Source organism: Rodentibacter sp. Ppn85 (assembly GCF_001999335.1).
Classification (GTDB): Bacteria; Pseudomonadota; Gammaproteobacteria; order Enterobacterales; family Pasteurellaceae; genus Rodentibacter.
In genome coordinates this window covers 1-57671 of record NZ_MLHS01000013.1, presented here as the reverse complement: position 1 = coordinate 57671, position 57671 = coordinate 1, and the positions used below count along the sequence as shown (strand labels likewise).

Sequence of the window (57671 nt, the reverse complement as noted above, 5' to 3'; positions counted from 1 at the left end):
TTTGATCGAGTGTAATAGGAATAGCTTCGGACAACTGAGGCGGGCGTGAAGCAACTTGTACCCAATAAAATTGGGTTACGCCAATAAAAATTATTGCCAATGTTCCCCAATTAATCAGACGTTTTGATACTTGCACCAGTGCCAATTTTTTGCGTTTTTCGATAGGATCTTGTTCGGTTTTAGCTTGTAATCTTCGTTTAAAATGAGTTTGAAAGATGAAAATGCTTAAGCTTAAGAACATAATGGCGAGACAGAGGAAATTTAACCAAGTAGTAAGTGTGCTTGATTTTGCCACAAAACTTAATCGTACTTTGGTAAGTTCGATTAGCTGTAATTTCATTAAAATGAGGAGTAATTCCCCCACAAGTGGACTCATTAAGGCAAACCAAAGTATAAAATTCAGCCCGAAAAGTATGGTGGATTTTCCTTTTGTTTTTTGTTGTTGTTTCAGTAGAAAGTAAGTCCACGCCGAGATCGCTAAGCATAAAATTATCCCAAAAATGACCGAACTTAGGTTCAAAATAAAATCAGTGTTAATAATATCCGTGTTGGTAAGCGCGGTGATATTTGGATCTTTTGCCCAAGTGGCGCCTGCAATCAGCATTAAGATAAATTGCCAGCAAAGAGCTATTCTGGTCGAATTTGTCCATTGACTGAGGGCAAAAAGTAAGAATGCGACTAGAAAAATGATCGTGAGAATAAGATTTGCCACTTGGCCGTTTGGCAAACTAAGACGTAATGTAACACCGCTTATTAAGCCGAAAATACTCAGCCAAATGATTGTTTTTGAAGTGGGTGTAGTTGGTTTTATTGCCCAGGATGCGCCGAGTAAAATTGAAAGAGGTAAGAGCGCTTGAAGCAGAAAAACGAAAAAGTAAGTCATAAGTCAAAAAATATCATCGTGATAAAATATGTTGGCACACATATTATTTTGTTAAGTATCTATAATACATAGATTTGTGCGTGAATATAAGTCATTCACGCACGTTGTAAAGAATTATTTAATTCCTGTGAATTTAAATTCATAGTTTACATCAAAAGGCTTCCACCAACGACCCACACCGGTTTCTCCATCCGTATGACGGTGCATACCGGCTTTTGACGGCGGATCGATATGATAAGTTAATTTGTAGTTACCCACCCCCATCATTTTTACGTTTGCACCGTAATGCGGGCCGTCACCGGCAACCATTGGCATAAAGGTTCCTTCTTGTTTTTCGCCCGTATCAGTATTGATTAAGGTGTAATTGATTGTGAGATAAGGCATCCATTCGCCGTCACCAAATCCATTTTTATTACCTTTCACAGAGTGAATATCCGCTTCTAAGTGAATATCGGATTTTGCTGCAGGTAAGCCCATACCACGCGGTTCCATATCAATTGGTTTCAGATAAACGGCGGCAATTTCCATATCGTTCATTGTCACGGCTTCACCGATAGGATATTCGGTAAAGGCTTGGACGCTTGCCGCAAATAAACCGGCGGTAAGTGCGGTCGCAATAAGTGCTTTTTTCATATTAGATCTCCTGAGATTTAAGGTTATGCTGCTTTTTTACTTTGGTATTTCATAACGGCTAAAGCAAAAAGTGCAGCGACGATTAAAATGCCTTGTGGAATTAATGTTTCCAGATAAGGGTAAATGCCTAACCACGAAATTTCCGGTATGCCGTTGATTAGGGTCGGTTCAAATAATTTTCCTTCAATCAGTTCTAAGACGGATTTACCGGCAAATACAAATGCCATTACATACATAAATGTGCCGGTGAACATAAAAAACGGTTTAAGAGGAAGTTTCACCACGCTATAGCGCATGATGAAATAGCAAATTGCCAGTAGCAATACGCCGGCAAGGAAACCGGCGAAAAGATAAGCTACACCGACCGCACTTTTTGCATCACTTGCAAGAGCATAATAGAACAAGACGGTTTCCGCCCCTTCACGATAAACCGCTAAAAAGCTGGTGAGCCACAAGCCAACTAAAGAGCCTGCGGTTAATGCCGTGGAAAGTTTGCCTTCTAGATAACGTTTCCAATTTTGTGCTTCAACTTTAGAAAGGAGCCAGTAACTCATCATAAAGAGCATAACGACGGCAATCATCATTGTGAAACCTTCCAGCAATTCGCGATTTTGACCTGAATTTTCAAAAATAAGTTGGAAAATAAAGGCAGTGATGACACTTGCCGCTAGGGCAACATAAACGGATTGACGAATTGTTGGCAATTTATCTTGATGATTATTTTTGACGAGATATGCCACAATAGCGGCGACGATGAGTAAGGCTTCCAAGCCTTCGCGCAAAATGATTAACAGGCTGTATAAGAATAATGACCAATCACTTTGCTCTCCACCCTGTAACATATTGACGGCTTTGGATAAATTTTGGGCCAATCCTTCCGCTTGGGGTTGTAATTTTTCCCCTTGATTGGCTTTCATTAGGCTTACCATTCGTGTGAAATAGCCTTCAATTTCCGCTTTGAAATTACTATCGCGAGAGCCGATTTTATTTTCCATTCCACTATTTTCAAATATATCAAAATAGGTGTCTTGTACAGAAAGAATAGCTTTTTTCTGTTCGCCTTTTTCGTAAAGCGAAATGGCTTGTTGAATACCTTGATTGACTTGATCGGCAATTTTTTGCCAATCTTGTGACTCATTTTCTACTGATTGCGCGCTATTATCTTGTTGATTCTGTTCTTCACGGGTAGTCGGTAATGCCGGTAATAATTCTTCAATATCTTGTAGAAGGTTCGTACTTTGATAGGCGATTTCCGTCATTTGATCCGCTTGTTCGCTTAAACGAATTAAATTGTAGAATTGTTGATTGATGGCGGCGGATTGTTCGGCAGAACGGTAAGTACGCACCGCCATTTCCATTTCCGAATTTTTATAGCCGTCATATTGTGCTTGCTGAAAAGATTGTTTGGCTTTGGAGAAATCGCCTTGTTCATAAGCTTCAATGGCTTGCGCCACTAAATCATCAATGGTTTTAAAACTCTGCTGCCAGTAAGGCAAAATCTGATCATTTTGGTATACGCTATGTTGGCTGTCGGCATTAAGTTGATGACCTTCTGCTAAGGCGGGCAATACTTCTTGCAATGCCTGTTTTAAACCGTTAATTTTGGCTTGAATTTCACCTAGGGACTTGCCCTCTCCAATCATTTTACGAATTTCGCCAAAGGTAGATTCCATTTGATAGCTTTTCTGTGCGGAAAAATTAATACGAATCGGACCTTCCAAATTTTCAAAGACTTCAAAATACGCCATTTGTACTTCGGTTCGGGCATCATCAGGATTATTTTGTTGAAGGAATGCGGTTGTTTTGTCTAACCGTGTTGTAATATCCGCTACCCATTGTTGATAGTTATCTTGTGCTAAAACGAGTTGAGAAAAGAAAAAGGTAAATAATACTGCGCAACAACGCACAACACGCAACATTGAAATCTCCAAATGCAATTTATTCTTATTTCTGCATATTATCCTCTAATATGAAAAAATCTCAACTGTTATTTTGTGATGTAGGTTAAGTTTTGGGAAAAGGAGAACATGAAAAAATGCGGTCAAATTTGACCGCACTTTTATTGATAGACAATTAGTTAAACATCGCAGAGATGGACTCTTCATTGCTGATACGGCGAATAGATTCGGCCAGCATAGAAGAAAGAGTAAGTACACGTACTTTACCAAGCGCTTTCATTTCGGCTGAAAGCGGGATAGTATCTGTGACTACAATTTCATCAATTGAGTCGCTTGCAAGGTTTTTTGCCGCCGCACCGGAGAAAACAGCATGAGTTGCATAAGCAAATACGCGTTTTGCACCGCGTTCCTTGAGGGCTTCCGCCGCTTTGCATAATGTACCGCCGGTGTCGATCATATCATCTACAAGAATACAATCACGCCCCGCCACATCCCCAATGATGTGCATAACTTGTGCAACATTAGCGTGCGGACGGCGTTTGTCAATAATCGCCATATCGGTATCGTTTAATAATTTTGCTACCGCACGAGCACGCACTACACCACCGATATCCGGAGAAACAACGATCGGATTTTCAAGATCGGTTTTTTTCAAAATATCATGAATGAGTACCGGTGAACCGAATACGTTATCTACCGGCACATCAAAGAAACCTTGGATTTGTTCGGCATGGAGATCACAGGTTAGCACGCGATCGATACCGACAGTGGAAAGCATATCGGCGACAACTTTGGCGGTGATCGGTACACGGGCGGAACGTACGCGACGATCTTGGCGCGCATAGCCGAAGTAAGGAATCACGGCGGTAATACGACCGGCCGAAGCACGGCGTAAGGCATCCACTATAACGATTAACTCCATTAAATTATCGTTAGTCGGCGCACAGGTAGATTGAATAATAAATACATCCGCACCACGCACATTTTCGTTAATTTGAACTTGAATTTCACCATCACTGAAACGACCTACTGTCGCATCACCAAGGGAAATATATAAACGTTCAGAAATACGTTTTGCAAGTTCAGGCGTTGCATTCCCTGCGAAGAGTTTAATATCTGGCATTAGTTTATGACCTCAGGTTAGATTGTAGATGAATTAGGGAGATTGTGGTGTTTCAACAGTTGATGTAAAGGTGAAACATTGAGTCCTTTTGCAACAAAACCGAATAACTCTTTTGGTTTTTGTTGAAAGCATGCTTGAGCATCTGCTTCGTTGTCAAATTCAGCGAATACGCAAGCACCGGTTCCGGTTAATCTTGCCGGCGCATATTGTAGCAACCAGTTTAGGGCTTTTTCAACGTCTGAATAGTGATTTAGCACAATTTTTTGGCAATCGTTTTCGTAAGGCGAATCAAGCAGCGCGTCTAAAGTTTGTTTTGGCGTATGGCGCGGTAGATTGGGATCATTAAAAATTACCGCAGTGGAAATGGAACTTTCTGGTTTTAATACCACAAACCATTTTTCAGCAGGGGAGCAGTAGGTGATTTTTTCGCCTACACCTTCGGCAAAAGCGGCATGACCATGTACAAAAATCGGTACGTCCGCACCTAAGCTTAAACCCAGTTCGGCAAGTTCATTAAGTGATAAATTGGCTTGCCACAGATAATTTAATGCAATCAGTGTTGTTGCCGCATTAGACGAGCCACCGCCAACCCCGCCGCCTATGGGGAGAATTTTTTCTAAGCGAATGGTCGCGCCTTGGCGAATTTTTGCTTTTTCCTGTAATAATTTTGCGGCGCGATAAATCAGATTATCTTCTATTTTAAGGTTGCTGATATTCGGTGAAATCAAAATTTTGTTATCTTCTTCTCTAACATGGATTTCAAGCCAATCGCCAAAATCAAGAAATTGGAACAGGGTTTGTAGCTCGTGATAACCGTTTGATAGTTTGCCGTTAATATAAAGGAATAAATTAAGTTTTGCAGGACTAGGAAAACGGCAGGGTCTTCCTAGTGAAGGTTGTGAAGAAAGTGCGGTCGAAAATTGATATGTTTTCATTAAAATGCCCACTCGTCCACGCGAATTTTTAGGGTTTGGGAGGTATTTTTATTTTTTAGTAAGATATTTTCCGGCATAGCGTTTTCACTATGGTAAGTTAAATAGTCCGCAGTCCAAATCGAACCGTCAAGGGGATAGCTGAATGCGCCGAGTAAGTGATTCGTCCCGACTTTATAATCGGAATCGACGGCAGGTTGTCCTTTCAGCCAATAAGTAAGCTGTTCTAAGGGAATATCCATACCAATCATTTCTTGTAGCAATAATTTTGCATTGCGTGCCGATTGTCGATTGCCATTGTTATCCGAAATCGTCATACCTTGAGGGCGCATTTCAAGAAGTAAGGTGGATTTGCTGACCAGAGAATACAATTTAAGCGTATAGAATTGTGGATGTTGGTATTGCCATTCAAAACGGCTGGAAAAACGCTCTGTCGGGCTAATGTAACCGATTTGCCCTTTGGCGCGATATTGTTGGATTTTTTCTATTTTTTGTAAATGCTGTAACCAAGCCGCATCGGTTTTATCGAGGTATTGTACGTTTCTTGGTCGTTCAGTATCTAACGTACAAGCGCTGATAACGGCAGTGATAAAAAGTGCGGTTAAAAATTTTAATGGTTTCATGCTTATGCCCGGTCAAAAAACTTTCGTCATTGTAAGGTGTTGTTTCTGCTTAGTAAAGCCTATTATTCGGCTTGATGTGTCCTTTTAGCTTGTTTAATCGCATTGAGTCGTCGACGGTTCAATTCATCACGAATTTTTTCTTTTTTAAAGCCGTCTTTAATCACCTGTTGCACATCCACATTTTGTGCCGCTTTTAGCAGGCTGTTAACATAATTAAGTTGTGGGTATTCACGCTCTTCAAAGCCGGTTCTGCCGCGCGTATCGGAAAGGCAGACTATAAGAAATTCTTGGAAGCGTTGCGGCTTACGCCATACATCAAAGCGATTGAATAATTTCATTACTGTTTCGGGGCGAAGTTCAAAAGCTTTGTGAATGTGTGTGTGATATTCACAAGTGAGTTCGGCAAGTTCTTGATAATAGTTTTTTACTTTTAATCGTTTAGACAAATGACGGGTCGGTTTAATACCCGCCTGTTCGTGGCCGTAGTGATGAGGAAGCATGTCTTTTGGCGTAAGGGCTTTACCCAGATCATGACAAATCGCCGCAAAACAAACCGCACTTTGGTTGAACTCAGGATTATTTTGTATCAGTTTAACAGCTTGTTGCAATACCAACATGGTATGAATAAAGCTGTCAATTTCCGGGTGATGTTGTACCGGGTTCGGCACGCCATAAAGTGCGTTAAGCTCAGGAAAAAGAGTGTTCAACGCGCCAATTTTACGCAGCACTTCAAAATAAATTTCAGGGTGCTTTTCATTCAACGCCTTTTCCGTTTCTAACCAAACGCGTTCGGCCGTTAGATGTGAGAGCTCGCCGCTTTGTGTCAGACTTTCCATTAGTGTTAGGGTTTGCGGTGCGATTTTAAACCCTAAATGATGGAAACGTGCGGCAAAACGGGCAACACGTAGCACCCGTAAAGGATCTTCCGCAAAAGCAGGGGAGACATGGCGTAAAATTCGGTTATCCAAATCGCTTTTACCATGATAGGGATCGTGAAGGTTGCCTTGCGCATCAATTGCCATCGCATTGATTGCGAGATCTCGTCGAATGAGATCCTGTTCTAATGTAATGTTCGGAGAAAAATCACAGATAAATCCCGTATAGCCGTTACCGGATTTACGTTCTGTGCGTGCAAGGGCATATTCTTCTTTGGTATCGGGATTAAGAAAAACCGGAAAATCTCTGCCGACTTGTTGATAGCCTTGAGCTAATAGATTTTCGGCGGTTGTGCCGACAACGACCCAATCCCGATCTTTTACCGGTAAGCCTAATAATTGATCACGAACCGCACCGCCAACTAAATAAATTTCCATTGATTTCCCTTAAAAAAGAAACACCGAACATTTGCTCGGTGTGATTGATTATGCCCAGCCGCCACGGCGTTTACGTCTTGGTAAAATATGAGGAATAATTAAGCCAAATAACAATCCGACACCAAGTACCGAACCGCCGTAAATGAACCATTGGATTGCAATTTCACGTTTACTGACATCAAGCATAGCTTCTAAGTCGCGATTTTTATTTTTGGTAATTTCCAACTCGCGTTTGAGCTGGGAATTCTGTTCCAATAATTTGCTGCTTTGTTGCTCGGACTGTTTGGTACGTCGCTGCATTTCTACGGTACGTTGCTGCCAATCATTGTCTAAATGACTAAGCTTTAACGTTAATTCTTGAATTTGAGCCTTTAATTTTGGATTTTCAAGCTTACTGCTTGGCGTGTTGCTTAGTTCGGAAGTTAAAATCCAAGCCTCACGGTTTTTGTTGTCACGAATGAGACTATACTTGCCTTGTCGTTCTAATACATTAACTTGTTCACCGGCTTGAATAGCTCCGGCAATTTTAAATTGATCACCAGCGCCGCGACGGAGATAAGTATTGAGGTTTTCTGTCACGTATTGAGTTTCCGCATAAGCGATGTTAGTTGTTGAAACGAGTAAAATACTAGAAAATAAAAGCTTGATAAGTCTTAACATAGTTTTTGGCATAATTCGCCCTTAATTTTTTTAGATCTTGTTAACAGACCTCAATTTTGAAAAAAAGTGCGATTAAATTTAACCGCACTTTTTAATTAAAGAAAAATTGCACGTAAAATATAGAAAGTCACAATAGAAAAGAACGCACCTGCAGGTAGTGTGACTATCCAGGAACTGATAATATTGCGAATAACAGTTAAGTTTAATGCCGCAATACCACGTGCGAAGCCGACACCTAATACAGCCCCCACTAATGTTTGTGTAGTGGAGATCGGCAAACCGGTTCCTGAGGCGATAACAACAGTAATTGCCGTTGCAAATTCCGCGGAAAAACCACGGCTCGGTGTTAGGTCGGTAATTCCTGTTCCGATTGTTCCCATTACCTTATAGCCCATAACGGCTAAACCACTCACAATACCTGTCGCACCTAATGGTAAGATCCACCAAGCTAAAGTACTTTTGGTTGTAATTTCACCGCTGTTTTCTACAATTGAAACTACGGCGGAAAGCGGGCCAATTGCATTGGCAACATCGTTAGAACCGTGTGCAAAAGCCATTGAACAAGCGGTTAATAACATTAAAATACTGAATACTTTTTCTACTCCGCCAAATGTACCGCCTTGTACACGATTTTTGAAAGCCTCACTACGGAAGTAAAAATAGCAGAATACGATTGAAGTAACACTGATGGTTGCCGCAATTGCAATGGTTTCGGTGGTGGTAAAATGTAAGCCAACGTGTTTTAGCCCTTTTGTTATCGTCACAATACTGAGGATAAAACTGGTTAATCCCATGTAGTATGGACCGAATTTTTTTGCATTTTTTAAGGGATCTTCCGTATCGAAAATGAGTTTTTGGGTACTGGTAAAAATGGCATAAGAAACAATGCCTGATACGACAGGTGTAATAAACCAACTTCCAACAATTCCTCCGATGCTTTCCCACCGTACGGCTTCTGAACCGATTGTTACACAAGCGAAACCAATGATTGCACCGATAATTGAGTGTGTCGTTGAAACCGGCCAGCCCATATAAGAGGCAATGAGTAACCATATTCCTGCAGCACATAAAGCGGACATCATTCCTAACACTAAAATATCGGGAGAATCAACAAATTGTGTAGGATCAATAATACCGCTTTTGATTGTTTCGGTTACTTCACCACCAGCGAGATAAGCACCGGCAAACTCAAATACCATAGCAATTAAAATAGCTTGTTTAGCTGTGATAGTGCCGGAACCGACCGAAGTACCCATAGCATTTGAAACGTCATTTGCACCAATACCAAATGCCATTAACAAGCCAAAAACTGCTGTTATTATGATAAATAATGTCCCATATTGATTAATAAGTTCCATCGTGTTTTCCTATTTCTTATTGTCAATAAATTATGAGCGTGCGAGCATTAATTCAATGCGTGAACCGACACGTTGGGCTTGGTCGGCAAGCACTCCAATCCATTCAATAATTTTATATAGAAACATGACATCAATTGGATTGTAATTATGTTCAATAGCCAGTAGCATTTTGCGTAATTGAATTTGCATTTGATCCGTATCGTCTTCAATTGAATCCAATTCTTGAATCATATTATTAACTAACTTCAATTCGCGACCTTTAAAGCCGGTTTCCAGCAGTTCGTCCATCTGCTCAATAGCTAAATGGGCTTGATGGGTCGAATCTAAACTGCGTTTAACATAGTTCAAGAAATCTCCTTGCATTTCTTCAGGGATGCCAAATTGACGGCCAATCATTCTGCCGGAAATATCTTTGGCAAAGTTTGCGAGTTTGTCTTGTTGTGTGACCAATTCTAATAAATCTGTACGATCAATAGGTAAGAATAAACCGCGGGGTAATTTCAAACGGATTTCGCGTTTGAGGGAATCTGCTTCACGCTCACAACGGGAAATTTCTAAACGAACCTTTTCCGCTCCTTCCCAATCTTTTAAAAAAGTTTTTTCAAAAAAAGGAATCAAAAGATCGCAACATTCTGTGACTTTGTCCGAATGTTTTTGCAAAGGTTTTAAAGGCGAGTGGGCAAATAATCCAAGGATATTATTCATTGCCATATCTCATTTACTCCATAATAGGGGTTGAAATTCGTGCGCATATTACCTGATTTTTATTTGAAATAGAATTGATTTTATAGATAACAATCATCAGCTTATTGATTAATGTTTTAATCTAAATGGACGAGTGCAGAAATAATAGTCGATTTTTCAGTATTGTGTACGTAGTCATAATGATCTGAGATTAAATATATAGCAGATCTATTCATGAAGTAGGGATAGAACAGGCATTTTCTGAAATATCATTTGATAAAAATAAATTTTTATTCCGTTATAAGCGAGTAGAAATTTAGCAGTACACAAAAACCTTGATTTATTTATATTTACTTGTATATTTAACCAGTTAAATTAATAAGGATTTATCCTCATGAATAATGAAATCGAACTCAAGCTTGTTGTTTCAGCGGAAGCATTGAATTTATTGGAACAGCATCTCAAACAATTTAACCTGTTGGAATATAAAAGATTTTTTCTTGGTAATACTTATTATGATTACCCTGATCATTTTCTTTCTAAACAGAAAATGGGCTTGCGTATTCGACAAGAAGATCAATGTTTTACATTAACCCTGAAAACCAATGGGAGAGTTGTCGGCGGTTTGCACGAGCGTCCGGAATATAATTTACCGTTGAAAGAAAAAGAAACGCCGACAAATGAACAGTTACGGGAATTATATAACTTCGAGCAGTTACCCAATGCCCCATTAAATACCATATTCTCAACGGATTTTAACCGCACTTTATGGCTGATTGAATTTCGAGATTCCAAAATTGAGGTGGCTTTTGACCAGGGAGAAATTGTGAATGGCGATCGTTCACAACCGATTTGCGAAATTGAGTTTGAATTAAAAGAGGGGAAAATTGGCGATCTGTTTTATTTTGTTGAAGAATTGCCGATTTTAACCGATATGTATTTCAGCAGTGTCAGCAAGGCAAAACGGGGTTATCAATTAGGACATCTCCCTATAATGACCGATTGGTTAAATAAATGGCGTGATTTTTTAAGAGCGGAACAGGAAGAAAGTGCGGTTGATTTTCAGGCTAAATTTAATGCTGTACTGAAAATGGAACAAGAATTGGTGGAGGAAACCCTGTCATTGCCAAAATCGGTTTTTTGCCAAGATTTTATCAAAACCGTCGAACGTGTAGGCGCTTTTTTTAATTTATATCACTATTATGATGAAAATAAGGGATTGTTTGAGGTCGTCGTAAAAAGTAAAGGAGAAAACTTAACGGACGATAATATATTGCCACAATTGTTAGAAAACAATCAGTATTTTCTTAATAAAATTCAGGCATTGATTCGTTTTCATAGCGAAACGAAAGATAATGAAAAAACCATTGAAAAACTCACCGCTCTTTTTAAAAACCGTTTTTATTTTGACAGAGTGGTGAAATTAATGAAGCTCGCATTATAAAAATTTAAGGATGAGAGAATGGCAAAAGCGCCGAAAACAGCCTATGTGTGTAATGATTGTGGTGCGGAGTTTCCCCGTTGGCAAGGGCAGTGTTCTGCCTGTAAAGCCTGGAATACGATTAGCGAAGTGCGGTTGATTTCCGCCACAAAACCGAAAAATGATCGTTTCAGCGGTTATGCAGGTGAAACGCAGGCAAAAATTCAAACGCTGTCAGAAATTAGTTTACAGGAAACGCCCCGTTTCAGCAGTGGCTTTAAAGAGCTTGATCGTGTGCTGGGCGGAGGCATTGTGCCGGGAAGTGCTATTTTGATCGGCGGTCATCCCGGTGCGGGAAAAAGTACCTTGTTGTTGCAAGTGATGTGCGGTTTGGCACAAAAAATGACCGCACTTTATGTCACAGGGGAAGAATCTTTACAGCAAGTGGCAATGCGGGCGAATCGTCTTGGTTTACCGAACGATCAACTGAATATGCTTTCTGAAACTTCGGTAGAGCAAATCTGTAATTTGGCGGATCAACTCAAACCGCAAATTATCGTGATTGATTCTATCCAAGTGATGCATTTAGCGGATATTCAATCTTCGCCCGGTAGTGTGGCGCAAGTGCGGGAATGTGCCTCTTTTTTGACACGTTATGCGAAAACCCGTCAAGTGGCGATTATTATGGTGGGGCATGTCACCAAAGATGGCACGCTTGCCGGCCCGAAAGTGTTGGAACACGCGATTGATTGTTCCCTACTTTTGGAAGGGGAGGCGGATTCCCGTTATCGTACTTTACGTAGCCATAAAAATCGCTTTGGTGCGGTAAATGAACTTGGTGTATTCGGTATGACAGAGCAAGGTTTACGTGAAGTTAAAAATCCTTCCGCCATTTTTTTAAGCCGTGGAGACGAGCAAACGCCGGGTAGTTCGGTGATGGTGTTATGGGAAGGTACACGCCCGCTTTTGGTTGAAATTCAAGCCTTAGTGGATCATTCTATGTTGTCAAATCCACGTCGTGTGGCGGTGGGGTTAGAGCAAAATCGTTTGGCATTATTGCTTGCGGTATTGCATCGCCACGGCGGTTTGCAAATGGCGGATCAAGATGTATTCGTGAATGTTGTAGGCGGGGTGAAGGTTACGGAAACCAGTGCGGATCTTGCCTTGCTACTGGCGTTAATTTCCAGTTTTCGCAACCGTCCCTTGCCGCAAGATTTAGTGATCTTTGGTGAGGTAGGGCTTGCCGGCGAAATTCGTCCGGTACCAAGTGGGCAAGAACGCATTAGCGAAGCGGCAAAACACGGTTTTAAACGTGCAATTGTTCCTTTTGGGAATAAACCGAAAAGTGCGGTCGAAAATATGCAAGTTTTTACCGTGAAAAAATTAGCCGACGCATTAGACGTATTGGATAATTTTTAGAAATTCATTGTCATACTGAAAACTTTGGCAAAATTCGCTAAAATACGTCCATGTAAAAATAGATAGTAAGCAAAATGGAAAAGAAATTAAACAAAGCATTAGATGCGATCGATATTAAAATCCTTAACGAATTACAACGTAATGGAAAAATTTCAAATATTGATCTTTCCAAAAAAGTCGGGTTATCTCCGACACCTTGTTTAGAGCGGGTAAAACGTTTGGAAAAGCAAGGTGTGATTATGGGCTATCGTGCTTTGCTGAACCCTGAATTACTTGATGCGCCGCTTTTAGTTATTGTTGAGATTACGCTTATACGGGGCAAGCCCGATGTATTTGAAGAATTTAATGAGGCGATTCAAGCTCTTGATGAAATCCAAGAGTGTCATTTGGTTTCGGGCGATTTTGATTATCTGTTAAAAACGCGAGTGGCGGATATGGCGGCTTATCGGAAATTACTCGGTACAACGTTACTTCGTTTGCCGGGCGTGAATGATACGCGTACCTATGTTGTAATGGAAGAAGTGAAACAAACCAATTATCTTGTTTTAAAATAAAAAATGATTAAACGAATTACTGAACGTTTCACCCCTAAACAATATTTGGGGGAATTAATTTTGGGATTGACCGCACTTTTCGGGTTATATCTGATTGTGGCGTGGTCAAGCTACACACCATTGGATAATTCTTGGTCAACCGCTAGTTTTCAGAGTGAGACAATTAATAAGACGGGGGCTTTCGGTGCGTGGATAATTGATGCTTTTTTTGTTTTTTGGGGTTACGTAGGGCATTTACTGCCTTTTCTGATCTTTTTCGTACCGGTATTTCTATTAAAAACAAAAGCTGTCCGTTCGCTATCAATAACAAAAATTGTGTTGCGTAGTTTCGGTTTCGCTACATTATTAATCGGCTTAACCGTCATGGCGAGCTTGTTGCTTTCCAATACTAATTATTACTTATCCGGCGGTGTGTTGGGCGGTAGTCTGGTGATTTCGTTTTATCCGACTTTAGGGAAATTCGGCTGCATTGTTGTCGGTTTCGGACTGGCTGTTCTTGGTTTTATTTTTTGCTCGGGCGCTTCATTAATTCGCGTGATTGGGCTGTTTTATAATTGGCTCACGATGAAAAATGACTCTCAGCAAGGAGTAGAGCAATCGTCAGAATCTGTTGAAGAATTAGAGCAAATTGTGATTCGGAAACCATTCAGTTTGGTAAAAGAAGATAACACATTGTCGGAAGAGGCGGAGGAAAAGGATGAAAGTCAACATTCCAAAGAAACAGAAACTGATACATCCGTAGAAAATCCACTGGTTCAACCGGAAAAACTGATCAATATTCGGGGATTATCCCCGTCTTTGGATATGTCCTCCCAACATCAAAGATCAATATCTGAATTTGACGAAAAATTTGATGGTTTTAAAACGGAAAATTTAGATGAATTACCAAAAGTAACAATTTCCGAGCAAGGAAGCGTATCAAGACAATCGGATTTTATGACGGTGTGGGAACAGGGGAGTAAACAAACGGAAGAAAATTCACAAGGTGAAGATGATTTTACTTTAGATAAATCCGCTATTCCAAAAGTGACGCTAGCACCAATGAAGCAAGCGATTTCATTGGAGGCTGAATCGGCTCTGTATCCCGATGTGGCAGAGGATAATCGTTTGGAAGATGATTTGTCCCGTCAATTTGCCGAACAGGAAAAACAACGTTTGGCAGAGATGGAAGCCCGTGCTAAAGCGTTAAATGCCGAAGAGACATTACAAGTGATTTTGGTTGAATCTGAAGCTCCGCTTTATAAACCTTATGGAGATTCTTTGGTTCATCCGGCTTTTCAACAACCTACAACAAAACGAGAAAAACCAAGTACGCCATTGCCAAGTTTAGAATTATTGGAACATCGACCGACCCAAGCTCAGGATATTACCCGTGAGGAAATTCACGATACGTCACAACGTATTGAACAACAGCTTCGGAACTTTAATGTAAAAGCGGTGGTGAAAGATGTACTGGTCGGGCCGGTGGTAACGCGTTACGAGCTTGAATTGCAACCGGGGGTGAAGGCCTCAAAAGTAACAAATATTGATACGGATTTAGCGCGTGCGTTAATGTTCCGTTCTATTCGTGTGGCGGAAGTGATTCCGGGCAAGCCTTATATCGGTATTGAAACGCCGAACGCTCGTCGCCAAATTGTACCGTTACGTGATGTGTTGGATAGCAATGAATTTCGTGATTCTAAAGCACTTTTACCGATGGCATTGGGGAAAGATATTAGTGGCAAGCCTGTTGTGGTGGATTTGGCAAAAATGCCTCATTTACTCGTGGCAGGTTCAACGGGTTCCGGTAAATCTGTTGGCGTGAATACCATGATTCTCAGTTTGCTTTTCCGTATCCAACCGGAGGAGGTGAAATTTATCATGATTGATCCGAAAGTGGTGGAGCTTTCGGTGTATAACGATATTCCGCATTTACTCACACCTGTTGTCACCGATATGAAAAAAGCGGCGAATGCGTTACGTTGGTGTGTGGATGAAATGGAACGCCGCTATCAACTACTTTCAGCGCTTCGCGTGCGGAATATTGAAGGGTTTAATGAAAAAATTGATGAATATGAAGGCATGGGAATGCCGATTCCGAATCCAATCTGGAAACCGGGTGATACCATGGATCAAATGCCGCCGGCACTGAAAAAATTAAGCTATATCGTTGTAATCGTCGATGAGTTTGCCGATCTGATGATGGTTGCGGGCAAACAAATTGAGGAATTAATCGCGCGTTTAGCCCAAAAAGCACGGGCAATTGGGATTCACTTGATTTTGGCAACACAACGTCCGTCAGTGGATGTAATCACCGGATTGATTAAAGCCAATGTGCCGAGCCGTATTGCCTTTACCGTGGCAAGTAAAATTGACTCACGCACCATTTTGGATCAAGGCGGAGCTGAAGCCTTATTAGGGCGTGGCGATATGCTTTATTCAGGGCAGGGCTCTTCGGATCTGATTCGTGTACATGGTGCTTTTATGAGTGATGATGAAGTAGTACGTATCGCCGATGACTGGCGTGCACGGGGTAAACCAGATTATATTGACGGCATTTTAGAGAGTGCCGATGATGAAGAAATGGCTGAAAAATCACCCGGAAACAATGGTGAGTTAGATCCGCTATTTGATGAAGTGATGGAGTTTGTCCTCACAACAGGCACAACCTCCGTATCTGCCCTTCAACGTAAATTCAGCGTAGGCTTTAACCGCGCAGCCAGAATTATGGATCAAATGGAAGAACAAGGTATTGTGAGCGCAATGCAAAACGGAAAACGTGAAATTCTTGCACGCCGTTCGGATTATTAATTTCTACTTTAAAGGAAAGTAAAATGAAAAAAATAGGTTCAAAATTGACCGCACTTGGTTTAATCGGGTTGGGCTTAATCGGATTTACTAATATGGCGCTTGCCGATGCCGTAAGTGAGTTGCAATCACGCTTAAGCCAAGTGAATGTATTAAGTGCGGATTTTTCCCAAACAGTGACTTCTGCCGGAGGTAAAAATGTGCAACAAGGGAGTGGGAAAATTCAAATTAAACGCCCTAGTTTATTCCGTATGGAGACTACATCGCCACAAGAAACACAGATTATTGCAGACGGTAAAACCCTTTGGTATTACGATCCTTTTGTCCAGCAAGTGACGGCGCAGTGGGTGAAAGAGGCGATAAATAATACTCCTTTTGTCTTGCTGACCAGTGATGATAAAAGCCACTGGAATCAATATTCGGTGATAAAACAGGCGGATACTTTTGTGCTAAAACCTAAATCGACGAAAAGTAATATCAAACAATTTGATATTCGAGTGGATGAAAATGGCATATTGAGAAATTTCAGTACCACGGAGAAAGACGGTCAAACCAATCTCTATGTATTGCGTAACATTACCAATCAGTCTCTCTCGGATAGTTTGTTCCAATTCAAGCCGCCAAAAGGAGTAGAGTTGGACGATCAACGTAAAAAGTAATGCTCGGGGCGTATTAATTACGCCCTCAATGTTTGTTTTAAATTCTCCAATGGAATCCTGTTATGGCTAATCTTGGTTTTGATTTTTCGGAAAATGATTTTCGTCCGCTTGCCGCCAGAATGCGCCCGACGAATCTCGATCAATATTTTGGTCAATCGCATCTTATCGGTGAAGGTAAACCGTTACGTAAAGCGATTCAAGCGGGGCATATCCATTCTATGGTTTTTTGGGGCCCTCCCGGAACCGGCAAAACCACATTGGCAGAAATTATTGCAAATCAAATTAACGCCGATGTGGAACGTATTTCAGCGGTTACCAGTGGGATAAAAGAAATTCGTGAAGCCATTGAGCGTGCAAAACAAAATCGTCTTTCCGCTCGAAAAACAATTTTATTTGTAGATGAAGTTCATCGTTTCAACAAGAGTCAGCAGGATGCTTTTCTTCCTCATATTGAAGACGGCACTATTATTTTTATCGGTGCGACAACAGAGAATCCCTCTTTTGAATTGAATAACGCATTGCTTTCGCGTGCGAGGGTATATGTGTTGAAATCTTTAACTGTTGATGAAATAGAATCCGTGCTTCAGCAAGCGTTACAAGATTCGGAGCGTGGGTTAGCAAAGGAGCGGTTAATTTTAGAAGAGAATTTATTATGGACGCTTGCCGAATATGCCAATGGTGATGCCCGCCTCGCCTTGAATTGTCTTGAACTGATGGTTGATATGGCAGATGAAACGGAAAACGGCAAAAAAATTGACCGCACTTTGTTAAAAGAAGTGCTGGGAGAGCGTCAAGCCCGTTTTGATAAACAGGGTGATCGTTTTTATGATCTTATTTCAGCATTGCATAAGTCTGTTCGAGGTTCCGCACCGGATGCGGCATTATATTGGTATGCGCGAATTTTAACGGCGGGTGGTGATCCTCTTTATGTAGCAAGACGGCTTTTAGCAATTGCTTCGGAAGATGTAGGGAATGCCGATCCTCGAGCAATGCAAGTGGCGCTTGCTGCTTGGGACTGTTTTACCCGTGTTGGGGCTTATGAAGGAGAACGTGCTATTGCGCAAGCGATCATTTATCTTGCCGTAGCTCCCAAAAGCAATGCGGTTTATACCGCTTTTAACACGGCAAAAGAGCAAGCCAAAAACTTACCGGATTATGATGTACCGCATCATTTACGCAATGCACCGACTAACCTAATGAAAGAGTTGGAGTTTGGTGCGGAATATCGTTATGCCCATGATGAACCCAATGCTTACGCTGCCGGTGAAAATTATTTCCCTGAGGAACTCAAAGAGACACAATATTACTTTCCGACGAATCGTGGAATGGAAATCCAGATCAAAGAAAAACTGGAACGATTGCGTGAACAAGATAAACGTGCGGTTAAAAAACGGTACAAATAAAAAATGCGTGTTGGAGACACGCATTTTTTTTAGAACATACTACGCCCGCTCTCTGTTTTTTCTGGTACGGTTTGAATCACATCCCAGTGTTCCACAATTTTGCCGTCTTTATCAAAACGGAAAATATCTACAACCGCTTCACCGCGATCTTCATCATTTAATTGACTGTGAACATGTAGAGCGACCAAATCACCGTCAGCCAATACACGTTTTACCGTTGCTTTTGATTTTGGATGCGCTTTTAAGAAAGGTGCAAAAGCGTCAATAAATGCTTGTTTACCGTCCGCTACGCTTGGATTATGTTGCAAATACTCCTTGCCGATATATTTATCACTGCCTTCTTGCAACTTATGTTGGTTAAATACCATTTCATAGAAATCAAGAGCATTGGCTTTATTTTGCTCCGGTGTTGAAGCAAATAAACCGGTTGAAAAGGCAAAAAGTGCGGTAGTTAAAATTGCTTTTTTCATAAAAACTCCTTTATGTTCTGTTAAAAAGTGTGCGTATTATAATGAAAAAAACACCTAAAACCAGGGTAGGATTTGGAAATAGACTTTTTCTTATTATGAAATAATAAAAGCCTGAAAATGGGTTGAAAGGAGAGAGAGAATTTGTACAATAAGCACTTTTTTACGATTAGGATAGGTTTATGACAAAAACAAACTCAAAAGTCTTTTTAGTGATTTTACTGGGCGTGCTTTCTGCATTCGGTCCTTTTGTTGTGGATCTTTATCTTCCTTCTTTGCCACAATTGGTAAGTTTTTTTGATACTTCTACCTCTGTGACCCAGCTCACCTTAACCACTGCGATGATTGGGCTTGCTGTAGGGCAATTATTACTTGGTCCTATCAGTGATAAATTTGGGCGTAAAAAACCGCTGATTATCTCATTATTCGTTTATATTTTAAGTACCCTGTTGATTGTATTTTCTCCGAATATAGAAAGTATGATTGTGTTGCGTATTGTTCAAGGCTTATCTTCCGCAGGGAGTGTGGTGATTTCCCGTGCGGTTGCGACGGATCTTTATCGAGGTCGTGAAATGACCCGTTTTTTTGGTTTATTGATGACAATCAATGGGATGGCGCCGATTATTTCTCCGATTTTAGGAAGTCTTTTATTGGAATATGTTAGCTGGAAAGGTGTATTTGTTTTTCTTGCTTTGATCGGCGTATTGGTTTTAGCCTTTTGTTTTCGTTTAAAAGAAAGTTTAAAAGAGGAAAATCGTTTGCAAGGATTGATACTTTCAACCTTTTCTACTTTCGGTGTGATTGCGAAAAATCGCCTATTTATGAGCTATGTGGGGATTGAAAGTTTCTTACTTGGAGCAATGTTTGCTTATATCGCTGCTTCCCCTTTTATTTTACAAAGTTTTTATGGATTGAGTCCTTTTGCTTTTAGTTTGTGTTTTGGGGCGAATGGTGCGGCATTAGTGATCGGGGCGAACATTGGCGGAAAATTATCAAATCGAACCGCACTTTCAGTGGGAATATGGGGTTTTCTTGCAGCAGCAAGTTATACTATTGTAACTTTGTTAGTTCAGCCCTATTGGTTTTTTGTGGAAGTGGGATTCTTTTTAATGTTGCTTTTGATGGGAATGACATTCCCTGCCATTTCTTCATTGGCAATGGAAAGTGAACGTCAGTATGCAGGCAGCGCCTCTGCGTTGTTGGGTTTTGCCCCCTTTTTTTTAGGTGGCATCGTTTCTCCATTAGTTGGGATTGGCGATGTTTTCTATGCCACTTCAGCAGTTATTTTGGCTTGTGGTTTGCTTGCAGTGGGAATTTATATCGCCATTAGAGATCAAATTACCGATTCTGTCGAATAATCCATTTTTCTCTATACAAAGTGCGGTCAAAATTTTCACTATAATGTAGGGACGCTATGCCGGTGTCCTTTTTACGTATTGAAATTGTTTGGTTTTTATAACGGACGCCAGCGTGGTGTCCCTACAGGATAAACAAAAATCAAGTTTGTGTAACATCAATATAATACCGAAAATTCTCGTTTTTTAACCGCACTTTTATCTACACAATACAGACTTCCAATTTCAATTGTTTATTGTGGAATTGATGGAGTGTGCTGCGATGTCCGATACTAAGAATAATCATATTCGGTAAACGTTCTTTAATGATTTTATAAAGCTGATATTCGGTGGCTTCATCAAGTGCGGAAGTCGTTTCATCCAAGAAAACCACATCAGGTTTGGTGAGCAAAATACGAATGAACGCGACCCGTTGTAATTCACCAGGCGATAAAATAGCCTGCCAGTCGTTTTCTATATCAAGCGCGTGGAGATATTTTTCCAAGCAACAATAGCGCATTATGTTGATTAAGTCCGGATGATGAGGATTAATGTCCGGATAACAAATAGCTTCACGCAGCGTTCCTTGTGGCATATAAGGGCGTTGTGGTAAAAATAAACTTCCCATACAGGGGTGTTCCGCAATACCGATAATTTCAAAAGGGTAGATTCCAGCAATGGCTTTGAGTAAGGTGGTTTTACCTGTACCTGACGCCCCTTGAATGAGTAGCGCATCACCATTTTCAAGTTCCACATTTATGTTATTTACTAAAATGCGTCCTTGTTCGTCTTTTACACCAAAATCTTTTAATGCCACTCGATTGGTGCAGGTATAAGGTTGGGAGATTCCCGACTTATCCAATTCATCTAATTTGGTTATAAAACCATAAAGACGGTTGAGACGTGCCTGATATAAGGTAAATTCTTCATAAAATAACCGGAAGAAAGAAAGTGCGGTCATTAATCGATTAAATGCTTGCACGGTCTGGTGCATATCGCCTAGTTTGATTTGTCCGCTAAAAAAACGGGGGGCTTGTAGCATTAATGGTAATAGTTTGGCAAAACGAGTAACGCCATTGTTAAAACCATCCAAACCAAGCATTTTTAATACAATCGCCCAACGATTACCAATGATTTGCGAAAATTTATCTTTCAGTAAAATTTGCTCTTTCGGCTCACCATGATAAAAGGCAATACTTTCCGCATTATCACGCACTCGAATTAACGAATAACGATAATCGCCGTTGAGTTTTTCTTTATTAAAATTAAGCTTGATGAGAGGGTGCCCGATCCAGACAGACATCAGGGTGGCAAAAATGATGAACGCATAAATGAAAAACACCACACCTTTTTCAATCGGTAAACCGAATAGACTGAGAACGCCGGAAAGCGACCAGAGAATAATGGTGAATTCAATGGTAGTCAGCACGGAATTAATTATACCCCGCACAATTTGTACGGTACTACTGATAAATTCACGGGCATCTTGTTCAATACGTTGATCGATATTGTCGGGCAGATCTTGCTCATATTTGAGACGGTAATATTTTTTATTTTCCAGCCAGCGTTTCACCAAAATAGCGTTAAGGCTTTCTAACCAGCGGATTTCAAATACTTGGCGAAGAAAATAATCGACAATAGCGTGGAGCACCTGTATGAGTGCCAAAAGTGCGTTAAGTTTGGCAAAGAACCAGAATTTATCCGACGCCAATTCTTGCATTGAGCTGTATAAGCCGTTGTAAAAGAATGAATTCAGCACGCTAAACCGCACTTCAAGTAAAATCATTAGGAAAAGCAATAGCAGTGTGGCGATAAGTTTAATACGGTTTTGCTTGGTAATGGACGGTGAGGCAATTCGCCAAAATTTTTTGCCGAAAGTTGTGTGTTTTAATGCTGTAATTGTAAGGGTAAAGCAGATTATCACCCAAAAAAGTGCGGCCAAAATCCAGTTTAAACTATTATTGAGTTCGGTTTGCCAGTTCATAAATGTTTATCAATGAAAAAAGGGCGAGAGTGTTTCGCCCTGATAAGACTCAATGAATTAGAAGGTATATTCTACGTTAACCCAATAAGTGCGAGGCATACCTAACACGGCAAAGCTGCGATCATAACGGCCGCGCTGAACCTGCCAGTATGATTTATTAAATAAATTTTCTACTCCAACACGGAATGTTAGACTTTGTTGTTCACTTAATTTCGCCACATATTTGGCACCTGCATCAACCGTCGTATAGGATGGAAAGGCAAATTTTTCAGAATAATCTTGATAGGATTTTCCATAGTATTGAACTGCCGCATTTAGTGTTAAATTTCTGATAAACGGGGTGTCCCACTCAACGGCTGCTTTCGCAATCCAACGAGGGCTGGCAACTTGTGAGCCATTAATAATTGGCCCGGCAAAACTTGGGTAATCAATTAATTTTCCTTGATTGTAAGTGATACCTAAACTTGGGCGTAATGTACTATTTAGCAGATTTCCGTAGATGTTTAATTCAATGCCACGGTTACGTTCTTTGCCTTGTTCCTGTCCGGTTTTAGAATGAACGCCCGGACGGGATAATTGGTAAATGCTTAAGGTTGTGGTTGCAAGATCTTTCCAGTTTTTACGCACACCTAATTCGACTTGTCGGCTAACAACAGGTTTTGCCATAACGCCGGTATCCTCATCGGTTGCACCCGGTTCTAAATCTTCTAAATAATTGGCATAAAAAGTTAAGTTTGGATTAGGTACATAGGCTGCCATCACCATTGGGCTAAAACGACTTTCGTGATAACGAACATCTCGGCTTGGTTTTGCCGGATAAGGCAGGGCGTGTTGCTTAATCCACTGGAAACGTCCGCCGAGTGTTAAACGAACTGTGTCATCAATAAATGAAGCGGTATCTGCAAAAGCAAGGCTGTAACTCGCTAGTTTTTCGTTCGTTGCGCCCTGCGTTACAGCACTATTAGGCTGACGGGATGTCGTAAATTGCGGATGATAAAGATTGATATTGGAATAAATATTTTGACCTAAAACTTTTCCCTGATCGAAATCGCGTTGGCGTCTTACCGCATCAAACGCTAAATTCCAGCTATGGTTTATCGAACCGGTTTCAAATTCACCTTGTAATTTTAGATTTCCGCTTGTTGTACGAATATGAAAATCCATTGCTCGTAGTTGTTGTAAACGATATTGTTCGGTATATGCGGTTTCATCCATCATTCGAACTTGACCGAATGTGCCGTAATAGCGTGACTCTATATAACCCAATCCTCCGGATAACATCATGTTATTAGGTAGGTCATACTCAAAGGTTCCCATAATGATTTGATCTTGAGTAGTTTGACCGTTCCAATACGGCACAAAATTTGTATTGCCGTTTGGTGCGCTTGGTAAACGATAGTTTAAGCGTTGAATATCTTGAATACGCGCACGACCGCCGTGTGTTGCCCGTTTGCTATACATATAATCTATGCCAACCCGTAGTTTATCCCCGCGATAATCTAAACCCACGGCAAATTCTTTGTTTCGTTCGTCATAGTCATGGCGCGCCGTATCACCATCGCGATATTTACCGTTTAGGCGAATACCCCATTCTTTATTTGCACCGAAACGGCGACCAAAATCAAAGGTTTCTTGTAAACGATTGTTGCTATACCAAGCAAAACCAAGTTTATTAATATCTTCATCGGTCGCCCGTTTGGTTTCAACATTAAGGGAAGAGCCGGCAGCTCCTTCTGGATCCATTCCGGCGATAGCCGTTGATGCACCTTTAATTAACTGAGCTGAGCTAACGGCAGCAGTAGGGGAGTTATAAGTAGAGTAAAGTCCCGCTAATCCGTTGACAGTAATTTGACGGGCATCCAGCTGTAATCCTCGAACATAAATTCCCGATAAGGTATTGGTTTCTCCACCGAAATTCATCACTGAAGAATCAATTTTAGCAATCCCGTCTAAAAGATTACGTTGTTGAGAGTTTTCAAATGCTTTTTCATCGTAGTGAACAACCGCAATGGGCGAAGTGAATGCGGTCTGCCGTCCGAGTAAACTTAGGTTAACAATCTCTTTTTGTTTTTCACCTGCGGCTTTTGCCTTTTCCAATTCGCTTACGACATTCACTTGATCCAATATCATTTCGGAACTTGAGCCGACATCGGTTTGTGTTTCCGCTAGCACTGAAACAGATACACCGGTAAAAAGTGCGGTGTAAAGAATACTGTGTTTAAACGCCATATTTGCTTTCCTTAAAATTGATGTAGTAAAAAGAGTGGTAAGTATAACTGAAAATAATCGTTGCTCTCAATAGGAATAATTTGCATTTACTATTAAATAAGAGTTTAGAGAAAAATAACCGCACTTTTGCTTGTTTTTTCTTCAGTAGCGGTATAGACTCTTAACAACTTTAGTCGGGGTGCCGCGATATGGCTGAGATTACACCCGTGAACCTGAAACAGTTAGCACTGACGTAGGAAACTAATATGCCAAAATATCTTTTCATTTCTCATTCCATTCTTAATTTTTCATTTTCGCCTATTCAAATCTCTTGATAATTTTGAGAGGTGAACAATGGTGTATATCCGGAATTTAAGCCTTAATTTTGGTGATCAACCTTTATTTGTGCGGCTTAATTTATCTCTTTTTCAAAAACAGTGGGCAAGTCTATTAGACTCATCAGGCGAATCGATATTATTACGTCTGATCGCGGGCATTGATACTCAAGGTTCGGTTCAAGGACAAATCAATGTTGAACCCAATGTATGTATGGCGTGGTTTGCGCTAGAACCTTAATAAGGAGACAAAATGATTACTCAACTCATTGAACGGGCACAACCTTATTGGCAACGGTATATTGAGCATGAATTTGTTCGGCAACTAGCCCAAGGTACGTTACCTAAACATTGTTTTCAACATTATTTGAAACAAGATTATCTCTATCTTTTTCATTATAGTCGAGCTTTTGCATTGGGCGTTTTTAAGGCAAAAAACTTTGCAGAAATGACAGTGCCACGCAAAACGTTGGAAATTCTTACCCAAGAAATTCAACTACATATTAATTATTGCAACCGGTGGGGGATCAGTGAACAAGAGATGATAAACACACCGGAAAGCCCGGCTTGTGTGGCTTACACTCGTTATTTATTGGATGTTGGAATGGCAGGAGGATTGGCAGAGCTTTATGCTGCCATTACGCCTTGTGCGGTTGGTTATGCTCAAGCGGCTTGCTACATCGCCACGCATTATCCTCGCTTGCCGAACAATCCTTATCAGTCTTGGATTGATGTTTATTCAAGTGCTGATTTCCAGCAAGCCGCAGCAGAAACGGCGGATTTTTTGACATCACTTTGTCAATCACTAAATCAAAATCAACTTACCCATATTCAGAACATTTTTACCACCGCAACGCGTATGGAAATTAATTTCTGGCAAATGGGATTGGATTTATCTTAACCGCAAACAGGAGACTATGATGAAATCTATTTATCTTGCAAAAATTCGTGAGCAAAATCCGCTCATTCATAATATTACCAACATTGTTGCGGCTAATTTTAGCGCCAACGGATTATTGGCATTGGGTGCTTCTCCGATGATGTCCGATAGTGAAGGGGAAATGGTCGAAATGCCAAATTTAAGTCAAGCTCTCGTGATTAATATCGGCACGTTGATTGGCAAAGAACAAAAATCTATGTTATTGGCAGGGAAAACGGCAAATGCGAAAGGGATTCCGGTTGTGCTTGATCCTGTGGGCGTGGGCGCAACGAGTTATCGCCGAGAGACCGTACGTCAGCTTTTATCTGAAATAAAATTTGCACTCATTCGTGGTAATGCCGGTGAATTGGCAGCGATTGCAGGTGAAGCGTGGCAAGCGAAAGGCGTGGATGCCGGGCAAGGTAACGTCGATCTGAAAGCCGTTGCCCAACGTGTTGCAAAGCAGTATGACTGTGTCGTATTGATTAGTGGGGAAGTTGATGTCATCAGCGACGGTCCGCAAACCGCTACGGTACATAATGGCACGCCGTTGTTCCCTAAAGTGACTGCATCGGGCTGTTTACTCAGTGCGGTCTGTGGGGCTTTCTTAGCCGTGGATTCGGGTGATCATTTTGCTGCAACGATTGAAGCCTGCGTTGCTTATACTGTTGCGGGTGAACTTGCCGCTAAAGGTCTGACTACTCAAGTCGGTCAATTCCAGATTCGTTTATTAGATGAATTGGCTACGCTGTCCCCTGAAACAATTGCACAAAAGGGGCGTGTTAATGAGTAACATTGCCCAAGTGTTAACCATAGCCGGCTCGGATAGTGGCGGCGGTGCGGGTATTCAAGCCGATCTTAAAACCTTTCAAATGCAAGGCGTGTTCGGCACCTCTGTGGTGACTGCCGTAACAGCTCAAAATACGCAGGGAGTATTTGATATTCACACTATTCCGTTGAAAATAATTCGTTCACAACTACAAGCGGTGAAAAACGACTTCAATATTGCAAGCGTTAAAATTGGAATGCTCGGAACGCCGGAAATTATTGAATGTGTGGCGGAATATCTTAAAGAACGTCCATTTGGCAATTTGGTTCTTGATCCTGTGATGATTGCGAAAGGCGGAGCAGCACTCTTACAACCGCAGGCGGTTTCAGCTCTTATTGAACATTTGCTCCCACTGGCGGATGTGATTACCCCCAATCTTCCTGAAACGGAAGCCTTAACGGGGATGACGATTTACGATGAAATGAGCATTCAAAAAGCGGCAAAATCCCTACAAAAGTTAGGGGCGAGTAATGTGATTATCAAAGGCGGGCATTCACTGAACTCGCAGAGCGAACAATGCCAAGATTGGGTTTTCCTTGCCGATGGTCGTTATTTTGTCTTGGAAAGTCCACGTTTTTATACGCCGCATACGCATGGTACAGGTTGCACTTTTTCCGCTTGTTTAACTGCGGAATTGGCGAAGGGGAAGCCGCTGCAAAGTGCGGTCAAAATTGCCAAAGATTTTATTACGGCAGCGATTAGTCATCCGCTTAATATCGGTCATGGACACGGGCCGACAAACCATTGGGCCTATCGTGATTTAGTTAACTTAGAGAGGAATAATTAAATGCAAAAAATTCGAGAAATTCTACCGCTTTACTTTGTTGCCGGGACGCAAGATTGTCGGCATTTGGGGGAAAATAATGCACAAAATTTACTTTCTATATTAAAACAAGCATTAGACGGCGGTATTACTTGTTTCCAATTTCGGGATAAAGGCAAATTTTCCCTTGAACACTCACCGGCAGCACAAAAAGCGTTAGCTATTAGCTGCCGGGATATGTGCCGAGAATACCGCGTGCCGTTTATCGTCAATGATGATGTTGATTTAGCCTTTGAGCTTGAGGCGGACGGTATCCATGTCGGACAAACCGATATGGCGGTACAGGTTATTCGGGCAAAAGCGAATAAAGCGATGATTGTAGGTTGGTCGGTTAATTTATTAGAAGAAGCCAAAATAGGCGAAGCAATGGCGGAGATTGATTATTTTGGCATCGGGCCGATTTTCCCAACCCAATCAAAGGAAAATCCAAAACCGACACGCGGTATGGCGTTTGTTCAAGATTTGCGAAAATCAGGCATAACCAAACCGTTTGTTGCGATTGGCGGCGTAAAGTTGGAACACGTTCGTACTTTGCGGGAATTTGGTGCTGATGGTGTGGCTGTAATTTCAGCAATTAGTCAGGCAAAAAATGTTGAAATGATGACTAAAGCGCTAAGAGAAGCTAGTCGGTGAATTATCCATCAAAAGTATGGGTTACATTTGAAAGCCCTTCTTTGGAGAAAAATAATGAAACAAAACAGCCCGAAACAAATTGCGATGGCAACAATGATTGGTACGGCGATTGAGTATTTCGACAACTATATTTACGCTATGGCTGCCGTGTTGGTGTTTAACCACCAATTTTTTCACGCAGCCGATCCTCTCTCAGGGCAAATTGCCGCCCTTTCTACACTAGCCTTAACCTTTATTGCCCGTCCTTTAGGCGCGGCATTATTCGGACATTTTGGCGATCGTATCGGGCGAAAAAATACCTTTGTGATGAGCTTACTGTTAATGGGCATTTCTACCGTAATTATCGGATTATTGCCTACTTATGAAAGTATAGGTATTAGTGCAACAATTTTGCTCTGTTTATGTCGTATCGGGCAAGGGATCGGGTTAGGCGGAGAATGGGGTGGCGCCGCATTAGTAGCTGTTGAAAATGCGCCGGAGGACAAACGCGGTTGGTATGGTACGTTTCCACAACTTGGTGCACCGTTAGGCTTACTGTTAGCGAACGGTGTATTTTTGTTGATCGGCGCTGTTTTCGGGCAGGCGGCAATGCTAGATTGGGCGTGGAGAATTCCGTTTTTATCTTCAATTCTATTGGTTGGTATCGGTTTATATGTGCGGTTAAAACTCACTGAAACCCCGATTTTTCTTGAAGCGTTTCAAAAAACACAAGCTAAACGTTTGCCAATGTTAGAAGTTATGACAAACCATTTCAAATCTTTTTTCTTGGGGATGTTGACTTGTATAGCCGGTTATGTGTTGTTTTATGTGATGATCGCATTTAGTCAAATCTATGCGAAATCCGCGCCAACCGTATCGGATGCCGGTTATGTAATGGGATTGGGGTTTTCCCCTCATATTTTCACCGCTTTATTAATGGCAAGTGCGGTTTCTTTAGCGGGTACGATTGTCATTTCGGGCAAATACATTGATAAAATCGGCCGCCGGCTTTGGCTGATTTGGACTACCGTCGGTGTCGCGATTTTTGGTTTAGCATTACCGTTTTTCCTTGAAAACGGCACGGCTCACAGTTTGTTTTGGTTCTTAGTGATCGGAATGGGATTAATTGGAATGGGGTATGGGCCGCTTGCCAGTTTTTTACCTGAATTATTCCCAACCTATGCCCGTTATTCAGGGGCCTCACTGACTTATAATATTGCAGGTTTATTTGGTGCGAGTGTCGCTTCTATTATCGCTTTACCGTTAAATGCTCATTACGGTTTAAAAGCGGTGGGAATTTATTTGACATTAAACGCCTTGCTGAGTCTGATTGGTTTATGGTTTATCCGAGAAACGAAAGGTACGAAACTAGGGGAGTGCTGATTTAGAATAATAGGCGGTCATTTTTCACGATATTATAAAACACAGTGAAATTTGACCGCACTTTTTTAATTGATAGCGCAATAACCTTATTTTAGTTTTTCTAATCGGCTCATTAATACTTCATCACTTAAATTTTGTGTTTTTCTCATTCGATAAAATAATAGAATAGCGGCAAAAGTGAGCGAGACCACAAAAGCAATCCAGAAACCCTGTGCTCCGATGCTTGGCATAAGCAAATCGGTTCGAGCCAGCGTATAACCCAACGGCACACCGATCATCCAATAAGCAAAAAGCGTAATATAGAGTATCACTTTAGTATCTTTATAACCGCGTAACACTCCGCTTACAACCACTTGGATCGTATCGGAAAACTGGTAAATAGCGGCAATAAGCAATAAACCGGCAGCCATGCTAATCACGGTTTTATCCGTCACAAAAATGCCGGCAATTTCATAGCGAAAGAATACCGTAATAAATGCCGTAATGAGTGTGACGGTTAAACCGAGAATGATAGCGGAGTAAGCGATATTTTTAGCTTTTTGCGGCAGACCGGAACCGAGAGCTTGTCCAACAAGAATCGTGGTAGCCATACCGATAGACATCGGAAACATAAAAATAAAGGAACTGGTATTTAACGCTATTTGATGGCTTGCCACAATAGTCGCGCCGAGCGGAGAAAGCAATAAGGCGGTAATCGCAAAAAGTACTACTTCACAGCAAATCGAAAGAGCGATAGGTAAGCCTAGCTGTAAAAGTTTTTTTAATGTTGCAAAATGAGGTTTTTCAATGAGTTGGCTAAATACTTTTAACTCACGTTCTTGGCGATTAAAGTAAGAATAGCTAACCATCATAAAAAACATTAACCAATTCACCATTGCCGTTGCAATACCGCAACCTACCGCTCCGAATGCCGGCACGCCGAGTTTGCCGTAAATAAAAATGTAGTTTAGCGGAATATTTACCATTAAACCGAGAAAGGTAATCACCATAGCGGGCTTGGTTTTTGCAATACCATCATTTAAACAACGAAAATTAATCAGCAATAAATATGCGGGTAATCCCCAAATCATGGCACGTAGATAGTCTCGTGCAATCTGTGCCATTTGAGGATCCATTTGCATAAATTGCAAGACAAAATCGCTGTAATAAACCAGTAAACCAAGAGGAAGACAACTTGAAAGGGCTATCCAAATACCTTGACGAATTTGGTGGGCAATGTGATGACGTTGTCCCGAACCGTTTAGGTATGACACGGTTGGCGGTAGTGCAAGTAATAGACCGTGCCCGAATAAAACCAATGGCAACCAAATTGAAGCGCCGACAGAGATTGCCGCCATATCCGTAGAGCTGACACGTCCTGCCATAATCGTATCCACAAGCCCCATAGAGTTTTGTGCGACCTGAGCAAATAGAATCGGCGTAGCGATTTTGATCAATTTTTTAATATCAGCTTGATATTCAGATAAAAGACGAATATTCATAAATTTGATACACTATGCGAAAATTTTTATTGAAAATATTGAGGAAAATTATGTTTACCGGAATTGTACAGGGCATTGCCCGGATTCATTCAATTACAGAAGGAACACATTTTAGAACACAGGTAGTAAAATTACCACCTGAAATGCGAAAAGGTTTAGAAATTGGTGCATCGGTATCTAATAATGGTGTGTGTTTAACCGTTACTGAAATTAACGACGATCTCGTTAGCTTCGATTTAATGCAAGAAACGTTGCGTATTACCAATCTTGGGGCATTAAAGGCCGGCGATTTCGTTAATATTGAACGTGCAATGCAAATGGGAGCTGAAATTGGCGGGCATATTTTGTCCGGCCATGTGTATTGCACGGCGGTGATTGCTGACATTATTGTGACGGAGAATAATCGCCAAATTTGGTTTGAATTACCGAATGCCGAAGTAATGAAATATATTTTAACCAAAGGCTTTGTTGCAGTAGATGGTATTAGTTTGACGATCGGTGAAGTGAAAGACAATCAATTTTGTGTGAATTTAATTCCGGAAACGCTGCAAAGAACCTTGATGGGACAACGTAAAACGGGTGATGTTGTGAATATTGAAATTGATCCGCAAACCCAAGCGATCGTAGATACGGTAGAACGTTATTTAGCGGCTCGTTGTTAAATGAAAAGTGCGGTCAAAAATCTAACTGTTTTTGACCGCACTTCTATAAAGTTAATTTTTCTGTTTTTGCGATTTTTTCCATTTCCAAAGTAAGAATAGGGCAACGGCAGCAACCAGTACATAAATAACCATTTGACCTTTCTGAATTTGCTCATGCAACCAATCTAAATTTCTCGCCCCAAATTCTCCAAGGTACACCCAGATTGGCACGGAAATAATAGCGGCACAAAAATCAATTAAGAGAAAGCGAGTATAACTTACACGTCGAGTGATACCCGAAACCATATAAATTGGCGCTCGTAATCCTGGTAGAAAACGTGCGACAAATAATACACGGTTACCGTATTGAGCGAATTTTTCACGTACCATTTTCAGACGCTGTAAAGTAATAATTTTACGCATCGGGCGGAAACGTAAAATTTTTGTACCATAAATGCGACCGAGCCAGTACATAGAGGAATCACCTGCGAGTACGCCGATCATACTGACGAATAACATGAGGTGGGAATTAACGCTTTCAGGATAAAGCCCGGCAATCACGCCTCCTGAAACAAGGGTAATATCTTCAGGAATGGGTACACCGAAACCACAGATAATTAAGACAAAAAATACAGCCCAATAGCCGTAGTCGGTGAAAAAATTAATAAGAAATTCCATTTGCTCGCGTTGTTTAGATTTTCATAGATTTAAAAAAATTAGGGGTTATTCTAATCGTTTCGTACTGAGTTTTCTAGAAAAAGTTTGCGTTAACAAGTTGAATCCTCTATAATCCGCATCCTCAAAGTTGGGCTTTGAGTTAGCTTAGGAAAATTGTTGGGTCGCCTGCAATTTTTTAATTTTTAATCTTACTTTAAAGAGAACATAACAATGGCATTTAAATTTAACGCTGAAGTTCGTACAGCGCAAGGTAAGGGTGCGAGCCGCCGCCTGCGTCATAACGGCCAAATTCCTGCAATCGTTTATGGTGGCAGCGAAGCACCGGTTTCAATCATCTTGAATCACGATGAATTAAACAATGCACAAGCTCACGAGTCTTTCTACTCTGATGTGATTACACTTGTCATTGACGGTAAAGAAGTAGCGGTAAAAGTGCAAGCAATGCAACGTCACCCGTTCAAACCAAAATTGGTTCACATTGACTTCAAACGTGCATAATCCGATATTTACACGGTGTTAAGTCATTTATTTTCGAAACAACCTTTGATTTAATCAAATCAATAAGACAAAAAATAGTTTCAGAAGTATGTTTGAGATAAAAGCTCATTGTTTTAACAATGGGCTTTTGTCATTTGGTGGGGAGAAGGTTTCTATTTTATCGTGTAATGCAGTGTTGTTTGTATTGGCGATAGGGCTTTTTTATTCCTTGTTCTCCCGAAAAGTCGAGATTCCTGTATAAAAAGCCCATACTTGGGCATTCCATTTTATTACCCCGGCTAATTATTTTGAACTGTCACTCGACAAGGTTTTGTATTGTTCACACAAGGATAAAGAAAAAATTCATTATTCTTCTTTCCTATATCTTGAAGCAAAATAAAGGTGCCATTACATCTTCCAAAGATGTAATAGTCCTCTTCAAATAATGTAATTTGAGCATAAGTTTTGGGGAAAATCTGAGCATAATAACCAATCATAAAAGCGGATAAAGCAAAGTAAAAATACACCATAGTAAGCGCAGTGAGTAAGTGAATTTTATGATTTTTAATATCACGAATAATCTTTCGGATACTAATGTGGTAGCTATGCTTTGTACAAATAAGCGATATGGTTATTGCCCCAAGCAAATAAACAGAAATGATGACATAGTCAGTTTTATGTGTAACTAATGATAACTGAACTAATAATGGAGTAAATACAATACTTAATATAACAAACGTTCGAATAGATGCAACAGTTTTTCTTGAGAATACTTGTTTTGCACCCTTAATAATAATCCAGCCTATGGCACAAGTTATGACTACAATCATTGAAACGAATAGAATATAACCAAGTGCTCTAGCAATATTATTTATACCAATTTCTACAAATTCCCAGGGATAATTATAGTAGTAAAACTTGGCCCATCCGTGTATGTAAGCTACAGACCAACCTAAAAAGGAGATATAAGCGAGAAAAACAGAAGAGTTGACGATAATGTTTAAATTTGTCTTCATTCTAATAGGTTCTAACCTGTGTAGTAGGATATAGGAGAGGGGGAAACTACATAAATTACTTTGCATTGTCAATTGTTTAGTCATTTTGTTGTCGCGAATCGCTTTAATTTTAGACTAATATCTTTTAGATGAGATAAGACAGTATCTCAAATATTTATATGGCATAATTAATGATGTGATTACTCCGATACCAGAACTTTGAGAAGTTTAGAAATATAGTTGATTTCGGAAATAATGAATTTTTTTCTTCATTGATACTATTAAAGTAATTTGGTGAAATTAAAATTGAACACATTGACTTCAAACGTACATAATTTTTAATTTTGATGAAAAATGAGGTAGAAATGAAAATTGCCTTAGGAATTGAGTATAGCGGCCGACATTATTTTGGTTGGCAGCGACAAGAAAAAGTGCGTTCGGTACAGGAAACATTGGAAAATGCGCTATCTTTTGTGGCAAATGAAAAAATTGACGTATTTTGTGCGGGAAGAACGGATTCCGGTGTGCATGGTACAGGGCAGGTTGTGCATTTTGAAACGGATGCCGTCCGTCCTGAAAAGGCTTGGGCGTTTGGTACAAATACAAACCTGCCTGATGATATAGCGGTGAAATGGGCAAAAGTCGTGGATGATGAATTTCATGCCCGTTTTTCTGCTATTGCGCGTCGTTATCGCTACCTTCTATATTGTAATAAATTACGATCTGCTATTTTTCCGGCCGGTATTACCCATTGTCACTTAACATTAAATGCCGAAAAAATGCGGCAAGCCGGGCAATATCTTTTGGGGGAACATGATTTTTCCTCTTTCCGTGCGGCACAATGTCAATCAAATACACCCTGGAGAAATGTGCATCATCTGAACGTCGTACAAAAAGGCGAATATATTATTGTGGATATTCAAGCCAATGCGTTTGTACATCATATGGTGCGAAACATAGTTGGGAGCTTGATTGAAGTTGGTGCAGGGAATCAACCGGTTGAATGGCTTAAATGGTTACTTGAACAGCGTGATCGCAAACTTGCCGCACCAACGGCAAAACCGGACGGACTTTATTTGGTTAATGTGATTTATCCTGAAAAATTTGCGCTCCCGCAACAAAAATTAGGCCCGCTTTTCCTTGAAGATGAGTTGATTTAGTTTGATAAGCTTGTCTGACTAGCAAGGTTCGTCGAATTATGGTTTAATACGCTGGATTTTCTAGTGGATAAATAGGTAAACAATAATGAGCTGGATTGACCGAATTTTTAATAAAAGCCCTTCTTCTTCAGCACGTAAATCTAATGTGCCTGAAGGGGTTTGGACAAAATGTACCTCGTGTGAACAGGTACTTTATAGCGAAGAATTAAAACGTAACCTCTATGTATGCCCGAAATGTGGTCATCATATGCGTATTGATGCGCGTGAACGTCTTTTACGTTTATTGGATGAAGATTCAAGCCAGGAAATAGCGACGGATTTAGAGCCAAAAGATATTTTAAAATTTAAAGATTTAAAGAAATATAAAGATCGTATTACAACGGCACAAAAAGAAACCGGTGAAAAAGATGCGCTCATTACCATGACAGGAACACTTTATAGTATGCCGATTGTCATGGCTGCCTCAAACTTTGCTTTTATGGGGGGCTCAATGGGCTCCGTTGTAGGCGCTAAGTTTGTAAAAGCAGCTGAAAAAGCTATGGAATTAAACTGTCCGTTTGTGTGTTTTTCCGCCAGTGGTGGAGCACGTATGCAAGAGGCGTTATTCTCATTAATGCAAATGGCAAAAACCAGTGCAGTGCTCGCCAAAATGCGTGAAAAGGGTGTGCCTTTTATTTCGGTTTTAACCGATCCGACTTTAGGCGGCGTATCTGCCAGTTTCGCAATGCTAGGTGATCTAAACATTGCCGAACCGAAAGCCTTAATTGGTTTTGCAGGCCCAAGGGTGATAGAACAAACCGTTCGTGAAAAATTACCGGAAGGTTTTCAACGTAGCGAGTTTTTATTAGAAAAAGGGGCGATTGATATGATTGTAAAACGTGGCGATATGCGTTATACCCTAGCAAGTGTGTTAAGTAAATTAACAAATCGACCTTCACCTTTTGCCGAACCCGAGTTAGTTGAAGATGACATTGAAGTAAATGAAGAACAGCATGAAGAATAATATGAATTTAAAAGCCACTTCGCCACTCGCTGAGTGGCTTTCTTATTTAGAGAATAGCCATTTTAAAGCCATCGATCTTGGCTTGGAACGAATTAAATCTGTTGCAGAAAAGTTGGATCTTTTACACCCGGCACCTTATGTGATTACTGTTGGAGGAACCAATGGCAAAGGAACAACCTGCCGTTTATTAGAAACTGTTTTGCTCCGACACGGCTTGCGTGTAGGTGTGTATTCCTCCCCCCATTTATTACGTTATAACGAACGTGTACGTATTCAAAATCAGGATTTACCGGATGAGGTGCATACCGCTTCCTTTGCTTTTATCGAAGAAAATAAAACGGAATCTTTAACCTATTTTGAATTCACTACTCTTTCTGCTTTGCATTTGTTTAAGCAACATCAGCTTGATGTCGTGATCTTAGAAGTCGGTTTAGGCGGACGCTTAGACGCAACCAATATTGTGGATAGCAATTTAGCGGTGATTACCTGTATTGATATTGATCATACGGATTTTTTAGGGAACACAAGAGAAGCGATCGCCTTTGAAAAGGCAGGCATTTTTCGTCAAAATTGCTCGGTTGTGATTGGAGAGCCAAACGTACCGAATACGATGTTAGAACAAGCAGATCTGTTAGGTTGTAGGGTATCTCGTCGTAAGGTAGATTGGTTATTTCTGGCTAATTCAGAAAATTGGCAATGGCAAGGCCGAAAAGTACGGTTAGAAAATTTACCGTTTTGTCAAATCCCATTAATGAATGCCGCTACCGCATTAGCTGTGGTTGAACAGTTACCGTTTGATATTCAGGAAAGTACCCTTCGAGAGGCATTGCAAAGTGTCGAATTAGTCGGACGTTTTCAAACCATTAAGGGAAAACAACGTGAAAAGCTGGCGAATTTATTTAATCAAAAAGTTGATAATTTACCAACGGTGATCGTTGATGTTGGGCATAATCCCCATGCTGCGGCATATTTGAGTGAAAAATTGACCGCACTTAAAACGCAAAAACAAGGTAAATTGATTGCCGTGTGCGGAATGTTAAAAGATAAAGATGCTCAAGGCGTTTTTACTCATCTTATTTCTATTGTAGATGAATGGCATTGTGTGACTTTAGAGGGCTATCGTGGGCAAACGGGAGAAGAATTACAGCTGAAGCTTACAGAGTTTTTCCCTAATGCTAAAGCAAAATCACAAAATTCGGTGATGAATGGTGTAGGGATTGCATTAAAAAGTGCGGTTAAAAATGACATTATTTTAGTGTTTGGCTCATTTCATACGGTGGCGGAATTTTGGCAGGAAGTAGAATCGCTGTGAATATAGGGTAAACATATAACTAAAACTCAAGGATTTAGTAATATCTCATTGGCTCGCATTGGACAATAAAAAAGCCTTGAAGTCAGTATTTTCAAGGCTTTATCGGTTCTTATTGGATTGTGTTGGATTTCAATTTGGTGGAGCTGGCGGGAGTTGAACCCGCGTCCGAAATTACTCTACCTTCAGTACTACACGTTTAGTCAATCTTTGATTTCACTTAAGTATGCGGACAGACACGCTAAACTTAAGCCAGTTTGATTCAATTTAATGCTTCGATCCTCAAACGGCGGCTTCCACACGATCTCGTTTTGGTTTGACTCCGCGTTATCCCCGTCTTACGAGCGGAAGCTGGGGCGCGAAGGCTAAATGCAGGTTATTAAGCTGCTAAAGCGTATTGTTCGTCGTTTGCGACTATTTTTTTGCGGTTTATTTACGAGGCCTACCGCACCTCGACGTGCACCTTGGGCTTTGCTAATCCCGTCGAATCCAGAATCAGCCCCAAAACTTCGCCAAGTGTAGCAAAAAAAAGAACCTAATAAAAGAACCTATTTATTAATCCTTTGCGTTGGGTTAGAATTCGAGCACTTTTTATTAAGGAAAAATAAAATGAAAAATTTAAAACCTTTTATTGCTGTTTCAATGGTATCGCTATTTTTCGCGATGAATACATTGGCTGCACCCACAAAAACAGCCTCGAAAATAACAACCAAAAAAGAGAATGTTGCTGAGGTAGAAGCTATTTCACAAGCCGTTTCAATTAATGTTGAAGATCGTCAATTAATGATTGATAACAATGGCCAAGCTTTGGTGATGTTTAAATATGTGGTAACAAATAGCGGAAATAAGCCCATTTCCAATATTCAATGGATAAGTGCTTATGTGAGCAAACGTGAGATTGTTCATAGTCAAAATATGCAGCTTGAGCTGGAATCCACCTTAATGCCGGGCAAGTCAATCACCATTAATTTACAAATTCCGTTTGCCCAAATTGAGGAAAAATTTAGACCTGTGTTTACTAACCCGCAATCTCGAATTGATGTCTATCCGATTGATCGCATTATTCGATTTAATGACAAAAAAGAACTTCATGAACGTAAATAACCCTTTCTGATATAAACCTGCCGAGCGCAGGTTTATTTTTGCTGTATGGTTGAACAGTAATTTGCTTTTCGCTATACTAAACCCTCGTCTTTTTAACCGCACTTTTCTTTATGTCTTTAACGCGCAAAATCATTCACATTGATATGGATTGTTTTTATGCTTCGGTGGAGATCCGGGAAAATCCCTTATTACAGGGAAAACCGGTTGCGGTTGGTGGCGATTCGCGCCTACGAGGGGTATTGACGACCTGTAATTACGAAGCCCGAAAATTTGGTTTGCATAGTGCGATGCCTACCGCCCAGGCAGTGAAAAAATGTCCTCACCTTATTCTTGTGCCTGTTAATATGCCGCTATACAAACAGGTTTCTGCACAAATTCATCAAATTTTTCATCGTTATACCGATATTATTGAGCCTCTTTCTTTAGATGAAGCCTATTTGGATGTGACGGATTGCGAAAAATGTTCGGGTTCCGCCACTTGGATTGCACAAGAAATTCGTCACGCGATTTTTTATGAACTCAAACTGACGGCATCGGCAGGCGTTGCACCTCTTAAATTTCTTGCCAAAATTGCCTCTGATATGAATAAACCGAACGGGCAATTTGTGATTAAACCGGACGAGGTGGAGGAATTTGTAAAAGCTTTGCCTTTAAAGAAAATCCCCGGTGTGGGAAAAATCACATCACAGCGTTTATTAGAAATGGGGCTTGAAACCTGTGCTGATGTCCAAAGATTAGATCAAACCGTATTACTCAATCAATTTGGCAAAATAGGCAAACGAATCTGGGATTTTAGCCATGGCGTTGATGAACGTGAAGTACAAGCCCATCGCGAACGTAAATCTGTTGGTGTAGAGCGTACCCTTGCAGAAAATATTGATCAGTCGGAGCAGGGGATTACATTACTGGACAGCCTGTATGCCGAACTTGTTCGCCGCCTTGAACGTGTAGCTCCGAATACCCCTTTGACGGCTTTTCGTAAAATCGGGGTGAAACTGAAATTTGAAGATTTTCAAGTTACCACATTAGAAAAAACCGGATTGCCGCTTTCCTTGGTCAGTTTTCAGCAATTACTTATACAAATTTGGCAGCGCAGCCAAGGGAAATCAGTACGTTTAGTCGGATTAAATGTGGCATTACCGGAAGAAAATAAACAGGAGCAAATGACCCTTTGGTGATATAATCCGAGGCTTTACAGCATGAGTAATAGAGAATTATGGAACATAAATTAGAAGATATTATCGCAATTTTTAATCAATGTTTTGAGCAAGAATATAACACCCGTCTTGTAAAGGGGGGAGAAGAGCCAATTTACATTCCGGCAAATGAAAATATCCCCTATAACGCCATTTATTTTGCGCGAGGTTTCTATAGCAGCGCATTGCATGAAATTGCCCATTGGCTGGTTGCCGGCAAAGAACGCCGTAAACTGGAAGATTTCGGTTATTGGTATGAGCCGGACGGTCGCTCGGAAGCTCGTCAGCGTGATTTTGAAAAAGTCGAGGTAAAGCCGCAGGCATTGGAATGGATTTTGGCAACTGCCGCCGGTTTTCGCTATTTTGCCAGTGCGGATAATCTCAACGGTAATCCCGGTGATACCCAACCTTTTAAACAAGCCGTGTATGAACAGGTAAAAAGCTATGCGGAAAAAGGGTTACCGAAACGGGCGGAAACCTTACGAAAAGCCTTGGCGGATTTTTATGGCACGGAAGATCGTATTGATTTGAGCAAATTTGATGTTACCCGTATTTAAAAATGCTGTTATTTTTATACATAATCACTGATGTGATTATTTACGGTTTCGCCACCGTCGGCAAAGCTAACGTTCAAAAAACGTTGTTTTTTGTGATCGCACTTTGCATACTGTCAATTTTCCCTAAAATCGGCTAGAATATGCCGGTTTTATTTCCGCTTTAACTTAAGACAATTTATGAAAGATTCCATTATTGCAAAACTTGAAAGTTTAAAAGAACGTTATGAAGAATTAGAGGCATTACTTGGTGATGCCTCAGTGATTAGTGATCAAGATAAATTTCGTGCCTATTCCAAAGAATATGCACAACTTGAGGACGTGGTGAAATGTTTTAACCGCTGGACACAACTTAACCAAAATATTGAAGAAGCGAAAATATTATTAGACGATCCGGAAATGAAAGAAATGGCGCAGATGGAAATTGAAGAATCCAAAGCGGAAATTGAAGAAGTGGAACAGCAACTTCAAATTCTTCTATTACCAAAAGATCCGAATGACGAATACAACTGCTATTTGGAAATTCGTGCCGGAACCGGTGGTGACGAAGCGGGCATTTTTGCGGGCGATTTATTCCGAATGTATAGCCGTTATGCGGAAAGTAAACGTTGGCGTGTAGAAATATTAAGTGCCAATGAGAGCGAACAGGGCGGGTATAAGGAAATCATTGTGAAAGTCAGCGGCGATGCGGTATATGGTCAGCTGAAATTTGAATCCGGCGGACATCGTGTGCAACGTGTGCCGAAAACCGAATCTCAAGGACGTATTCATACCTCCGCCTGTACGGTAGCGGTGATGCCGGAACTACCTGAATCGGAAATGCCGGAAATTAATCCCACCGATTTACGCATTGATACTTATCGTTCGTCGGGAGCCGGCGGACAACACGTTAATACCACAGATTCTGCGGTGCGTATTACTCACATTCCAACGGGTATTGTGGTTGAGTGTCAAGACGAACGTTCACAGCATAAAAATAAAGCCAAAGCGATGTCTGTATTGGCATCACGAATTGTGCAAGCGGAACAAGAACGTCAAGCGGCAGAACAAACGGATATGCGCCGTAACCTGTTAGGATCGGGCGATCGTTCGGATAAAATCCGTACTTATAACTATCCGCAAGGGCGGGTTACCGATCACCGTATTAATTTAACGATTTATCGTTTAGACGAAGTGATGAACGGAAAAATTGACGAGCTGATCCAACCGATCATTACAGAATACCAAGCGGATCAGTTGGCGGCATTATCTGAAAATAACTAAAACAAGGGTATCCGTTTCGGATACTCTTTTTTGCTTAGAGAGAAATAAAATGTTAGTTGAAAACCCAAAGGATAAAAAAATGCAAGATGCGGAATTTTCTTCATTTTCTCAAACTTCGACGCCGGTATTAGCAAGCCGTTTTAAACGCTGGCTTGCCAGTTTGATTAATAGTGCGCTTTCATGGCTCATACTCGTCATTGGTTTTATGTTTGGGGATTTTATCGGCTTGTTATCTATTCTGCTGTGTTTAGGTTTACAGGGCTATTTTATAAAAAACTATGGGCAAACTGTCGCAAAACGTTGGTTGGGATTACGGGTTTTTGACTACCAAACCCAACAACCGATAGCATTTGGTAAATATATTGGACGTGAAATTATTGATTTTTTGTTTTCGTGGACAAGTTTTTTAATCATTATTAGTGGGATTGTGGCGCTTGTACGTGATGATCGTCGTTCTTTAACCGACTTAATTGTCGGCACTATCGTATTAACAGACGAAAAATAATGAATTATCGACAATGGTTGACACAAGCCTCAGCAACCTTAAATCAAGCTAATCCTAATGAAAACGGCAAAAATGAGGCGCTGATTTTATTGCAACACACTACGGGAAAATCTCGCAGCCAAGTTTTAGCCTTTGATGAAACCGAGATTGATGAAGAATTGCGAGAGGATTTAGCCGCACTTTTAGCACGTCGTTTAAAAGGCGAACCCGTCGCCTATATTTTGGGTGAAAAAGAATTTTGGTCGCTTTCTCTAAATGTGTCTGAAGATACCTTGATTCCCCGCCCCGATACGGAAATTTTAGTGGAAAGGGCGTTGATGATTGCAAGGCAAAAACTTCAAGAAAATCCACCGCACTTTGGCATATTGGATCTCGGCACGGGGACCGGCGCTATTGCTTTAGCGTTGGCATCAGAATTAATACCGATTTGTGAAAAACAACAGACCGAATTAAAAATTATTGGGGTGGATTTGATCCCGAATGCGGTGGAATTGGCAAAATCCAATGCGGAAAAAAATCGGCTTAATGTGGTTTTTTTACAAAGCAAATGGTTTGAAAAGGTAGAGGGGAAGTTTGATTTGATTGTGAGTAATCCTCCCTACATTGATGAAAAAGATGAACATTTAAAACAAGGCGATGTGCGTTTTGAGCCGCTGTCCGCTTTAGTAGCTTGCGAGCAAGGGTATGGGGATTTACGCCATATTATTGAACATGCACCGGTTTATTTAAAAGACAATAGCGCACTGTTGGTGGAACACGGTTGGCAACAAGGTGAAAAAGTGCGGTCTATTTTTGCAGAAAATTATTGGCGAGAGATTGCAACCGTGCGTGATTATGGCGACAATGAACGCGTAACATACGGTTTTTGGAAGAGATGATGAAATATAATAGACGTGCATTGTTTGATCAATTTGTTAGTTTTTATCATATTATTTTTGATAATTATGGGGAATCAAAGGTCACAATTCGAGGAAAAATGGGGGCTTTGGTAGGCAAAGCACGCTGTGAAATTTCATCGGATTGGTCGGTAGAAGAGCGTGTTCGGCGTTTATTGCAGCTGGTTTATCGGGACTGGGGTTTTCATTGCGATCCGAATAATTATTTCCGTTCAAGAAATCTATATTTGCCTTACGTCTTAGAATATCGAGAAGGAATGCCGGTAAGTCTTGGGGCGATAATCTTGTATCTTGCGGAAGCGTTGGATTTACCCATATATCCCGTCAATTTTCCAACGCAGCTTATTTTACGTGTAGAAATGGATGACAAGGTAATATTTATTGATCCTTGGAACGGTAGCTATATTTCTCAAGAAAAATTACAGCAGCTTTATGAAGGCGCTTTTGGTTTCGGTGCGCAAATTCAGCCGGAAGAGCTTGAACGTGCGGATCTCCCGCTCCTTTTTTCTCGTTTTGAACAGCTTGCCAAAAATGCGCTAATTCGCGAAGAGCATAATGATATGGCGTTTCGCTACATCGAATCGCTGATTCATCGCTCTGACGATCCCTACAATATTCGTGACCGCGGTTTAGTGCTGGCACAAATGGGGGCTTACCCTACCGCATTGAAAGATTTAGAATATTTTGTTGATAAATGTCCGCAGGATCCGACTTCAACGTTCATTCGTACACAGCTTTCAGAACTTAAAAATGAGCTTGAACAAGCTCCTCACGCTATTCACTAATAAAGGAAAACTTATGCAAAATAAAATTATAAAAATCGGTCATATTGATGTTGCAAACGACAAGCCTTTTGTTCTTTTCGGTGGAATTAATGTACTTGAAAGTCGCGATATGGCGATGCAAGTGTGCGAAGCCTATGTCAAGGTTACCGAAAAACTCAATGTGCCTTATGTGTTTAAAGCCTCTTTTGACAAAGCCAACCGTTCGTCTATTCATTCATATCGCGGACCGGGTATGGAAGAAGGTTTAAAAATATTCCAAGAATTGAAAGCAACATTCGGTGTAAAAATCATCACGGATGTACATGAAATTTACCAATGTCAGCCGGTGGCGGATGTAGTGGATGTGATTCAACTTCCGGCATTTTTAGCCCGTCAAACGGATCTGGTGGAAGCGATGGCACGCACTGGGGCGGTGATCAATGTGAAAAAACCGCAATTTTTAAGCCCCGGTCAGATGGGTAATATTGTAGAAAAAATCGAAGAATGTGGTAATGATCAAGTGATTCTTTGTGATCGCGGTACTAACTTCGGTTATGATAATCTAATCGTAGATATGCTTGGTTTCAGTATCATGAAAAAAGTTTCCAAAGGTAATCCTGTGATTTTTGATGTCACGCATTCATTACAATGTCGTGATCCGTTCGGTGCGGCATCCGGTGGTCGCCGCGAGCAAGTAACGGAACTAGCCCGTTCAGGTTTGGCGGTAGGGATTGCAGGTTTATTTTTAGAGGCCCACCCGAATCCGAATCAAGCAAAATGTGACGGCCCGTCAGCCTTACCGTTGTCCGCTTTGGAAGGTTTTGTCTCACAAATGAAAGCCATTGATGATTTAGTGAAATCTTTCCCTGAATTAGATACCTCAATTTAATGGCGAAGTGCGGTTAAAAACACCAACATTTTTGACCGCACTTTTTTAACTAAAAAAGGAGAACATTATGCAAATCGTATTTTTAGACAGTACCGCTATTCCAAAACACATTCCTATTCCCCGCCCGAATTTTGAGCATGAATGGATTGAATATCCTCATACCTCGGCTGAACAAACTATTGAACGGGCTAAAAATGCGGATATTGTGATTACAAGTAAAGTCATTTTTGATCGTAACACCTTAGCGCAATTGCCAAAACTTAAACTCATAGCGATTACCGCAACGGGAACCAATAATATTGACTTAATTACGGCAAAAGAATTAGGTGTCGAAGTCAAAAACGTGACAGGGTATTCCAGCGTCACCGTACCCGAACATGTGATGGGGCTGATTTTTTCTTTAAAACACAGTCTTGCCGGTTGGTTGCGTGATCAAATTTCTGCAAAATGGGGTGAAAGTCAACAGTTTTGTTACTTCGATTATCCCATTACCGATGTTCGGGGTTCTACCCTTGGCGTTTTTGGAAAAGGTTGTCTGGGTACGGAAGTCGGACGATTGGCACAAGCCTTGGGAATGAATGTGCTTTACGCAGAGCATAAAGATGCCACAACTTGCCGTGAAGGTTATACGCCTTTTGATCAAGTATTAAAACAAGCCGATATTGTCACCTTACATTGTCCGTTAACCCAAACGACAGAAAATTTAATCAATGATAAAACCCTGTCACAAATGAAAAAAGGGGCGTTTTTAATCAATACGGGGCGAGGGCCTTTAGTGGATGAAAACGCTTTATTGGCTGCATTAACAAGCGGGCATTTAGGCGGTGCCGCCATAGATGTAATGATTAAAGAACCGCCGGAAAAAGATAATCCGCTGATTCTTGCGGCAAAAACTCTACCGAACTTAATTATTACCCCTCATATTGCTTGGGCAAGTGATAGTGCCGTTATTACGCTCGTGAAAAAAGTGACGCAAAATATCGAAGATTTTGTTGCGCAACTAAAACAAAAGTAATATGAGTTTACCCATTTCTTTTTATATCGCCCTACGTTACTGGCGTGCCAAAAGCGCCGATCGTTTTGGGCGATTAGTAACGAATCTTGCCAGTTTTGGCATAGTTTTGGGCGTGATGGCATTAATTATTGTCCTTTCAATAATGAACGGCTTGGAAGGTTATCAAAAGCAGCAGGTGCTGTCTTCTATTCCTCACGCCGTTATTCGTCAAGAACAACCGATTTCTACGGAAAAATCATTGCAAAACTTACCGCACTTTGTGCAAAAAGCCGTACCGATCAATACCACAAATGTGATTTATCAAACCTCCAAAGGTGTGAGTGCGGGACAAATCATTGGTGTGCGGTCGTTTTCTGATGATCCCTTATTAGAAACTTTGGATAATACAAATTTTACTAATACATTGCCGACGGGCGGATTTAAATTGGTGATTGGCGATCAGCTTGCACAAAAACTTGATGTCAATGTAGGCGATAAAATCCGTTTAATGATTACCGAAAATAGTCAATATACGCCTTTTGGACGAGTGCCAATGCAACGTCTTTTTACCGTGAGCGATATTTATTTCGATAACAGCGAAGTATCGGGTTACACCGCGTTTGCCAATTTATCGGATATTGGGCGATTAATGCGTATTCAGCCGGAGCAGGCTCAGGGTTATCGTTTATTTTTGACCGATCCTTTCTTAATTACTGAATTGCCTGATTATTTTCCTCATTATCAAATCAACGATTGGCGTGTGCAAAAAGGCGAATTTTTTCAAGCCGTGCGTATGGAAAAAAATATGATGGGGCTGTTGATTAGCTTGATTATTGTCGTGGCGATTTCTAATATCGTTACATCTTTGAGCCTGATGGTGGTGGATAAGCAAGGGGAAATTGCAATTTTACAAACTCAAGGGCTAACAAAATCTCAGGTGAGTTCGGTGTTTATTTACCAAGGCTTGTTAGTGGGAATGGTTGGTACGTTGATTGGAAGTTTATTCGGCGTGCTGATGACATTAAATCTGGCAGAGATAGTAAGTGCGGTCAATCCGAATGGTGTTTTTCTACCGACATCAATCGAACCGATGCAAGTGGTCATTGTTATTCTGTTTTCTTTGTTGTTATCTTTATTATCAACAATTTATCCTGCTTATCGCGCAGCAAAAACAGAGCCGGCGGAAGCTTTAAGATATGAATAGCAATCTTCATAAGATATAGATAAAGAATGAACGAACAACAACTTTTGGCTTTTGATCATCGGCATATTTGGCATCCGTATTCTTCGATTTATTCCGATATGCCCTTGTATGCGGTAGAGGGTGCCGATGGCGTGAAGATTAGACTCAAAAACGGGCAAACGTTAATTGATGGGATGTCCTCTTGGTGGGCTGCGTTACACGGTTATAATCACCCGCGTTTAAATCAGGCTGCACAAAATCAATTAGCCCGCATGAGCCATATTATGTTTGGTGGTTTTACCCATGCACCGGCAGTAGAATTGGCGCAACTATTGGTGAAAATATTACCGGCGGGACTGGATAAAATTTTTTTCGCCGATAGCGGCTCGGTAGCCGTTGAAGTGGCAATGAAAATGGCTATTCAATATCAATATGCGAAAGGTGAACCACAACGACAAAAATTTGCCACGATCCGTTCCGGTTATCATGGCGATACTTGGAATGCCATGTCGGTTTGTGATCCGATAACCAGTATGCATCATCTATTTCAGCAAAGTTTACCTGTTCAATATTTTTTGCCTCAGCCTTGTATCACATTTTATGAACCTTGGGATGATCGTGCCATTGCCCCCCTTGCAGATTTATTGCAAACACATCATAAAGAAATCGCCGCCTTAATTTTAGAGCCGATAGTGCAAGGGGCGGGCGGTATGTATTTTTATTCGCCGGAATACCTTATTAAAGCTCAAGAGTTATGTCGTGAATACGGTGTTTTGTTAATTTTTGATGAAATTGCAACCGGTTTTGGACGTACCGGTAAATTATTTGCCGCAGAGCATGCCGGAATTTCTCCCGATATTATGTGTATTGGCAAGGCTTTGACAGGCGGTTATTTAACCTTATCGGCAACCGTAACAACAGAAACAATTGCGGAAGTAATATGCAGCGGTGAAGCGAAATGCTTTATGCATGGCCCGACTTTTATGGCAAATCCTTTAGCTTGCGCTATTGCTTCCGAATCCATTCGTTTATTGCTGGAAAGTTCGTGGCAAGAGCGGGTTCGACATATTGAAAAAGTATTGCGTCGGCAGCTTTCACCATTGGCAGAAAAACATTATGTTAAAGATGTAAGGGTATTAGGTGCAATTGGCGTAGTAGAAATGCAGGATGAGGTGAATATGAAAACGCTTGTTCCGCGTTTTGTGGAAAATGGTGTATGGATTCGCCCTTTCGGAAAATTGGTTTATGTGATGCCGCCTTTTATTATTCAAGATGAAGAATTGTCTCAACTTACACAAGGTATGATTAATGCCTTAATGCAGGAATATGGGAAATAAGGAATAAAATGGAAGATTTCCAAAAGCAACTAGCCTATCTAAAAAGTATGAATCAATATCGTTCGATTCCTGACTTAACACATCATGGGCGTTATATTGAACGAGACAAGCAACGTATGCTGAATATGTCTTCTAATGATTATCTCGGATTGGCATCGAATGAAACTTTACGGCGTGCTTTTTTTCAGCAATATGGCAAGGATTTACCGGCTTTGACTAGCTCATCGTCCCGTTTATTGACCGGTAATTTTCCCATTTATAATGATCTTGAACAGCTTATTGCTCATCAGTTTCAGCGAGAAAGCTGCTTATTATTTAACAGTGGCTATCATGCTAATTTGGGTATTTTACCGGCATTAACTACAGCCAAAAGTTTAATCTTGGCTGATAAACTGGTGCATGCCAGCATAATTGACGGTATTCGGTTAAGCCAATGCCGATTTTTTCGTTATCGCCATAATGATTATGAACATCTGCAACAACTTTTAGAAAAAAACGTCGGTAAATTTGACCGCACTTTTATTGTTACCGAATCTGTTTTTAGTATGGATGGCGATGTTGCGGATTTAGCCAAACTGGTAAACTTGAAAAAGCAATTTCCTAATAGTTATCTTTATGTGGACGAAGCGCACGCTATAGGCGTTTATGGTGAAAAAGGCTTAGGGATTGCAGAACAAACCGGCACGATTAAGGATATTGATTTACTGGTTGGGACTTTTGGCAAAGCATTGGCTTCAATGGGCGCTTATGTGATGTGCGATCAACTATTAAAAGAGATCTTAATTAACCAAATGCGTCCATTGATTTTTTCAACGGCGTTACCTCCGCTTAATGTGGCATGGACTTATTTTCTCTTTGAACGTCTGCCACAATTTGCTCAAACAAGACAACACTTAAATGAATTAAGTGCTTTTTTGCGTCATGAAGTGGCACATCGCACAGGGAATATGCCAAGTTCGACCTGTATAGTGCCTTATATTTTGGGTGACAACGAAGCAACATTGGCGAAAGCACATCGACTACAGCAACAAGGTTATTATTGTTTGCCAATCCGCCCGCCAACCGTGCCAAGAGGAACATCCAGAATACGCTTATCGGTTACGGCAGATATAACAAAAGAAGAAATCACGGAATTTATTACCTGTTTGTAGGCAAAAAATGAAAATAAAATTTGAAGATCGTCAGGCTGGAAACTTACTGGTTTATTTTGCCGGTTGGGGAACGCCAATCTCCGCCGTTTCTCATTTAGCGATACCTGAAAATTACGATTTATTAATTTGCTATGATTATCGAGATCTTTTCTTGGATTTTGATTTTTCACGCTATCAAAAAATTCGTGTCGTCGCGTGGTCGATGGGCGTGTGGGTGGCCGAAAGAGTATTACAAGGAATTCCGCTCGAATCAGCAACCGCCGTCAATGGAACCGGTTTACCTTGTGATGATCAGGCAGGTATCCCTTTTAGTATTTTTAAAGGCACGCTAGATAATTTAAATGAAACCACAAAGGTAAAATTTGAACGTAGGATTTGTGGTGATAAGGCTAATCTAGCGTTTTATCATTCGTTGCCTATGCGGGAATTTCAAGAAATTCAGCAAGAATTAACCGCACTTTTCTACGCAATTGAGTCAGATCGACGCACGGATTTAATTTTATGGACAAACGCTATTATTGGACTTAAGGATAAAATTTTTTCTCCTGAAAATCAGCAACGTTATTGGTGTACACGCTGTAAGATTAACGAGATAGAGGGGGAACATTATTTATTTTCCCGTTTAACGCATTGGGTGCAACTATGGAATTAGAGGCGAGACTAATTGAAAAACAACGTATTCGGCAGCATTTCCATAAAGTTCTTGATTGCTATGACGACCATGCTTGGATACAGCAGAGAATCAATAGGCGGCTGCTTTCTTACATCATGGCTAGCTTACCGAGCTGTTCACTTGAAAATGTGTTAGAACTTGGCTGTGGCACGGGGCAACTCAGCAAACTGTTACAGCAACATATTTGTGCCAATTATTGGATGTTTAATGATCTTTGTGATGTTAAAGAGCGGCTAAAGAAAAAGTTATCTCAACCTTTTGAATTTCATTGCGGTGATGCCGAGCTGTTTTCCTTTAAGCGAACCTATGATCTGATTGTAACTGCTTCCGCCGTACAATGGTTTCATCATCACTCATCATTTATTGAACATTGTAAAGAAGGATTAAGCCGAGACGGTTTGCTGGCGATAGCGACTTTTGGTCAGGAAAATCTACATGAAATTCGAGCCTTAACAAATATCGGGTTGATTTACCCGAGTTTGTCTGATTGGAAAGTGTGGCTACAAGATGATTTTGAATTGCTGTATGCAGAAATAACAACAGAAGAGCTATTTTTTTCAACGCCACTTGAGGTGCTAAAACACCTTAAGCAAACCGGTGTGACAGCAACAAGGCAAGGTATTTGGACAAAACAAAAATTACACAGATTTATTGAGCAATACCAACAGCATTTTTCTTTACCTAGCCAACAGGTGCGACTGACTTATCAACCGCTATGGATTGTTGCACGATATAAAGGATAAAGAGGATATATGGGTAAGGTAATATTTATTTCCGGTATTGATACGGATGTGGGCAAAACAATTGCAACGGGGTTTTATGCCAGAGCACTTATGGTGCAGGGCTTTTCCGTCATTACGCAAAAAATGATTCAGACCGGCTGTCGAGAGATAGCCGATGATTTATTAGTGCATCGTAAAATTCAGAAAATCGATCTAACAAGCCATGATCTTGACGGGACGACTTGCCCTTATCTTTTTGAATATCCCTGTTCACCACATTTAGCGGCGAAAAAACAAGGATGTGTTATTGATACAAAAAAGATCGAAAAATCAACCGCACTTTTGGCTGAAAAATACGATTATGTATTGCTTGAAGGTGCCGGTGGATTGATGGTTCCATACAATGACAGGGAAACCACGTTGGATTATATTCAAGCTCACGGCTATCCGTTGGTACTGGTGACATCGGGCAAGCTCGGGAGTATTAATCATACATTGCTCAGTTTAGAAGCGTGCAAAACACGAAATATTAATGTATTGCGCGTGTTATATAACCTTTATCCGGAATATGATCCTATTATTTCTGAAGAAACACAGCGGTATTTAAAACATTATCTTGTGCGCTTTTTTCCTAACACACAATTTGAGGTCTTTGAAAAAGTGTCGATTTAATCAGGGATGATATGAAAATATGATAGACTGGCGCACATTATCCGTTACTTATCTAAATTTAATTTATCCTTAAATGTAGTTCAAAATATGAGTAAAAAATGAATCAGTATTTATTAGAATGTAAAGATATTAACAAATTCTATCAAGAAGGTGATAACCAAACGCAAGTGCTAAAAGGTATTTCTTTTGCCATGAAACCTAATGAATTGGTTGCAATTGTGGGCAGTTCCGGTTCCGGAAAAAGTACGCTTTTACATACGTTGGGGGGATTAGATCAGCCAAGTAGTGGGGAAGTCTTTATTAAAGGGCAATCACTGCAAAAAGCCTCTGAATCGGAATTGGCAAAGTTGCGTAATCAAAATCTAGGCTTTGTGTACCAATTTCATCACTTAATGGCGGATTTCTCAGCCCTTGAGAATGTGATGATGCCGATGTTGATTGGTCTGCAAAATAAAACGGAAGCGAAAGATCGGGCGGAAAAAATGCTCGGTGCGGTGGGGTTAAGCCATCGAATTTCTCATCGTCCCTCTGCGCTTTCCGGTGGCGAACGCCAACGTGTTGCGATAGCCCGTGCTTTAGTCAATAACCCTTCTTTAGTACTTGCCGATGAGCCGACCGGGAATTTGGATCATAAAACAACAGAAAGTATTTTTGAGTTAATTCAAACCTTAAATCAAGAACAACAAATCGCTTTTTTGTTGGTTACCCATGATATAGAATTGGCAAAAAAATTGTCCCGCTGCCTTACCATGCAAGATGGCATATTAAGGGAAGGAACACAATGAATACCCCTTTCTTTATCAGTTGGCGTTATCAGCTTGGCAAACAAAAAAATCCCTTAGTGTCGCTTATTTCAAAATTTTCATCTATTGGCATTGCCCTTGGTGTGGCAGTGTTAATCGTAGGATTGAGTGCGATGAACGGTTTTGAACGTGAGTTGAATCAGCGAATTCTTGCTGTTGTACCTCATGCCGAGATTGTGATTAATCCTTATGGTGATGAACAAACCATTAATCAATGGCAATACCTTGCCAGCCGTTTAAAAACAAACGAAAAAATTACCGCACTTTCGCCTTTTGTCAGTTTTACGGCATTGGTTGAGAATGGGAGTAAACTCAAAGTGGTACAGGTGAAAGGTGTTGATAAAAATGCGGAAGATAAAGTCAGCTCCTTGGGTAAATTTGTAGAAGGCGAAGGGTGGCAGAGATTTGGAAAAGAGGGCGGATTAGTCCTCGGTTCCGGTATTGCCAAGGATCTTGATGTGCAAGTCGGGGATTGGGTTTCTTTGTTGGTTTCGCAACCAAATAATGATGAGCAATTGTCTCAACCTCATCGCGAACGCGTGCAAATTAGCGGTATTTTACGTTTAGACGGACAATTGGATCACAGTTATGCTTTCTTGGCATTGCCACAGGCTCAAGAATTGTTAGGTTATCAATCAGATCAAATTACCGGTTTAGAGATTAAAGTTGATGATCCTTTTAAGGTTCAAGAGGTGGATTATTCAACATTACGGGATTATCCGCAGCTTCTCTATGTGCAAAATTGGATTGCTAAATTTGGTTATATGTATCGCGATATTCAGCTTATTCGCACCGTAATGTATATTGCTATGGTATTAGTGATCGGTGTCGCCTGCTTCAATATTGTTTCGACTTTGATCATGGCGGTAAAAGATAAAAAAGGCGACATTGCTATTATGCGTACACTTGGTGCAAATAACGGTTTTATTAAACGTATTTTCGTCTGGTACGGCTTGCAAGCCGGGATGAAAGGGTGTTTAATAGGAGTCGTTCTTGGCGTGATGTTGGCGTTGAATTTAACCTCGCTTATTCAAAGCTTAGAATATTTACTCGGAAAGAAATTGCTATCAGACGGCATTTATTTTGTTGATTTTCTTCCTAGCGAGCTTCATTGGCAAGATGTTTTGTTAGTTTTAGTCGCTGCGTTAGTTTTAAGCCTTTTGGCAAGCCTTTATCCGGCAAGTCGGGCAGCCAAACTTCAACCGGCTCGAGTATTGAGCAGTCAGTAAACGGAACTTTTAATTTTTTTCTGTGAACTAGTTTACTAGTACAAGAAATAAGTGTAGAGTATTTGCAATTTTCAGACACAACATTTTAACAATTATAAGAGAGTGACGTATGACGAAAGAAAAAATTGAAATCATCGTAGCAAATGATGATACACGTATTGAAAAAGTCGATCAGGTTTTGCCTCCAATCGCATTATTAGAAAAATTTCCGGCAAGTGAAGAAGCTGCCGAATTAGTTAAACAAACCCGCCAAGAGGCGCATAATATTATTCATGGTAAAGATGATCGATTATTAGTGATCATCGGCCCGTGTTCCATTCATGATCCGAAGGCGGCTCTTGAATATGCAAATCGCTTAAAACCTTTACGCAAAAAATATAAAGACAGTCTAGAAATTATTATGCGTGTTTATTTTGAAAAACCGCGTACCACAGTAGGTTGGAAAGGTTTAATTAATGATCCTTACTTAAATGATACCTATCGTTTGAACGACGGTTTACGAATTGCCCGTAAGTTGCTCTCCGATATTAATAATCTTGGTGTCCCGTCAGCCGGCGAATTTTTAGATATGATTACACCGCAATATGTCGCGGATTTTATGAGTTGGGGAGCAATCGGTGCTCGTACGACCGAATCACAGGTTCACCGCGAGCTGGCCTCAGGGTTGTCTTGTGCCGTCGGCTTTAAAAATGCAACGAATGGTGGCGTAAAAGTGGCATTGGATGCGATCGGAGCAGCCGAAGCACCGCATAATTTCTTATCCGTGACAAAATTTGGTCATTCAGCTATCGTTTCGACTAAAGGAAACGAAGATTGTCATATCATTCTACGTGGTGGCGATAAAGGTCCGAATTACAGTGCGGAAGATGTGGCGAAAGTTTGTAGCGATATTGAAAAATCCGGTCGCGTTCCGCATGTTATGGTTGATTTCAGCCATGCTAATAGTAGTAAACAATACAAAAAACAAATGGAAGTTTGTGAGGATGTGAGCAAACAAGTTGCCGGCGGTTCAAAACAGATCTTTGGTGTGATGGTGGAAAGTCACTTAGCTGAAGGTCGCCAAGATTTAGTTAATGGCAAAGCCGCTACTTACGGGCAGAGCATTACCGATGCCTGTATCGGTTGGGAAGATACGGAAATCTTGCTCAAACAGTTATCCGATGCGGTGATTGCCCGTCGCAAACTCAACTCATAATTTTAGTTTTATTTCAATTTATAGGGGCGTATTTTGCGCCCCTTTGTTTTATTCTGTTGTTAATTCTTCTGCAATTTCTTCCGCTTGTTCTAATACTCTGGCAATAGCTTCCGGTTCTTGATCCGGCGGGTATTTATAGCGTTTCAGCGTACGGCGGACGGACATTCGCATTTTGGCACGCACGGCTTCTTTATATTGCCAATCAATCGTCGCGGATTGGCGCAACTGGGCGGTGATTTCTTTGGCTAGGGCTTTCAGCGTATCATCACCCAGCCCCTGTACCGCACTGTCATTTTTTACTAACGCATCGTAAAAGGCGATTTCTGCCGCCGAAAGCCCTAATTTTTCGCCCCTTGCCAAGCGCTCCATAAAGTCTTTCCCTAGGCGGATCAACTCGTCAAGCACTTCCAATACCGATAAACTCTGATTGTGATATTTCGCTAATGCTTCTTTTAGGCGTTGTTCAAACTCTTTTTGAGCGGTGAGATTGTTGGCGGCTTTATCCCGAATTTGCTGGGCAAGGTAGCGTTCCACTGCCAATAGCCACAGGTTTTTGGTTTGGCTGTTTTTCACCATCTCCAAAAATTCCTCGGAGAGCAAATTCAAATTCGGGCGATCTCGGTTCAACAAGTCGAGTAAATTGACCGTACCTTGTGCTTCCACCGCCTGATTGAGCAGCGACACCAATTTTAATTGGCGATCTTCGGCATTGTAAGCGGTCGGATTATCGGCTTTTTTCGCAAGAATTGCGCGCACGCCGTCAAAAAATGCCAGTTCTCGCTGATAGGTTTGGGCTTCTGGTAATGTGCCGCAGAGCTGGAAGCCCTTTTTCGCCGAACGCACTGCACGCAAGAATGCATTTTTGCGCGGGGTCGGAGTTTGCTTTTCGTCCTTACTCGGCTCACCGTCTAAGCCCAGAATATGGTTGGCAGCCAGCAAAATTTGTTGATAGAGCAAACGCTCGTCCGTAATTTGCAAAGAATAGGGCAGATCGAACCGCTTGTTTTCCACCGGTGTGGCAAATTGCCCGCGGATAATGTCAATATGCTCACGCATTTTATCCAGCACGGCTTCCAGATTATGCACCATTTTGCCTTTGCCGTTCGCTTTGCTGTATGCTTGCATTGCGTTTTCCAGCTCGCCGGTCAGCCCGATATAATCCACCACCAAGCCGCCGTTTTCACGGCTTTTGTTACGGAACACCCGATTGACCCGTGCGATTGCTTGCATTAAATTATGCCCACGCATTGGTTTGTCGATGTACATTGTGTTACAGCAGGGGGCATCGAAGCCCGTTAGCCACATATCCCGTACAATCACCACCTTGAGCGGATCATTCGGATCTTTAAAGCGTTTTTCCAAGGTTTTTTTATCCTGTGCCGAATAAATGTGCGGCTGCATTTCGGCGGGGTCGCCGGCACTGCCGGTCATTACAATTTTAATTTGACCCTGCTGAAGATCATCGGAATGCCAATCGGGGCGGAGGGCGGTAATTTGGTCGTACAATTTCACACAAATTTGACGGCTGGCAACCACAATCATCGCTTTGCCGTCCATTAACGCGGTGCGGGCTTCAAAATGGCTGACAAAATCGCCGGCTAATTTTGCTAACCGCCCGTCCATTCCCATTAGTTTTTCCATTAGCCGAAAGTTATGGCTTTGTTCGTCATCATCAAACAGGTTTTCGACCGCTTGCACACTGTCATTGAATTTCAGGCTCTCTTTGAGGGGAATTTGGCGGCAATCGTAGAAAATCGGCACAGTCGCACCGTCTTCAACCGCATCGGTAATATCATAAATAGAAACGTAACGCCCGAATACGTCCTGCGTATCCTTATCTTCAAGGCTAATCGGCGTACCGGTAAAGCCGATAAAAGAGGCATTCGGTAGTGCATCTCGTAAATGTTTGGCGTAGCCGACTTTGTAATTGCCCTGTTGTTTGTCAGTATTGACGTTCATACTCTCACTAAAGCCGTATTGGCTGCGGTGAGCTTCATCGCTAATCACAATAATATTGTGGCGGTCATTGAGCATAGGGTGGCGTTTTTCGCCTGCTTGCAAGCCGAATTTTTGAATGGTGGTGAACAAAATACCGCCCGTTTCCCGTTTAGCGAGTTCGGCACGCAGATTGTCCCGCCCGTCGGCTTGGATCGGATCTTGGCGTAAAATCGCCTTACCACTGGAGAACGTTTGGTAGAGCTGCCCGTCTAAATCGTTACGATCGGTTACGACTACGATTGTCGGGTTTTTCAGGGCGGGTTGCGAGAGCAATTTTCCCGCATAAAACAGCATTGAAAGTGATTTACCTGACCCCTGCGTATGCCACATCACCCCGATTTTACCATTACCTTCGGGGCTGGCAGCAATCAAGGTGCAATCGACCGCTTCATTTACACCGTAGAATTGGTGATAAGCGGCAATCTTCTTGATGGGTAAGCCTTTTTCATCACTGTCAAACACAATAAAATTTTGCATATAATCCAACAACGTTTCGGGCTGCATTAAACCGTTTACGAAATCGGCTAAACTGTTACCGAAACTGATCCGCTGTTTTTGCTGTTCGTCCACCACTCGCCACGGGGTAAAACGTTCCAAATTAGCCGTGAGCGACCCCACTTTGGTGTCTGTGCCATCGCTGATGACGAGAATTTGGTTATACACAAATAGATCGGCGATTTCTTCTTTATAGGTTTGTAGCTGGTTAAAGGCTTGGGTGAGATTGGCATTTTCTTTAAGCGGATTTTTCAGCTCAATCACCACTAATGGCAAGCCATTTACAAAGCCTATCACATCAGGGCGGCGATTGCTTTTTGTGCCCTTAATGCTCAGTTGATTGACCACATCAAAACGGTTGGCATTCGGCTGTTGGAAATCAACCAAACGGGCGTAGTCCACTTTAGTTTCGTCCGCCTGCCGATACTCGACCCGCACCCCCGAACGCAAATAACGGTAAAAGGTTTGATTTCGTTCAGCTAAATTCGCCCCCGTAACACTGCATACCTGCTGCACGACTTCCAACACCGCCGATTCAGGCAATTGCGGGTTGAGACGTTGCACGGCTTCGGACAATAATGAACGGAAAACGACCTCGTTTGGCTGTACCCGCCACGGATTTTCACCGTCTACCAAGATTGTCCGCTCGTCCGTATAATCCCAACCTTGCGCCTGAAAATCCGCCAAGCAGGCTTGTTCTATCGTGTTTTCATTGATGTACATTGTGTGTCCTTATTTTTGTGATCCTGATCGAAAAATTAAAATTATTTTCCCGCCGTTTTGTATCAATGTTTTATATTGAAATTGATTAAATGCGATATCGGGCGCACGCAGTGCGCCCCTACAAATACGTTGATATTGGTTTTACTGAATGTAAATGATTTAATTTCATTATAAATATCAAATATTTAATGTTATTGCATCGTGCTGTGGGCGCACTGCGTGCGCCCCTACAAATACGTTGATATTGTTTTTATTAAATATAAATCATTTAAATTCATTATAAATATCTAATATTTAATTTTATTTCATCGTGCCGTAGGGGCGCACTGCGTGCGCCC

At 41.1% G+C, this 57671-nt stretch carries 53 protein-coding genes, 1 other RNA gene and 1 riboswitch (1 of these 55 running past the window's edge); of the genes, 36 read left to right on the top strand and 18 right to left on the bottom strand.

What is annotated here, in order from left to right:
- The 10 genes from BKL51_RS02480 to BKL51_RS02435 all read right to left on the bottom strand — a co-directional run.
- Positions 1-883: the 5' portion of a Fe-S-containing protein gene (locus BKL51_RS02480; RefSeq protein WP_077465170.1), read on the bottom strand. Its footprint begins 524 nt before the window's first position; only the first 883 of its 1407 coding nucleotides appear in the window; the start codon lies at positions 881-883; its stop codon lies off the left edge, out of view.
- Between the two features lie 114 nt (positions 884-997).
- On the bottom strand, positions 998-1516 hold the full coding sequence (locus BKL51_RS02475; RefSeq protein ID WP_077465169.1) for an iron transporter: 519 nt from the start codon (positions 1514-1516) through the stop codon (positions 998-1000).
- 23 nt (positions 1517-1539) lie between these two features.
- Positions 1540-3435, bottom strand: coding sequence for an FTR1 family protein (locus BKL51_RS02470; protein WP_077465168.1), 1896 nt, complete (start codon positions 3433-3435; stop codon positions 1540-1542).
- Positions 3436-3589: 154 nt separating this feature from the next.
- Positions 3590-4537, bottom strand: coding sequence for a ribose-phosphate pyrophosphokinase (locus tag BKL51_RS02465; RefSeq protein ID WP_077465167.1), 948 nt, complete (start codon positions 4535-4537; stop codon positions 3590-3592).
- Positions 4538-4554: 17 nt separating this feature from the next.
- Positions 4555-5472, bottom strand: a complete 918-nt coding sequence (ispE, locus tag BKL51_RS02460; protein WP_077465166.1) for a 4-(cytidine 5'-diphospho)-2-C-methyl-D-erythritol kinase — start codon at positions 5470-5472, stop codon at positions 4555-4557.
- Positions 5472-6092 carry a lipoprotein insertase outer membrane protein LolB gene (gene lolB, locus BKL51_RS02455; protein WP_077465165.1) on the bottom strand — a complete coding sequence of 207 codons (621 nt, stop codon included), beginning with the start codon at positions 6090-6092 and terminating at the stop codon, positions 5472-5474. The genes ispE and lolB overlap by 1 nt, the downstream gene beginning before the upstream one ends.
- Before the next feature lie 62 nt (positions 6093-6154).
- Entirely contained in the window at positions 6155-7405 is a 1251-nt protein-coding gene (locus BKL51_RS02450) for a multifunctional CCA addition/repair protein (protein ID WP_077465164.1), read from the bottom strand.
- A 48-nt stretch (positions 7406-7453) separates the two neighbouring features.
- Positions 7454-8065, bottom strand: a complete 612-nt coding sequence (locus BKL51_RS02445) for a TIGR04211 family SH3 domain-containing protein (RefSeq protein ID WP_077465190.1) — start codon at positions 8063-8065, stop codon at positions 7454-7456.
- A 95-nt stretch (positions 8066-8160) separates the two neighbouring features.
- Positions 8161-9423: an inorganic phosphate transporter gene (locus BKL51_RS02440; protein ID WP_077465163.1), complete on the bottom strand. Its 1263-nt coding sequence runs from the start codon at positions 9421-9423 to the stop codon at positions 8161-8163.
- Between the two features lie 30 nt (positions 9424-9453).
- Complete coding sequence (locus BKL51_RS02435; RefSeq protein WP_077465162.1) at positions 9454-10134, bottom strand: TIGR00153 family protein; 681 nt, start codon at positions 10132-10134, stop codon at positions 9454-9456.
- Positions 10135-10501: 367 nt separating this feature from the next.
- On the opposite strand from BKL51_RS02435, the gene BKL51_RS02430 reads away from it, so the two are divergent.
- The 6 genes from BKL51_RS02430 (at position 10502) to BKL51_RS02405 (ending at position 18349) form a co-directional block, all read left to right on the top strand.
- On the top strand, positions 10502-11551 hold the full coding sequence (locus BKL51_RS02430) for an inorganic triphosphatase (RefSeq protein ID WP_077465161.1): 1050 nt from the start codon (positions 10502-10504) through the stop codon (positions 11549-11551).
- Positions 11552-11569: 18 nt separating this feature from the next.
- Positions 11570-12946 carry a DNA repair protein RadA gene (radA, locus tag BKL51_RS02425; protein WP_059365286.1) on the top strand — a complete coding sequence of 459 codons (1377 nt, stop codon included), beginning with the start codon at positions 11570-11572 and terminating at the stop codon, positions 12944-12946.
- Between the two features lie 74 nt (positions 12947-13020).
- Positions 13021-13500, top strand: a complete 480-nt coding sequence (gene lrp / locus BKL51_RS02420) for a leucine-responsive transcriptional regulator Lrp (RefSeq protein ID WP_077465160.1) — start codon at positions 13021-13023, stop codon at positions 13498-13500.
- A 3-nt stretch (positions 13501-13503) separates the two neighbouring features.
- On the top strand, positions 13504-16290 hold the full coding sequence (locus BKL51_RS02415; RefSeq protein WP_077465159.1) for a DNA translocase FtsK: 2787 nt from the start codon (positions 13504-13506) through the stop codon (positions 16288-16290).
- A 23-nt stretch (positions 16291-16313) separates the two neighbouring features.
- Positions 16314-16946, top strand: coding sequence for an outer membrane lipoprotein chaperone LolA (gene lolA, locus BKL51_RS02410; protein ID WP_077465158.1), 633 nt, complete (start codon positions 16314-16316; stop codon positions 16944-16946).
- 62 nt (positions 16947-17008) lie between these two features.
- Complete coding sequence (locus BKL51_RS02405; protein ID WP_077465157.1) at positions 17009-18349, top strand: replication-associated recombination protein A; 1341 nt, start codon at positions 17009-17011, stop codon at positions 18347-18349.
- Between the two features lie 29 nt (positions 18350-18378).
- On the opposite strand, the gene BKL51_RS02400 is transcribed toward BKL51_RS02405, so the two are convergent.
- Positions 18379-18819 (bottom strand): ester cyclase, encoded by a 441-nt coding sequence (locus tag BKL51_RS02400; protein WP_077465156.1) that lies wholly within the window; start codon positions 18817-18819, stop codon positions 18379-18381.
- A 179-nt stretch (positions 18820-18998) separates the two neighbouring features.
- Between BKL51_RS02400 and BKL51_RS02395 the strand changes: the two genes are divergently transcribed.
- Entirely contained in the window at positions 18999-20174 is a 1176-nt protein-coding gene (locus BKL51_RS02395; RefSeq protein WP_077465155.1) for a multidrug effflux MFS transporter, read from the top strand.
- Positions 20175-20373: 199 nt separating this feature from the next.
- On the opposite strand, the gene BKL51_RS02390 is transcribed toward BKL51_RS02395, so the two are convergent.
- Together BKL51_RS02390 and BKL51_RS02385 are read right to left on the bottom strand one after the other, a co-directional pair.
- Complete coding sequence (locus tag BKL51_RS02390) at positions 20374-22134, bottom strand: ABC transporter ATP-binding protein/permease (protein WP_077465154.1); 1761 nt, start codon at positions 22132-22134, stop codon at positions 20374-20376.
- 57 nt (positions 22135-22191) lie between these two features.
- Positions 22192-24363: a TonB-dependent siderophore receptor gene (locus tag BKL51_RS02385; protein ID WP_077465153.1), complete on the bottom strand. Its 2172-nt coding sequence runs from the start codon at positions 24361-24363 to the stop codon at positions 22192-22194.
- A 164-nt stretch (positions 24364-24527) separates the two neighbouring features.
- Positions 24528-24619: riboswitch (TPP riboswitch) on the top strand.
- A 77-nt stretch (positions 24620-24696) separates the two neighbouring features.
- Here BKL51_RS02385 and BKL51_RS02380 point away from each other — a divergent pair.
- Genes BKL51_RS02380 through BKL51_RS02355 form a run of 6 tightly spaced genes read left to right on the top strand, consistent with a single transcriptional unit; the run spans position 24697 to position 29243 of the window.
- On the top strand, positions 24697-24918 hold the full coding sequence (locus BKL51_RS02380; protein ID WP_077465152.1) for a hypothetical protein: 222 nt from the start codon (positions 24697-24699) through the stop codon (positions 24916-24918).
- 12 nt (positions 24919-24930) lie between these two features.
- Positions 24931-25578: a thiaminase II gene (gene tenA / locus BKL51_RS02375; RefSeq protein WP_077465151.1), complete on the top strand. Its 648-nt coding sequence runs from the start codon at positions 24931-24933 to the stop codon at positions 25576-25578.
- Between the two features lie 19 nt (positions 25579-25597).
- The gene (gene thiM, locus BKL51_RS02370) at positions 25598-26389 is read left to right on the top strand and encodes a hydroxyethylthiazole kinase (RefSeq protein ID WP_077465150.1); all 792 of its coding nucleotides are present in this window, start codon (positions 25598-25600) and stop codon (positions 26387-26389) included.
- Entirely contained in the window at positions 26382-27212 is an 831-nt protein-coding gene (thiD, locus tag BKL51_RS02365) for a bifunctional hydroxymethylpyrimidine kinase/phosphomethylpyrimidine kinase (RefSeq protein ID WP_077465149.1), read from the top strand. The genes thiM and thiD overlap by 8 nt, the downstream gene beginning before the upstream one ends.
- The gene (thiE, locus tag BKL51_RS02360; protein ID WP_077465148.1) at positions 27213-27881 is read left to right on the top strand and encodes a thiamine phosphate synthase; all 669 of its coding nucleotides are present in this window, start codon (positions 27213-27215) and stop codon (positions 27879-27881) included. It begins immediately after the preceding gene.
- A gap of 51 nt (positions 27882-27932) precedes the next feature.
- Positions 27933-29243: an MFS transporter gene (locus BKL51_RS02355; RefSeq protein ID WP_143530494.1), complete on the top strand. Its 1311-nt coding sequence runs from the start codon at positions 27933-27935 to the stop codon at positions 29241-29243.
- Positions 29244-29329: 86 nt separating this feature from the next.
- Here BKL51_RS02355 and BKL51_RS02350 read toward each other — a convergent pair whose 3' ends face one another.
- Positions 29330-30724, bottom strand: coding sequence for an MATE family efflux transporter (locus BKL51_RS02350; protein WP_077465146.1), 1395 nt, complete (start codon positions 30722-30724; stop codon positions 29330-29332).
- 50 nt (positions 30725-30774) lie between these two features.
- Between BKL51_RS02350 and BKL51_RS02345 the strand changes: the two genes are divergently transcribed.
- Positions 30775-31386, top strand: a complete 612-nt coding sequence (locus BKL51_RS02345) for a riboflavin synthase subunit alpha (RefSeq protein ID WP_077465145.1) — start codon at positions 30775-30777, stop codon at positions 31384-31386.
- Positions 31387-31437: 51 nt separating this feature from the next.
- Here the strand turns inward: BKL51_RS02345 and BKL51_RS02340 are convergent, their stop codons facing one another.
- On the bottom strand, positions 31438-32043 hold the full coding sequence (locus BKL51_RS02340; protein ID WP_077465144.1) for a DedA family protein: 606 nt from the start codon (positions 32041-32043) through the stop codon (positions 31438-31440).
- A 210-nt stretch (positions 32044-32253) separates the two neighbouring features.
- Between BKL51_RS02340 and rplY the strand changes: the two genes are divergently transcribed.
- Complete coding sequence (gene rplY, locus BKL51_RS02335) at positions 32254-32541, top strand: 50S ribosomal protein L25 (protein WP_077465143.1); 288 nt, start codon at positions 32254-32256, stop codon at positions 32539-32541.
- 278 nt (positions 32542-32819) lie between these two features.
- On the opposite strand, the gene BKL51_RS02330 is transcribed toward rplY, so the two are convergent.
- Entirely contained in the window at positions 32820-33620 is an 801-nt protein-coding gene (locus BKL51_RS02330; RefSeq protein WP_143530492.1) for a hypothetical protein, read from the bottom strand.
- A gap of 260 nt (positions 33621-33880) precedes the next feature.
- On the opposite strand from BKL51_RS02330, the gene truA reads away from it, so the two are divergent.
- From truA to folC, 3 genes are all read left to right on the top strand, one after another.
- Positions 33881-34675, top strand: a complete 795-nt coding sequence (truA, locus tag BKL51_RS02325; protein WP_077465141.1) for a tRNA pseudouridine(38-40) synthase TruA — start codon at positions 33881-33883, stop codon at positions 34673-34675.
- An 85-nt stretch (positions 34676-34760) separates the two neighbouring features.
- A complete protein-coding gene (gene accD / locus BKL51_RS02320) occupies positions 34761-35678 on the top strand; it encodes an acetyl-CoA carboxylase, carboxyltransferase subunit beta (protein WP_077465140.1) in 918 nt (305 codons plus the stop codon).
- A gap of 1 nt (position 35679) precedes the next feature.
- Entirely contained in the window at positions 35680-36990 is a 1311-nt protein-coding gene (folC, locus tag BKL51_RS02315) for a bifunctional tetrahydrofolate synthase/dihydrofolate synthase (RefSeq protein WP_077465189.1), read from the top strand.
- Between the two features lie 135 nt (positions 36991-37125).
- Here the strand turns inward: folC and ssrA are convergent.
- Positions 37126-37490: a transfer-messenger RNA gene (gene ssrA / locus BKL51_RS02310) on the bottom strand.
- 106 nt (positions 37491-37596) lie between these two features.
- Between ssrA and BKL51_RS02305 the strand changes: the two genes are divergently transcribed.
- The 18 genes from BKL51_RS02305 (at position 37597) to aroG (ending at position 54117) form a co-directional block, all read left to right on the top strand.
- Positions 37597-38091, top strand: a complete 495-nt coding sequence (locus BKL51_RS02305; protein ID WP_077465139.1) for a hypothetical protein — start codon at positions 37597-37599, stop codon at positions 38089-38091.
- 110 nt (positions 38092-38201) lie between these two features.
- Complete coding sequence (dinB, locus tag BKL51_RS02300; RefSeq protein WP_077465138.1) at positions 38202-39269, top strand: DNA polymerase IV; 1068 nt, start codon at positions 38202-38204, stop codon at positions 39267-39269.
- Between the two features lie 38 nt (positions 39270-39307).
- The gene (locus tag BKL51_RS02295) at positions 39308-39844 is read left to right on the top strand and encodes an elongation factor P hydroxylase (RefSeq protein WP_077465137.1); all 537 of its coding nucleotides are present in this window, start codon (positions 39308-39310) and stop codon (positions 39842-39844) included.
- 177 nt (positions 39845-40021) lie between these two features.
- On the top strand, positions 40022-41104 hold the full coding sequence (gene prfA / locus BKL51_RS02290; protein ID WP_077465136.1) for a peptide chain release factor 1: 1083 nt from the start codon (positions 40022-40024) through the stop codon (positions 41102-41104).
- A 49-nt stretch (positions 41105-41153) separates the two neighbouring features.
- On the top strand, positions 41154-41609 hold the full coding sequence (locus BKL51_RS02285; protein WP_077465135.1) for an RDD family protein: 456 nt from the start codon (positions 41154-41156) through the stop codon (positions 41607-41609).
- A complete protein-coding gene (gene prmC / locus BKL51_RS02280; RefSeq protein ID WP_077465134.1) occupies positions 41609-42487 on the top strand; it encodes a peptide chain release factor N(5)-glutamine methyltransferase in 879 nt (292 codons plus the stop codon). The genes BKL51_RS02285 and prmC overlap by 1 nt, the downstream gene beginning before the upstream one ends.
- A complete protein-coding gene (locus BKL51_RS02275) occupies positions 42487-43290 on the top strand; it encodes a SirB1 family protein (RefSeq protein WP_077465133.1) in 804 nt (267 codons plus the stop codon). The genes prmC and BKL51_RS02275 overlap by 1 nt, the downstream gene beginning before the upstream one ends.
- A 13-nt stretch (positions 43291-43303) precedes the next feature.
- Positions 43304-44158 (top strand): 3-deoxy-8-phosphooctulonate synthase, encoded by an 855-nt coding sequence (kdsA, locus tag BKL51_RS02270; protein ID WP_077465132.1) that lies wholly within the window; start codon positions 43304-43306, stop codon positions 44156-44158.
- 67 nt (positions 44159-44225) lie between these two features.
- A complete protein-coding gene (locus BKL51_RS02265) occupies positions 44226-45173 on the top strand; it encodes a 2-hydroxyacid dehydrogenase (protein ID WP_077465131.1) in 948 nt (315 codons plus the stop codon).
- Between the two features lies 1 nt (position 45174).
- The gene (locus BKL51_RS02260) at positions 45175-46356 is read left to right on the top strand and encodes a lipoprotein-releasing ABC transporter permease subunit (protein WP_077465130.1); all 1182 of its coding nucleotides are present in this window, start codon (positions 45175-45177) and stop codon (positions 46354-46356) included.
- 26 nt (positions 46357-46382) lie between these two features.
- Entirely contained in the window at positions 46383-47672 is a 1290-nt protein-coding gene (gene bioA / locus BKL51_RS02255; protein WP_077465129.1) for an adenosylmethionine--8-amino-7-oxononanoate transaminase, read from the top strand.
- Between the two features lie 8 nt (positions 47673-47680).
- Positions 47681-48823, top strand: coding sequence for an 8-amino-7-oxononanoate synthase (gene bioF / locus BKL51_RS02250; RefSeq protein WP_077465128.1), 1143 nt, complete (start codon positions 47681-47683; stop codon positions 48821-48823).
- A gap of 7 nt (positions 48824-48830) precedes the next feature.
- Complete coding sequence (locus BKL51_RS02245) at positions 48831-49475, top strand: pimeloyl-ACP methyl esterase BioG family protein (RefSeq protein ID WP_077465127.1); 645 nt, start codon at positions 48831-48833, stop codon at positions 49473-49475.
- On the top strand, positions 49466-50239 hold the full coding sequence (gene bioC / locus BKL51_RS02240) for a malonyl-ACP O-methyltransferase BioC (protein WP_077465126.1): 774 nt from the start codon (positions 49466-49468) through the stop codon (positions 50237-50239). Before BKL51_RS02245 ends, bioC begins: the two co-directional genes overlap by 10 nt.
- Positions 50240-50248: 9 nt before the next feature.
- Positions 50249-50890 (top strand): dethiobiotin synthase, encoded by a 642-nt coding sequence (gene bioD / locus BKL51_RS02235; protein ID WP_077465125.1) that lies wholly within the window; start codon positions 50249-50251, stop codon positions 50888-50890.
- Between the two features lie 98 nt (positions 50891-50988).
- A complete protein-coding gene (gene lolD, locus BKL51_RS02230) occupies positions 50989-51675 on the top strand; it encodes a lipoprotein-releasing ABC transporter ATP-binding protein LolD (protein WP_077465124.1) in 687 nt (228 codons plus the stop codon).
- Positions 51672-52922, top strand: a complete 1251-nt coding sequence (lolE, locus tag BKL51_RS02225) for a lipoprotein-releasing ABC transporter permease subunit LolE (RefSeq protein WP_077465123.1) — start codon at positions 51672-51674, stop codon at positions 52920-52922. The genes lolD and lolE overlap by 4 nt, the downstream gene beginning before the upstream one ends.
- A gap of 109 nt (positions 52923-53031) precedes the next feature.
- Complete coding sequence (gene aroG, locus BKL51_RS02220) at positions 53032-54117, top strand: 3-deoxy-7-phosphoheptulonate synthase AroG (RefSeq protein WP_077465122.1); 1086 nt, start codon at positions 53032-53034, stop codon at positions 54115-54117.
- A 48-nt stretch (positions 54118-54165) separates the two neighbouring features.
- Here aroG and BKL51_RS02215 read toward each other — a convergent pair whose 3' ends face one another.
- Positions 54166-57333, bottom strand: a complete 3168-nt coding sequence (locus tag BKL51_RS02215) for a type I restriction endonuclease subunit R (RefSeq protein WP_077465121.1) — start codon at positions 57331-57333, stop codon at positions 54166-54168.
- Positions 57334-57671 lie beyond the last annotated feature (338 nt).

Coding starts and splice junctions, on each gene's coding strand:
- BKL51_RS02475 (WP_077465169.1), bottom strand. CDS start 1,516: ATGAAAAAAGCACTTATTGCGACCGCACTTACCGCCGGTTTATTTGCG.
- BKL51_RS02470 (WP_077465168.1), bottom strand. CDS start 3,435: ATGTTGCGTGTTGTGCGTTGTTGCGCAGTATTATTTACCTTTTTCTTT.
- BKL51_RS02465 (WP_077465167.1), bottom strand. CDS start 4,537: ATGCCAGATATTAAACTCTTCGCAGGGAATGCAACGCCTGAACTTGCA.
- ispE (WP_077465166.1), bottom strand. CDS start 5,472: ATGAAAACATATCAATTTTCGACCGCACTTTCTTCACAACCTTCACTA.
- lolB (WP_077465165.1), bottom strand. CDS start 6,092: ATGAAACCATTAAAATTTTTAACCGCACTTTTTATCACTGCCGTTATC.
- BKL51_RS02450 (WP_077465164.1), bottom strand. CDS start 7,405: ATGGAAATTTATTTAGTTGGCGGTGCGGTTCGTGATCAATTATTAGGC.
- BKL51_RS02445 (WP_077465190.1), bottom strand. CDS start 8,065: ATGTTAAGACTTATCAAGCTTTTATTTTCTAGTATTTTACTCGTTTCA.
- BKL51_RS02440 (WP_077465163.1), bottom strand. CDS start 9,423: ATGGAACTTATTAATCAATATGGGACATTATTTATCATAATAACAGCA.
- BKL51_RS02435 (WP_077465162.1), bottom strand. CDS start 10,134: ATGGCAATGAATAATATCCTTGGATTATTTGCCCACTCGCCTTTAAAA.
- BKL51_RS02430 (WP_077465161.1), top strand. CDS start 10,502: ATGAATAATGAAATCGAACTCAAGCTTGTTGTTTCAGCGGAAGCATTG.
- radA (WP_059365286.1), top strand. CDS start 11,570: ATGGCAAAAGCGCCGAAAACAGCCTATGTGTGTAATGATTGTGGTGCG.
- lrp (WP_077465160.1), top strand. CDS start 13,021: ATGGAAAAGAAATTAAACAAAGCATTAGATGCGATCGATATTAAAATC.
- BKL51_RS02415 (WP_077465159.1), top strand. CDS start 13,504: ATGATTAAACGAATTACTGAACGTTTCACCCCTAAACAATATTTGGGG.
- lolA (WP_077465158.1), top strand. CDS start 16,314: ATGAAAAAAATAGGTTCAAAATTGACCGCACTTGGTTTAATCGGGTTG.
- BKL51_RS02405 (WP_077465157.1), top strand. CDS start 17,009: ATGGCTAATCTTGGTTTTGATTTTTCGGAAAATGATTTTCGTCCGCTT.
- BKL51_RS02400 (WP_077465156.1), bottom strand. CDS start 18,819: ATGAAAAAAGCAATTTTAACTACCGCACTTTTTGCCTTTTCAACCGGT.
- BKL51_RS02395 (WP_077465155.1), top strand. CDS start 18,999: ATGACAAAAACAAACTCAAAAGTCTTTTTAGTGATTTTACTGGGCGTG.
- BKL51_RS02390 (WP_077465154.1), bottom strand. CDS start 22,134: ATGAACTGGCAAACCGAACTCAATAATAGTTTAAACTGGATTTTGGCC.
- BKL51_RS02385 (WP_077465153.1), bottom strand. CDS start 24,363: ATGGCGTTTAAACACAGTATTCTTTACACCGCACTTTTTACCGGTGTA.
- BKL51_RS02380 (WP_077465152.1), top strand. CDS start 24,697: ATGGTGTATATCCGGAATTTAAGCCTTAATTTTGGTGATCAACCTTTA.
- tenA (WP_077465151.1), top strand. CDS start 24,931: ATGATTACTCAACTCATTGAACGGGCACAACCTTATTGGCAACGGTAT.
- thiM (WP_077465150.1), top strand. CDS start 25,598: ATGAAATCTATTTATCTTGCAAAAATTCGTGAGCAAAATCCGCTCATT.
- thiD (WP_077465149.1), top strand. CDS start 26,382: ATGAGTAACATTGCCCAAGTGTTAACCATAGCCGGCTCGGATAGTGGC.
- thiE (WP_077465148.1), top strand. CDS start 27,213: ATGCAAAAAATTCGAGAAATTCTACCGCTTTACTTTGTTGCCGGGACG.
- BKL51_RS02350 (WP_077465146.1), bottom strand. CDS start 30,724: ATGAATATTCGTCTTTTATCTGAATATCAAGCTGATATTAAAAAATTG.
- BKL51_RS02345 (WP_077465145.1), top strand. CDS start 30,775: ATGTTTACCGGAATTGTACAGGGCATTGCCCGGATTCATTCAATTACA.
- BKL51_RS02340 (WP_077465144.1), bottom strand. CDS start 32,043: ATGGAATTTCTTATTAATTTTTTCACCGACTACGGCTATTGGGCTGTA.
- rplY (WP_077465143.1), top strand. CDS start 32,254: ATGGCATTTAAATTTAACGCTGAAGTTCGTACAGCGCAAGGTAAGGGT.
- BKL51_RS02330 (WP_143530492.1), bottom strand. CDS start 33,620: ATGACTAAACAATTGACAATGCAAAGTAATTTATGTAGTTTCCCCCTC.
- truA (WP_077465141.1), top strand. CDS start 33,881: ATGAAAATTGCCTTAGGAATTGAGTATAGCGGCCGACATTATTTTGGT.
- accD (WP_077465140.1), top strand. CDS start 34,761: ATGAGCTGGATTGACCGAATTTTTAATAAAAGCCCTTCTTCTTCAGCA.
- folC (WP_077465189.1), top strand. CDS start 35,680: ATGAATTTAAAAGCCACTTCGCCACTCGCTGAGTGGCTTTCTTATTTA.
- BKL51_RS02305 (WP_077465139.1), top strand. CDS start 37,597: ATGAAAAATTTAAAACCTTTTATTGCTGTTTCAATGGTATCGCTATTT.
- dinB (WP_077465138.1), top strand. CDS start 38,202: ATGTCTTTAACGCGCAAAATCATTCACATTGATATGGATTGTTTTTAT.
- BKL51_RS02295 (WP_077465137.1), top strand. CDS start 39,308: ATGGAACATAAATTAGAAGATATTATCGCAATTTTTAATCAATGTTTT.
- prfA (WP_077465136.1), top strand. CDS start 40,022: ATGAAAGATTCCATTATTGCAAAACTTGAAAGTTTAAAAGAACGTTAT.
- BKL51_RS02285 (WP_077465135.1), top strand. CDS start 41,154: ATGTTAGTTGAAAACCCAAAGGATAAAAAAATGCAAGATGCGGAATTT.
- prmC (WP_077465134.1), top strand. CDS start 41,609: ATGAATTATCGACAATGGTTGACACAAGCCTCAGCAACCTTAAATCAA.
- BKL51_RS02275 (WP_077465133.1), top strand. CDS start 42,487: ATGAAATATAATAGACGTGCATTGTTTGATCAATTTGTTAGTTTTTAT.
- kdsA (WP_077465132.1), top strand. CDS start 43,304: ATGCAAAATAAAATTATAAAAATCGGTCATATTGATGTTGCAAACGAC.
- BKL51_RS02265 (WP_077465131.1), top strand. CDS start 44,226: ATGCAAATCGTATTTTTAGACAGTACCGCTATTCCAAAACACATTCCT.
- BKL51_RS02260 (WP_077465130.1), top strand. CDS start 45,175: ATGAGTTTACCCATTTCTTTTTATATCGCCCTACGTTACTGGCGTGCC.
- bioA (WP_077465129.1), top strand. CDS start 46,383: ATGAACGAACAACAACTTTTGGCTTTTGATCATCGGCATATTTGGCAT.
- bioF (WP_077465128.1), top strand. CDS start 47,681: ATGGAAGATTTCCAAAAGCAACTAGCCTATCTAAAAAGTATGAATCAA.
- BKL51_RS02245 (WP_077465127.1), top strand. CDS start 48,831: ATGAAAATAAAATTTGAAGATCGTCAGGCTGGAAACTTACTGGTTTAT.
- bioC (WP_077465126.1), top strand. CDS start 49,466: ATGGAATTAGAGGCGAGACTAATTGAAAAACAACGTATTCGGCAGCAT.
- bioD (WP_077465125.1), top strand. CDS start 50,249: ATGGGTAAGGTAATATTTATTTCCGGTATTGATACGGATGTGGGCAAA.
- lolD (WP_077465124.1), top strand. CDS start 50,989: ATGAATCAGTATTTATTAGAATGTAAAGATATTAACAAATTCTATCAA.
- lolE (WP_077465123.1), top strand. CDS start 51,672: ATGAATACCCCTTTCTTTATCAGTTGGCGTTATCAGCTTGGCAAACAA.
- aroG (WP_077465122.1), top strand. CDS start 53,032: ATGACGAAAGAAAAAATTGAAATCATCGTAGCAAATGATGATACACGT.
- BKL51_RS02215 (WP_077465121.1), bottom strand. CDS start 57,333: ATGTACATCAATGAAAACACGATAGAACAAGCCTGCTTGGCGGATTTT.